The sequence below is a fragment of the Streptomyces sp. NPDC001858 genome (genome assembly GCF_053594615.1).
Genome location: NZ_JBSFEV010000019.1, coordinates 1 through 57,671, shown reverse-complemented (window position 1 = coordinate 57,671; position 57,671 = coordinate 1). Strand labels below are relative to the sequence as shown.

Genomic DNA, 57,671 nt, shown 5'->3' with positions numbered 1-57,671 from the left:
CCGACGAGGCCCGGCTCGCCGTGCGCCGCGTCCTGCGCGAGGGCGCCGACCTGGTCAAGATCTGCGCCACCGGCGGCATGGGCAGCCCCTACGACCAGCCCGACGACGAGGGCCTGCTGGAGGAGGAGATCCGGGCCGTCGTCGACGAGGCCCGCCGGCACGGCGGCAAGCCCGTCGCCGCGCACGCCCAGGGCAACGCGGGCATCCTCAACGCGCTGCGCGGCGGCGTCACCAGCATCGAGCACGGCTACGGCCTCGACGCACGCGCCCTGGACCTGGCCGGCGAGCAGGGCACCTTCGTCGTCCCGACCCTGTCCACCGTCTACGCCGGCATCAACAAGGACACGATGCCGCACTACCACTACGAGAAGAAGGTCCGCTGGTCCGGCATCACCAAGGAGAACATCGCCCGCGCCATCGAGTACGGCGCCCGGATCGCCCTCGGCACCGACGCCGCCGTCGGCCCGCACGGCGTGAACCTCATGGAGCTCAGCTACCTCGTCGACCTGGGCATGGACCCCATGGCCGCCATCGTCGCCGGCACCCGCACCTCCGCCGAACTCCTCGGCGTCGCCGACCGGCTCGGCACCGTCGCCCCCGGCCGCACCGCCGACCTCGTCCTGTGCGACGGCGACCCGCTCACGGACATCGGCGTCCTCGGCGACCCGGCCAACATCGTCTGCGTCGTCCAGGACGGCATCGTCCGCAAGGACCTCCTGCTCCCAGCGGCCCCCACGGGAGGGCAGTCCTGATGTCATCGACCACCGACCTCCACAAGCCCGGCAGACAGTCGCCCGACAGCGGGCGGCCCGGCATCCTCGACCGCGTCCTGTCGTTCATCGAGCGGGCGGGCAACGCCCTGCCGCACCCGATCGTCCTGTTCGCGGGGCTTTTCGTCCTCCTGGCCGTCGTCTCCACCGGACTGGAGCTGGCCCACGTCTCCGTCGAGGTCCCCGGCACCGGCGAGACCAAACAGGTGGGCGGGCTGTTCACCGGCGACGGGCTGCGCTGGCTGGTGGAGAACCTGATCCCCAACTTCGCGGGCTTCCCGCCGATCGGCGCCGTACTGGTCCTGATCATGGTGGTCGGACTCGCGGAGCGGACGGGCCTCCTGGAGACGGTCATGCGGGCCACCCTGGCCCGCGTGCCCCGCGCCGCGCTCCCCTACGCGGTCGCGCTCATCGCCAGCCAGGCGCACATGATGAGCGACGTCGCCGCCATCGTCCTGCCGCCACTGGCGGCCCTGGTCTTCAAGAGCGCCGGACGGCACCCCGTGGCCGGCCTCATCGGCGGCTTCGCCTGCGTGACCGCCGGTTACGCCGCCGGCTTCACCATCGGCTCGCTCGACGCCCTGTACGTCGGCATCACCCAACAGGCGGCCTCGGTGCTGCCGGCCGCCGCCGGTCTCGACATCCACCTGCTCATCAACTACTTCTTCACCGCCGCGAGCAGCCTCGTCCTCGCCGCGCTCGGCGGATTCCTCATCGGCCGCGTCCTGGAGCCGCGGCTGGGGATCTACGAGCCGACCGGGGACGAGCCGCAGTCGCAGGACCTGGCCCTCACGCCGATCCAGCGCCGGGGCCTGCTGGCCACGGCCGTCGTCGTCCTGCTCTACCTGGGCGCGGTCCTCGCCCTGTGGCTGCCCGTCGGGGCCCCGCTGCGCGGCGAGGGCGGCGCCTTCGTGCCCTCGCCGCTCCTCAGCGGCATCGTCCCGGTCCTCTTCGGCGCCTTCCTGCTGGCCGGGCTCACCTACGGCTTCACCGTCAAGAAGCTCACCGGCACCGAGGACGTGGTCACCGCGGTGACCGACTCGGTGAAGAGCATGTCCGGCTACATCGTGATGATGTTCGTCGCCGCCCAGGTCATCGCGCTGTTCACCTGGTCCAACGTGGGCATCCTGCTCGCGGTCGAGGCCGCGGAGCTGTTCACCGACCTCGGGGTGACGGGCTTCGGCGCGATCGTGGTGTTCGTGCTGCTCGCGGCCTGCCTCAACCTCTTCATCGTCTCCGGCTCCGCCCTGTGGTCGCTGGTCGGACCCGTCTTCATCCCGGCGTTCATGCTCATGGGCATGAGCCCGGCGCTCAGTCAGGCGGCCTTCCGCATCGGCGACTCGGCGACCGGCGCCATCACCCCGATGAACCCCTACCTCTTCCTCATCCTGGCGATGCTCCGCCAGTACGAGCCCGACGCGAAGCTCGGCACACTGATATCCCGGCTCGCCGTCTTCGTCATCCCGTTCATGACGGTGTGGCTGGTCATCCTGGCCCTCTTCTACGGCTTCGACCTGCCACTCGGCCCGGGCGCGCACATCGGCCTCAAGTGAACGCCTTACGCACGCGGCCGACCCCGCCGGGAAGATCCGGTGGGGTCGTCCGCGTGGCGCTCCGCTGGTTGTGCGGCGATGTGCGGTCGTTTTGCTGCGGCGCGGTGGTGGCTGGTCGCGCAGTTCCTCGCGCCCCTTTGGGGTGTTGCCGCACCGTGGTCGACTTTGCCCGGCGCGCTTGGGCGGTGCGGGGGCTGCCGTCGTTTCGGTGCGGCGCCGTTGTGGCTGGTCGCGCAGTTCCTCGCGCCCCTTTGGGGTGTTGCCGTACCGTGGTCGATTTCGCCCGGCGCGCTTGGGCGGTGCGGGGGCTGCCGTTGTTCCGGTGCGGCGCCGTCGTGGCTGGTCGCGCAGTTCCTCGCGCCCCTTCAGGGCGCTGCCGACCTGCGTTGTCATTGCGCGGTGAGCGTCGGCAGTACCGACGAACCGATCGTCTCGATCAGGTCGGTCGGCGGGTGGTAGGAGCCGACGTGCTGGAGGAGAACCCCCGTGACCCCGGCGGCCTGCAGGGCGCGGAGCCGTTCGGTGAGTTGGTCGGCGGTTCCGAACAGGCAGAACTCCTCGGCGAAGCGCAGGGCCGCCGCGTCGCTGATCCAGGCCGAGCAGATCTCCACGGCGGCGTCCCAGTCCTCGGCGTGCACCAGGTCCGGGTAGACGCCCTCCACCGTCGCGGGGACGTCCACCTCGATCCCCGCCAGGGCGAGGAACGGCGCGCCGCCGTTCTGGGCGATCGACGCGCACACCGGCTTGAGCCGGCGCGCCGCGGACTCGACGTCGTCGGTGACCGCGCAGAACGCGGACACCGTCAACGGGATCGACTCGTACGCCCGGCCCGCCGCCTCCGCGCCTTCCCGCACCCGGGCGGTCGCGCTCGCCAGGGTCGCCGCCGAGACCCCGCTGAGCAGGATGACGCCGTCGGCGACCTCACCGGCCAGCCGCAGGTTCTTCGGCCCGCTCGCCGCCAGGTGCAGCGGCACCCCGGGCTGCGGATCGCGCAGCCGCGAGCGGACCTTGCCCTCGAACTCCCACTCCTGACCGTCCAGCAGGGCGCGCAGCAGGCCCAGGCCTTCGCGCATCGACGCCGACGTGCTCTGCCGCAGGCCGATCGGCCCGACCGAGCTGTTGCCCACGCCGAGCCCCAGGGTGAACCGGCCGGGGGCGAGTTCCGCGACGCTGCGGGCAGCCGACGCCACGACGGCCGGATGCCGGGTCGCCAGATTGGTGACCGCGGTGCCCAGACCGATGCGTTCGGTGCCCAGGGCCGCGGCGGTCAACGTGGTGAACACATCGCGCCACAGCAGCTGGGAGTCCGGGAACCAGACGTCGTCGAAGCCCAGTTCCTCGGCCCGGCGCACGGTCTCGACCACCCGGTCCGCCCGGTCGCAGGGCGGGATCCGGATCCCGATCCGCGGGGCCGTCGTCCCCGCGCCGGTCCCCGCACCCGTCACCGCGCCGGTCACCGGGCACCGCTCGGCGACGCGCTGACGAGCGGCGTGTCCGCGCCCACCGGACCGATGCCGGCGGCGCCGCCCGGAGCGCCCAGGGGCGCGGTGCGGCCCGGCAGCGTCTCGTCGAAGAAGCGCCGGTTGTCGGCGCGGAACTCGGGGTCGGCGAGCCGGTCCACGGTGATCGCCAGCTCGGGGCAGGCCGTTTCGCAGGCGCCGCAGTCGATGCATTCCACCGGGTTGATGTACAGCTTGCGCTCGCCCTCGTAGATGCAGTCGACCGGGCACTCCTCCATGCAGGACCGGTCCATGATGTCGACGCAGGCCGGGCCGATGACATAGGCCATGTCAGTTCTCCTTCTCGGTGGAATGCCCGGGGAACAGCTGAGCCTCCGGGTCGATGACGGTGGCGGCGTTGTTGACGGCGGTGGCGACCTCGCCGAAACCCACGGCGATCAGGCGCACCTTGCCCGGGTAGTCGGTGATGTCCCCGGCGGCGAACACCCGGGGCAGATTCGTGGCCATCCGGGTGTCCACCGCGATCTTCCGGGCGTTCAGGGTCAGCCCCCAGTGCTGCAGCGGGCCGAGGTCGGCGAGGAAACCGAGCGCGGCGACGACCGTGCGCGCCGGCAGCGGACGGGTGTCCTTGGTGACCCGGTGGCGGATCTCCACCCGCTCCAGCCGGTCCTCGCCGTGCAGCGCGCTGACCTCGGAGTCGGTGATGATCTCGATGCCGAGAGCACGGACCTTGTCGACGGACGCGCGGTGCGCCCGGAACCGGCCGGTGCGGTGGACGAGCGTGACGGACCGGGCGACCGGGGCGAGCATCGCCGCCCAGTCGAAGGCGCTGTCGCCGCCGCCGACGACCACGACATCGTGATCGGCGTGCACGGCCGCGTCCGGCACGAAGTACACCTGGCCGCGGCCGAGGTAGTCCTCACCGGCCGGCAGCGGGCGCGGCGTGAACGTCCCCACCCCGCCGGTGATCACCACCGCCCCCGCCCGGACGACCGTCCCCCGGTCGCCGCGGACGACGGGCAGCCCGTCGGCGTCGTAGCTCAGCTCCACTGCGCGCTCCCCGAGGAGATAGCGGGGGCCGTACGGCTCGGCCTGGGCGACCAGGGCGGCGACCAGATCCCGCCCGCGCACCGACGGGAACCCGGCGATGTCGAAGATGGGCTTCTCCGGGTACATCGCGCTGATCTGGCCGCCGCGCAAGGGCAGGACGTCCATGACCGCGACCCGCAGCCCCCGGAAACCCGCGTAGTAGGCGCCGTAGAGGCCCGACGGGCCGGCGCCGATGATCAGGACATCGGTCTCGACCGCCCGCGAGGCGTCCGTGGCGACCGGCTCAGCTGAAAGAACGCTCATGGTCCAGGAGCGTAGGAACGCTCCCGCCGCCGCCCAACGGAACCGGTCCGCCTGACGGTACGCCCCGCGGAACAGCTTGACCGTCCGGTCTCAGCCGGTGAGTTCCTTGGCGATGCGGTCGAGCATGAACGCGGAGGACTCGCGGGCGCGTTCCTCCCAGGCGAAGACGCAGGCCGTGGCGACGCCGTCGAAGTCCAGCTCGCGCAGGGTGCCGAAGAACGCGTTCCAGTCGACCTCGCCCTGTCCGATGTCGAGGTGCTGGTGGATGCGGGCGGCGGTGCCGGGCGGGTTGAGGATGTAGCGCAGCCCGGAGGAGCCCTTGTGGTTGAAGGAGTCGGCGATGTGCACCTGCTGGAGCTTGTCGCCGGCGTAGCGCAGCATCGCGGCGACGTCGGCGGTGGGATCGGCTCCGGAGAGATGGAAGGAGTGGGGCGCGCAGTAGAGGTAGTTCACCCAGGGCTTGTCGATGGCCCGGACGAGATCGACGGCGGGGGCGTTCTCCTCGCAGAAGTCGTCGGGGTGGGCCTCCAGGTTGAGGGCGATGCCCTCGCGCTCGAAGAGCGGCAGGAGTTCGTCGAGCGAGCGCCAGAACGCGGCTTCGCTCGCGGCGGCGTGTTCGGGCCGGCCGTTGAACTCGGAGTTGATCAGGGGGCATTCGAGGTCGGCGGTGATCTCGATGATGCGTTTCCAGTAGCGGACGGCGGCCTGGCGCTCGCTCTCGTCGGGCGAGGACCACTTGTACAGCGGCAGCACGGAGGACAGCTGCACGCCGTGCGTGCGCAGGGAGTTCTTGAGTTCGGCGATGCGCGCGTCGTCCGCCCGGGGGTGGAGGAAGAACGGCATGAAGTCGTCGCGCGGCGACAACTCGATGTACTCGTAGCCGAGTTCGGCGACGGTGCGCACCATGTCGTCGATCGGCAGCGCGCGGAACATATAGGGGTCGAGGGCGATCTTCACGCGGCACCTCCATAGAAGACGGGGCGGGGCTTGAGGTCGGTGGCGACGACCCGGCCCGACTCCAGGGCCTCGACGGTCGCGCCGGTGATGACGGTGGCGGCGTAGCCGTCCCAGGCCGAGGGGCCGGTGGGCTCGGCGCCGGCGGCGATGCCGGCGATCCACTCGCGGAACTCGGCGTCGAAGGCGTCCGCGAACCGGCCCACCCAGTCCGTGAGGACCGCCGTGCTGTGCTGTCCCGCGGTGCGCACCCCGACCGAGGCCGGGTCGGGCAGCCGGACGAGACCCTCCTCGCCGACCGCCTCGCACTGGATGTCGTAGCCGTACCGGCAGTTGACGAAGACCTCCAGATCGATGCGGACCCCCTTGGCGGTCTCGAAGAGCATGATCTGCGGGTCCCTGAGGTGCGCGAACCGCTTGCTCGTGGCGCGCGGGGTGACCACCTGGGTGGAGACGATCTCGTCGTCGAGCAGCCAGCGCAGCACATCCACCTCGTGCACGGCTGTGTCCAGCGCCGCCATGGCGGAGGTGTACGTCTCCGGAACGGTCGGGTTGCGGTGGGCGCAGTGCACGATCAGCGGCGCACCGATCCGGCCGGAGTCGATGACCTGCTTCAACTGCCGGTAGCCGGCGTCGTAGCGGCGCATGAAGCCGACCTGGACCAGCCGGCGGCCGTGGGCCGTCTCGGCTTCGATGATCCTCAGACAGTCCTCGGCGGTCGTCGCGAGCGGCTTCTCGCAGAACACCGGCTTCCCGGCGGCTATCGCGTTCAGCACATGGTCGGCATGGGTCGGCCCCCAGGACGTCACGAGGACGGCGTCGACGTCGTCCGCCGCGACCACGGCCGCGCCGTCGGGGAGCACCCGGGCGCCCGCCGACGCCGCCGCCTCGGTGGCGCGGGCGGGGTCGAGGTCGGTGACCGCGGTGACCCGGGCTCCGGTCACGGTCTCGGTGAGCCGTCGGATGTGCTCCTTGCCGATCCAGCCGGCGCCGATCACTCCTACACGTACGGTCATGGTCGTTCCTTCACAGAGGTGTTCACAGGGGTTGGACGGGGTCAGGAGTAGCGCGCGCGGAGTTCGGCTTCGAGGGATTCGAGCGTGCGGCCCGCACTAGACCTGCGGCGCGTGTATAATGATCGTGTGACTGTGACCAGGAAGGTTCGCCGGTTCTCCGGCGGTGTGTATGACCTCGGGCTCCACGTGGTGTGGTGCCCGAAGTACCGCCGTCCGGTTCTCGACGGCCGGGTCGCGGAACGCCTGGACGAACTGATTCGACAGAAGGCGGAGGAACGCGGCTGGGAGATCATTGCCCTTGAGGTGATGCCCGACCACGTCCACCTCTTCGTCAAGCACGACCCGAGGTCGTCGGCCTCGTACGTAGCCAACCAGTTCAAGGGCTTCACCTCCCGCGTGCTGCGCGAGGAGTTTCCGCACCTGAAGTCGCGGATGCCCACCTTGTGGTCGTCGTCGTACTTCGCGGCATCGGTCGGCGCGGTATCCGCGGCGACGGTCGAGAAGTACATCAACACCCAGTGGGAACGCCCGTGGAAGGAGGGGGACGGCTCGTGATCTGCGCGTACAAGTTCCTCCTGCGTCCCACGGCCCGTCAGAGCGTCGCGCTTGGCGAGATGCTGCGGGACCACTGCTCGCTGTACAACGGCGCGTTGCAGGAACGCCGGGACGCCTACCGGCACGCCTCGAAGACGAGCATCAAGTACGGGGACCAGTCCGCCCAGCTCAAGGGGATCCGCGCGTTCGACCCCGAGCGTCACGGCCGCTGGTCGTTCTCCTCCCAGCAGGCCACCCTGCGCCGTCTCGACAAGGCATTCACCGCGTTCTTCCGCCGGGTCGAGGCCGGGCGGACTCCGGGCTACCCGCGCTTCAAGGGTGCCGGGCACTTCGACACCGTGGTGTTCCCGAAGGACGGCGATGGCTGCCGCTGGGACTCCACCCCCCACGACCCCGTCACCCGCGTACGGCTGCAAGGCGTCGGAAACGTCCGCGTGCACCAGCACCGGCCCGTACAAGGCCGCGTCAAGACGATCAGCATCAAGCGCGAAGGCAACCGCTGGTACGTCGTCCTTGCCTGCGACGAGGTACCCGCCGAGAAACTGCCGCCCACCGAGGCGATAGTCGGCATCGACATGGGCGTCACCCACTTCTTGACCACCTCCGACGGCGAACACGTCGCCAACCCCCGCTTCCTTCAAGCGATGGCCGACGAACTGACCGAAGCGCAACGGCACCTCGCGACGTTCCCCAAACGGACCCGGCAGCGCACCAAGCGCCACCGCGCCGCCGCCCGGAAGGTCGCCAAGCTGCACAGCAAGATCCGCCGTCAGCGAGGCGACTTCCACCACAAGGCCGCCCGCGCGCTCATCACCGACCATGGCGTCATCGCGCACGAGCGGCTGAACACAGCGGGCATGACCCGTACGCCCAAGACCAAGCCCGGCCCCGACAGCGAAGGCGCGTTCCTCCCGAACGGTGCCGCCGCCAAGGCTGGGCTCAACCGCAGCATCCTCGACGCGGGTTGGGCGCAGTTCCTCGGAATCCTGGCGAACAAGGCTGAGAGTGCCGGTCGCCTGGTGGTCCCGGTGGACGCGCGCAACACCTCCCGCACGTGCCCCGAGTGCGGGCATGTCGCGAAGAAGAATCGCGTCACCCAAGCGAGGTTCCAGTGCACGGCGTGCGAGTTCGCGGCGAACGCGGACCACGTCGGCGCGACGAACGTCCTCAACAGGGCCGGGCTGGCCCTCTGCGACGTGGCCTAGCCACCGACACAGGAAGCCCGCGCGTTTACGCGCGGGTGGAGTCACCTGCTTGATGTGGACGTAGCCGTAGCCGACGCGCTCACCGAAGCGCCGGATCAGGTCGAGGTTGTCGCCGCCGCCGTAGGCCACGTGCCCGGTGTCCAGGCACAGGTTCGTGTAGCGCGCGTCCGACTCGTTGAGCAGCCGCTCGATCTCCGGCTGCGTCTGGATGTGGCTGTCGGCGTGCGGGTGGACGACGAGACGGACGTCGTACTCGTCGAGCAGCAGCCTGCCGAGCCGGTCGGCGTTCCTGCCGAAGCCCGCCCACTGCTCGGCGGTCAGCACCGGGGACTCGGTGAACGCGCCGCTCTTCTCGTCCCGGTACATCGGCGGGATGAGGACCAGGTGGTGGGCGCCCGCGGCGGCGGTCAGCGCGGCCACGTGCCGGACATGGGCGAGCATCTCGTCCCAGGCCTCCGGCCGGTGCAGCGCGCCGAACGCGGTGCCACCGGAGACCTGCAGCCCACGGGAGTCCAGCTCCTCCTTCAGCCGCTGCGGATCGGTGGGCAGATACCCGTAGGGCCCGAGCTCCAGCCACTTGTAGCCGGCGGCGGCCAGCTCGTCGAGGAAGCGGGTGTACGACACCTGCTGCTCGTCCTCGGGGAACCAGACACCCCAGGAGTCGGGCGCGGAGCCCAGGCACAGATTGCCCACGGCGGTGCGGAGGGGGGATGGCGTCGTTGCCATGGAGTACGTCCTTGTGTGGAGTCGAACTTCACTGCCGCGCTCTACTAGCGCGCTCTAGTGCGAGTACGATGACTCCTGTCCAAATGTCATGTCAATAGCTTGTTGCCGGGAGATTTCGGCGCTCCGCGCGCCGGCCGTGCGGGCCGGGGCCGCGCGTCAGCGCTCTGCGTCGCGGAAGGCGCCCGGGGTCCGGCCCGTCGCGCGGGTGAAGAACTTGCTGAAGTTGGTCGGCTCGGTGAAGCCCAGCCGGTGGCTGACGGCGGCGACGGGCAGGTCGGTGTGGGCCAGGAGGCGCTTGGCCTCCAGGGTGACGCGGGCGTCGATCAGCTGCTTGGCGGTGTGACCGGTGGCGCGTTGGCAGGCGCGGTTGAGGGTCTTGAGGGAGTAGCCCAGCCGGACGGCGTAGTCGTGCGCCTGGCGCAGGACGGCGTACGACCGTTCCAGCTCGTGCCGGAAGAGGCGGTACGCCTCGGTTCCGGTGCGGGGGCGAGGCGCGTCCTCGGGCTCGGGGAGACGGGCGATGCGCAGGAGCAGGGCGGCGAGGAGCAGGCGCAGAAGTTCCTTGTCCGTCTCGGGGTCCCGGGGAGCGGCGTACTCCCCGGCGAGGTCCGTCAGGGCGCGGCGCAGGCGCGCGTGGTCGTCGGGGGCCAGCTGTCGACGGGCCGGGCCGAACGGGTCGTCCGTCACCGGGGCCGTCGAGGGGAGCCTGGGCGGGAAGTCGGGGGTGAACAGCACGACCGTGGCGTCCAGGGCGGCGGGGCGGCCGTCGGGCTCCGTGGCCAGGCGCTGCACCTGGCCGGGACGGATGTGCAGGAGCGTCCCGGGCCCGCAGGGGACGTCGACGAAGTCGACCATGGCCGTGCCCTCGCCCCGGTGGACCAGGGTGAGGTGATGGAAGTCGAGCCGGTGCACCCGGTTGAACTCGCGGCCCGGCAGCCGCTCCCTGAGGTCGGCGAAGCCGAGCACCTCCAGCCCGAGCTCCGGCCGCGCCGGGTTGCGGTAGCCGCGCTCGATCACCGGAGGCTGTCCCATTTCGACCATAGCCATGCCTGACTCTACCGTGCCCGAGCGCCGTCCTCCGGGGAGAGTGGAGCACAGACCGGCGGCCAAGGAATTCACAGGACGCCGCCGGAATGCAGGGACATGTGCGGAATGGTAAAGATCGGAGTCGCGCTGTGAGCAACAAGGAAATCGTCATCGAGGCCGCGGGTGAACTGTTCGGCAAGAAGGACCCCGGCGCCGTGGACCGCCGGGTGTCCGGTGACTACCGTCAGCACAGCAGCCTGGCCGCGGACGGGCCCGAGGCGCTGCGGCAGCTGGTGGCGGGTCTGCCGGAGGGCTTCCGCTACGAGGGCGCCCGGGTGATCGCCGACGGGAACCTGGTGGCGCTGCACGGTGTCTATCACGGCTTCGGCCCCGCGCCGCTGGTCGCCTTCGACCTGTTCCGCGTCGACGCCGACGGCAAGCTCGCCGAGCACTGGGACGCCCTCACCCCGGTGGTCGCGGACACCGCCTCCGGCCGTACCCAGACCGACGGGCCGAGCGCTCCGGGCGACCTCGACGAGACCGAGGCCAACCGCAGGCTGGTGACGGAGTTCGCGGAGAAGGTCCTCAAGGGAGCCGACTACTCGGTGCTGACCGACTTCATCTCCACCGAGACCTACCACCAGCACAACCCCGAGGCCGCCGACGGTCTGGACGGCTTCGGCGCCGCCGCCGCCCAGTGGGCCGAGCAGGGCAAGAACCTCGTCTACAACACGATCCACCGGGTCGTGGCCGAGGGCGATCTCGTGCTGGTGCAGTCCGAGGGCGAGTTCGGCGTGCCGGTCGCCTACTGGGACCTCTTCCGGGTCGCCGACGGCAGGATCGTCGAGCACTGGGACGTCATCGCCCCGATCCCGGCCGAACTGCCGCACTCCAACGGCCTGTTCTGACGCGACCGACGGCCGCGCACCGACACCGCACGGCCCCGCACCGGCACCGAACGCGGCGGCACTATCGGCCGGGCCGCCGCTCCGGCCTCACTCCTGGCCGGCCGGTCGGCCGAAGGCGGACAGGATGCGTTCGGCGGCCAGGGTGGCCGTCAACTCGCCTGCCCTGACCTGCTGTTCCAGGGCGGGCGCCAGGGCCCGTACCGCCGGGTCGGCGTACAGGCGGCCGAGGAGGTCGTCGCGGACCATGTTCCAGGTCCAGTCGACCTGCTGGTCGCGGCGTTTGGCGGCCAGCCGCCCCGTGGCGTCCAGCAGTGTGCGGTGCTGTTCGAGGCGCTCCCAGACGGTGTCCAGACCGGATCCCTCCCGGGCGCTGCAACTCAGCACCGGCGGCGCCCAGAACGCGTCCGCGCCGTGCATCAGGCGCAACGCGCCCGCCAGTTCACGTGCCGCGGAGCGGGCGTCGCGTTCGTGCGGGCCGTCCGCCTTGTTGACGGCGAGGACGTCGGCCAGCTCCAGGACGCCCTTCTTGATGCCCTGCAACTGGTCTCCGGTGCGGGCCAGGGTGAGCAGCAGGAACGAGTCGACCATGTTGGCGACGGCCGTCTCCGACTGGCCGACGCCGACCGTCTCCACCAGCACCACGTCGTAACCGGCCGCCTCCATCACCACGATCGACTCGCGCGTCGCCTTCGCCACCCCGCCCAGCGTTCCCGCGGTGGGGGAGGGGCGGACGAAGGCCGCGGGGTCCACCGCCAGCCGTTCCATCCGCGTCTTGTCGCCGAGGATCGAACCGCCGGTCCGGCTGGAGGAGGGGTCCACGGCCAGGACGGCCACCCGGTGCCCGAGCCCCGTCAGCATCGTGCCGAACGCGTCGATGAACGTCGACTTGCCCACGCCGGGCACCCCGCTGACGCCGATCCGCCGCGCCCGGCCGCTGTGCGGCAGCAGCTCGGTCAGCAACTCCTGTGCCAGCGTCCGGTGTTGGGGACGGGTGGACTCCACGAGAGTGATGGCGCGCGCGATGACCGCCCGCTTGCCGTCGAGTACACCCTTCACATACGTGTCGAGGTCGAGTGCCATGGCGCGTCCGGCCTTCAGAGTTCGTGCCCGAGATCGGCGGACAACCGCTCGACGAGGTCGTACGCCGCGTCCGGGATCACCGTCCCGGGCAGGAACACGGCCGCCGCGCCCATCTCCAGCAGCGTGGGCACGTCCTGCGGCGGGATCACCCCGCCGACCACGATCATGATGTCCTCGCGGCCCTCCTCGACGAGCTGCTCACGCAGCGCCGGCACCAGCGTCAGGTGCCCCGCGGCCAGCGACGACACCCCGACGATGTGCACGTCCGCCTCGACGGCCTGGCGGGCCACCTCGGCCGGGGTCTGGAACAGCGGGCCGACGTCGACGTCGAAGCCCAGGTCGGCGAAGCCGGTCGCGATCACCTTCTGGCCGCGGTCGTGGCCGTCCTGGCCCATCTTGGCGACCAGGATGCGCGGCCGGCGCCCCTCGGCCTCCTCGAAGGAGTCCACCAGCGCCCGGGTGCGCTCGACGGACGGGGACTCGCCTGCCTCGTTGCGGTACACGCCGGAGATGGTACGGATCTGGCTCGCGTGCCGCCCGTACACCTTCTCCAGGGCGTCGGAGATCTCCCCGACGGTCGCCTTCGCACGCGCCGCGTTCACGGCCAGCTCCAGCAGGTTGCCCTCGCCCCCGGCGGCCCGGGTCAGCGCGTCCAGCGCGTCCTGACAGGCCCGCTCGTCGCGCTCCGCCCGCAGCCGCCGCAGCTTCTCGATCTGCTGGGTGCGCACCGAGGAGTTGTCGACCTTGAGGACGTCGATCGCCTCGTCGGTCTCGACCCGGTACTTGTTGACGCCGATGACCGGCTGCCGTCCCGAGTCGATGCGCGCCTGGGTCCGGGCGGCCGCCTCCTCCACCCGCAGCTTGGGGATGCCCGCGTCGATGGCCTGCGCCATGCCGCCCGCCTGCTCGACCTCCTGGATGTGCTGCCAGGCCCGGCGGGCGAGGTCGTACGTGAGCTTCTCGACGTAGGCGCTGCCGCCCCACGGGTCGATCACCCGGGTGGTGCCGGACTCCTGCTGCAGCAGCAGCTGGGTGTTGCGGGCGATCCGCGCCGAGAAGTCGGTGGGCAGGGCCAGCGCCTCGTCCAGGGCGTTGGTGTGCAGCGACTGGGTGTGGCCCTGCGTCGCCGCCATCGCCTCCACGCACGTACGCGTGACGTTGTTGAACACGTCCTGCGCGGTCAGCGACCAGCCCGAGGTCTGCGAATGGGTGCGCAGGGAAAGCGACTTGGCGTTCTTCGGGTCGAACTGCTTCACCAGCTTCGCCCACAGCAGCCGGGCCGCGCGCAGCTTGGCGACCTCCATGAAGAAGTTCATGCCGATCGCCCAGAAGAACGACAGCCGGGGCGCGAACGCGTCCACGTCCAGGCCCGCCTCCCGCCCGGCCCGGAGGTACTCCACACCGTCCGCGAGGGTGTACGCCAGCTCCAGGTCGGCCGTCGCGCCCGCCTCCTGGATGTGATAGCCCGAGATGGAGATCGAGTTGTAGCGCGGCATCCGCTGCGAGGTGAAGGCGAAGATGTCGGAGATGATCCGCATCGACGGCTTCGGCGGATAGATATAGGTGTTGCGGACCATGAACTCCTTGAGGATGTCGTTCTGGATGGTCCCCGCGAGCTTCTCCGCGGGCACGCCCTGCTCCTCCGCCGCCACGATGTACAGCGCCAGGATGGGCAGCACCGCGCCGTTCATCGTCATCGACACGGTCATCTTGTCCAGCGGGATGCCGTCGAAGAGCTGCCGCATGTCGTAGATCGAGTCGATCGCCACGCCCGCCATGCCGACGTCACCGGTCACCCGCGGGTGGTCGCTGTCGTAGCCGCGGTGCGTGGGCAGGTCGAACGCGACCGACAGGCCCTTCTGGCCGGCGGCCAGGTTGCGCCGGTAGAACGCGTTGGACTCCTCGGCCGTGGAGAAGCCCGCGTACTGGCGGATCGTCCACGGCTGGTTGACGTACATCGTCGGGTACGGGCCGCGCAGATACGGGGCCATGCCCGGGTGGGTGCCCAGGAAGTCCAGACCCTCCAGGTCCTGCCCGGTGTAGAGCGGCTTGACCGCGATGCCCTCCGGGGTCTCCCAGAGCAGGTCGTCCCCGTCGGCGGCCCGCTTGACGGCCGTACGCCACTCGTCGGGGCCGCCGTCGGCGGTCGGGACGCCCAGCTCGATGCCGGAGAAATCGGGGATCGCCCCCATCGGACGGTCTCCCATCAGGACACTCCCATACGGTCGAGGGCGGCGGAGAGGACGGCGACGGCGTCACATCCCGCGAAGACATGGCCGTCCACCCCGGAGTACTGCCCGGGGCGGCCCGCCAGGAACACCTGCGAGGCGCCGGCGGCCCTCAACTGCGCGGCCACGGACTCGGCCCGCTCCTCGTACAGCGCGTCGCTGGAGCACAGGACGGCCTCGCGCGCCCCGCTCTCCTCGAACCCGCCCTCCGTGACGGGCTCGATGCCGCCCGCCTGGAACAGGTTGGCGGCGAAGGTGAGCCGGGCGGTGTGCGCGGCAGCCGGCCCGAGGGCGGCCAGAAAGATCCGGGGCCGGGCGCCGGTCGCGGCGAGATGGGCGTCGGAACGGGCGCGCAGCGCCTCGAACGCCTCGTCGCGCCGCACACGCGGCAGACCGCCGGACGGCGGCGCGGGCGCCGGCGCGCGGACGACCGGCTTCTCCGCCAGATGCGGGAACTCGCTGACACCGGTGACGGGCTCGCGGCGCTTGGCCAGCTTCGCACTGCGCACCGACCACGTCTGCGCCAGCCGCTCACGGATCAACCCGGAGCGCAGCGCGGCCGCCTGGCCGCCGGACTGCTCGATGTTCTGGAAGAACTCCCAGCCCGCGTGGGCGAGTTCGTCGGTGAGCCGCTCCACGTACCAGGAACCGCCCGCCGGGTCGATCACCCGGGCCAGATGGGACTCCTCGATGAGGATCGTCGAGGTGTTGCGGGCGATGCGCCGCGCGAACGCGTCCGGAAGACCGAGGGCGTCGTCGAAGGGCAGCACGGTGACCGCGTCGGCACCGCCTGCCCCGGCGGCCAGCGTGGCGATCGTCGTGCGCAGCATGTTCACCCACGGATCGCGACGCGCCATCATCACCGGGGAGGTCACCGCGTGCTGGCGCTGCGCGCCCGCCCCCGGGGCCCCGCAGACCTCGGCCACCCGGGCCCACAGCCGGCGCGCCGCCCGCAGCTTGGCGATGGTCAGGAACTGGTCGGCGGTGGCCGCATACCGGAACTCCAGCTGTGCGCACGCCTGGCCGACGCTCAGCCCGGCCTCGGTCAGCCCCCGCAGATAGGCGACCCCGGTCGCCAGCGAGCAGCCCAGCTCCTGGGCCGCCGAACCGCCGGCCTCGTGATACGGCAGCGCGTCCACGGTCAGCGCCCGCAGCCCCGGGTACCCCTCGGCGCACCGCCGCGCGAGAGAGGCCGTCGGCGCGAACTCCAGCGCCTCGCCCGTCCGGGCCTCGTGACCCAGCGGATCCGCGCCCAGGTTCCCGCGCGCGGCCTCCGCGCCGACGCCCCGCTCCGCGTAGATCCGCAGCAGTTCGCCCGCCGCCGACTCGACGTCACGCCCGGCGTCCAGGACGACCGGCGCCAGATCGAGGTAGACGCCGTCCAGGGCCTGGTCGAGCGAGGAGACCGGGACGGCGTCGCCGCCCACGACCAGCCAGAGCGAGGTGACGCCGTTCTCCAGGTCCGCCAGGACCGCGCCGCCGTCCGCCGAGGCGTGCCGTTGGCGTACGTCCCAGCCGCCGACGGTGTTGCCCTCCGCCCGGCCCCCGCGCACGAACGGGGCGAAGCCGGGAAGGCCGGGATCCGGGGCGCTCTCGCGCGCGGTGTACAGGGGGCCGGTGCCGAGGCCGTCCTCCAGCACGGTGGACAGGGCGTCTTCCGCCGCCGCACCGGAGACCTCCTTGCCCGACTTGCGCAGGACGCCCTCCACGAGACGTTGCCACTGCTCACGTGTCGTGTCGGGGAACTCGGCGGCGAGCGAGAGCCCGTCGTCAGGCAGCACTGTCATGCTCGGATGCTAGGCCAGATCGCCGAAGCCGCAGCAGAGCGCACGGCTGTGAGTTTCTTCTCCCGAAAAGTGTGGTGCGGGTCACCCGTCCGGCCTGTCCCTAGGATTCCCGGCAGGAACCGACGAGATCATGCGTGTCATCGTGGCGCGCGGCCCCTGACGGAGGCGTACGGATGAACGGCCCGACCAGCGCGACGAGCCCGACCGGCCCCACGAGCGCGACCAGCGCGACGAGCGCGTCCGCAGCGACCTCCGGAGAGGAACCTGTCCTGCTGCGCACCGCCGGACGGGCGGCCCATATCGTCCTCAACCGGCCCCGAGCCCTCAACGCCCTGAACCATGTCATGGTGCGCCGCATCGACGAGGCGCTCACCGCCTGGGAGCACGACCCGGCCGTCGAGACCGTCGTCATCACCGGCGCCGGGGAGCGCGGTCTGTGCGCGGGCGGCGACATCCGCGCCGTCCACGACGACGCTCGCGACGCGGACGGCAGCGCCTCGGCCGCGTTCTGGCGCGACGAGTACCGCCTCAACGCGCGCATCGCCCGCTACCCCAAGCCGTACGTCGCCGTCATGGACGGCATCGTCATGGGCGGCGGAGTCGGCGTGTCCGCCCACGGCAGCGTCCGGATCGCCACCGAGCGCTCGCGCATCGCGATGCCCGAGACCGGCATCGGATTCGTCCCGGACGTCGGCGGCACCCATCTGCTCGGGCTCGCACCCGGCGAACTGGGCACCCACCTGGCGCTGACGGGGGCGCAGATCGGCGCCGGGGACGCCGTGCTGTGCGGGCTGGCCGACCACTACGTGCCGTCCCCGTCGCTGGACGACGTCGTCGCCGACCTGGCCCGGCTGCCCGTCCGGGAGGCCCTCGCGCCTCATGTGCGGCCTGCTCCGGAGGGGGAGTTGGCCGCACATCGGGAGTGGATCGACGACTGCTATGCCGCCGACACCGTCGAGGAGATCGTCCGGCGGCTGCTCGCGCACGGCGACCCGGCCGCGAAGGAGGCCGCGCAGACCCTGCTCACCAAGTCGCCCACCACCTTGAAGGTGACGCTGACGGCACTGCGGCGGGCCCGTCGGCTCGGGTCGCTGGAGCGGGTGCTGGAGCAGGAGTACCGAGTGTCCTGCGCGGCCCTGTCCACCGCCGACCTGGTCGAGGGCATCCGCGCCCAGGTCATCGACAAGGACCGCGATCCGCGCTGGTCACCGGCCACCCTCGCCGAGGTCGCCGACGCGGACGTCGAGCGCTGGTTCCGCCCCCTCGACGGACGACGGGGACTCGGGCTCGACGGCTGAGAGCCCGTTCGGCCGCGGCGCCGGCCGCCCTGCGCTCACCTCCCGGCGACCGTCCCCAGGAAGCGGATGTACGGCCGGTCGCCGGCGCCGGGGCGGGTGACCGTGGCGCGCACGCCGTAGACGTCGGCGATCAGGGCCTCGGTGAGGGTGGCGGCAGGGGTGCCGGCGGCTACCACCCGGCCCTGCCGGAGCACGACGACCTGGTCGCAGTACATGGCCGCCAGGTTCAGGTCGTGCAGGGCGACGACGCTGGTGACGGGCAGTTCGGCGACCAGGTTCAACAGGTCGAGCTGGTGCTGGATGTCCAGGTGGTTGGTCGGTTCGTCCAGCAGCAGTTCGCGGGGCTCCTGGGCGAGGGCGCGGGCGATCTGGACGCGCTGGCGTTCCCCGCCGGAGAGCGTGTGCCAGGGCTGGTCCAGGCGGTCGGCGAGCCCGGTGCGTTCGAGGGCGGTGCGGACGGCCCGCTCGTCCGCCGCGGTCGCCGGCGTCCAGGCGCGGCGGTGCGGGACGCGGCCCAGGCGCACCACGTCGGCGACGGTCAACTCGACCAGGGTGTCCGCCTGTTGCTCGACGACGGCCACGCGCCGCGCGACGGCTCGGCGGCCCCAGTCGCCCAGCGGTCGGCCGTCGAGGGTCACCACGCCCGAGGCCGGGGCCAGCACCCCGGACAGCAGCCGCAGCAGGGTCGACTTGCCCGAGCCGTTGGGGCCGAGCAGTCCGGTCACGGAGCCGGGCCGGAGGGTGAGGCTGACGCCGTCGAGGATCAGCCGTCCGCCCGCGGAGCGGCTCACCCGGTCGGCGTGGAGCGTGGGCGACGCGTGCTCCCCGTCGTACTCGCTGTCGTGGGATCCGTCCACCGCGTTCTGCCCCTCGTGCGTCCCGCTCACCGCGTCCTCCTCATCGGGTCCCCCTCGTGCGGTACAGGACCAGGACGAACGCCGGGACGCCGACGAGCGACGTCACCACGCCCACCGGCACCTCCTGCGGGTCGAGGACGGTACGGGCCAGGGTGTCGGCCCACACCAGGAACACCGCCCCGGCGAGCGCGGCGACCGGCAGCAGCCGGGCATGTCCGGGGCCGACCAGGGCGCGGGCCGCGTGCGGCAGGACGAGGCCGACGAAGCCGATCGCGCCCGCCGCGCTCACCAGCACGGCCGTCAACAGCGCGGTCACGCACAGCAGCACCAGCCGGGTCCGGGCCACCGCGACCCCGAGTGTGGCCGCCGCGTCCTGGCCGAAGGCGAAGGCGTCCAGGGTGCGCGCGTACCCGAGGCACACCGTCAGGGCGAGCGCCAGCACGGCCAGACAGAGCCACACCTCGGTCCAGCCGGCCCCGCTGAGCGATCCGAGCAGCCAGAACAGCACGCCCCGGGTGGTCTCCGCGTCGGCCGCCGTCAGCACGATGAACGAGGTCACGGCCGAGAACAGCTGCATCGCGGCCACCCCGGACAGCACCACCCGGTCCGTCGTCCCGCCGAGCGTGTGGCTGAGCAGCAGCACCATCGCGAACGAGCCGAGCGCGCCCGCGAACGCGCCCCCCGACACCGACACGACGCTCCCGCCGACCCCGAGGACGACCACGACGACCGCCCCGGTCGACGCCCCGGAGGAGACCCCCAGGACGAAGGGGTCGGCCAGCGGGTTGCGCAGCAGCGACTGCATCACCGCCCCGCACACGGCGAGCCCGGCGCCGCACACCGCGGCGAGCAGGGTGCGCGGCAGCCGCAGGTTCCAGACGATGCCGTCCCGGATGGGGGACAGGTCCGAGGCGCCCCAGCCCAGGTGGGAGGCGACCGTGGACCAGACGTCACCGACGCCGATGTCCGCCGGCCCGATGGTGATGGCCACGGCGACGGACACGGCCAGCACCGCGAGTCCGAGGACCGGGCCGGCCACGCCCCGCAGCACCCCGGCGGCGGCCCGGAGCCGTCGGACCCCGGGCGACCGCAGGGCGGTGGTCATCCGGCGAGCCCGTACGCGCGCAGCGCCGCGGCGACCTTCTCCACCCCTTCGACGGTGCGGATCGTGGGGTTCATGGCCTGCCCGCTGAGCAGCACGTAACGCTTCTGCTTCACCGCGTCCATGTTCTTCGTCGCCGCGTTGGACTCCAGGAACGCGATCTTCCGCGCGGCGGTCTCGGCCGTCTGCGACTTGCGGGTGAGGTCGCCGATGACCAGCACGTCGGGGTTGCGGTCGGCGACCGTCTCCCAGTTCACCTGCGGCCATTCCTGCGTGCTGTCGTCGAAGACGTTCTTCGCGCCCAGCACGTTCGTGACGATGCCCGGCGCACCGCAGCAGCCCGCCAGATAGGGCGACTCCTGGTTCGCGAACCAGTACAGGACGGTGGCGTCCTCGGCGTCGATCCCGGACGTGGCCGTGGCCACCCGGCCCTGGAGCTGCGTGACCAGCTTCTCGCCGCGCTCCTCGACCCCGAAGATCCGCGCCAGTTCGCGCACCTCGCGGTACACGGTGTCCATGGCCAGCGGCTCGGTCCGCGAGCCGTCGCCGCCGCCGCTGTTGTCCTTGCCCTCGCAGTCGGCGGGCGAGAGGTACGTCGGCACCCCCAGCTCCGCGAACTTCTCGCGCGGGGCCACTCCGCCCTTGCTCAGCGTGGAGGTGAAGGAGGAGGCCACGAAGTCCGGCTCGGTGTCCAGCACCTTCTCGAACGACGGCTGGTTGTCGGCGAGCCGAGGCACCTTCGCGTCGGCCTTCTCCAGCCCCTTCATGACCGGGTCGGTCCAGGTGGCGGTGCCCACCATGCGGTCGGCGAGGCCCAGCGAGAGCATGATCTCGGTGGTGCCCTGGTTCAGCGAGACGGCCCGCTGCGGAGGTGCCTTGACGGTCACCTTCTGCCCGCAGTTGTCCAGCGTGACGGCCTTCGCGGACGCGCCCGCGCCCGCAGCCCCCTCGGACGACGAGCCCGCACCGCAGGCGGACAGCAGCAGTGCCCCGGACAGGAGCAGGACGGAACAGCGGGCGGGGCGGGACAGATGCACGAAGCGGCTTCCTAGGCGTCGAGGCCCATGCGCGGGGCCCGTTCGGACGGTCGGCTGCCAGCAGGTCTTCGGACTCGGGATCACCCCGGCGGGGCACCTTCCCAGACCTGGCCATGGCCGTCGTCCAGTGGTTGCCGCCCCGCCCGTCACCCTCACCGCTGCGCGTCAGTTCCGGACTTCCACCGGATTCCCTGACCCGTGCACGCGTACTACCGCGTGCACGAATACGACTGGCGTTCGAAAATTACCATGGCATTGCCTGATCGCCCCACGTGCCCCCCGATGTCCCCTCCCGGGCGCTTCAGCCGGCGTTGATGACGACCGCCTTGAGCTGGGTCCAGTCCTCGACGTAGTCGGGGCCCATGGAGCGGCCGAAGCCGCTGTGCCGGTAGCCGCCGAAGGGCGCGCCGATGGCCCCGCCGGGGCCGCCGTCGCCGAGGGTGTTGACGGCGACCTGGCCCGCCTGGACCGCGCGGGCCAGGCGTACGGCGCGGCCGATGTCCTGGGTCCATTGCGTGGCGGTCAGACCGTAGCGCGTGCCGTTGGCGATCGCGACGGCCTTCTCCTCGTCCTCGTGGGTCAGGACCGACAGGGCACCACACGGCCCGCGCCGACTCCGCCCGCGTCAGCACCCACCTGTGGGTGACGGAGTGGGCCGAGGGCGCCGCGAGCCCCGTCTTCACCCACTTCTGGACCCATGCCCAGCCGGGCCCCGACGGCGCTGCGCGCGGCGCCTTCCACGGCTCGGAGATCCCGTACCTGCTGGGCACGCTGCACGCCCTGGACCGCCCGTGGCGCGAGGAGGACCGGCGCGTCGCGGACCTCCTCACCGGATACGTCGTCAACTTCGTGTCCACCGGCGACCCGAACGGCCCGGCCCTGCCGGACTGGCCGGCCACCCGCCCCGACCGGCCCGAGGTCTTCGAGACCGGCCACGGCTGGGCGCCGATCCCGCTCGCCGACCCGGCGAGAACCGACTTCCACCGGCGCTTCCTGCGGACCCGGACCGCCGCCTGGTGAACCCCTTCACCCGTTCCCGAAAGGAACCCCGACCGTGCGACTGACCCCCCTGCCCGACCTGACGCCCGAACAGAGCGAGCTGCTCGACACCATCGTCGGCCCGGCGTGGAACCGCCGCCGCCGTTCCTGGTCTGGGCACGCAACATGGAACTGGCCCACTTCGCCGAAGCCGGCTGCCTGTTGGTCGAGACCTCGCACAGCTATGCCGGCGGGCAGGCCGAGGCGGCGGTCGGCCGGTGGCTGCGCAAGAACCCCGGAACGCTCGGCGTGGCCACGAAGGTCGGCCACGACACGAGCGGCCGGGACATCCCGCTCAGCCGCGAGAACGTGCACGACCACGTGCGGAGCGCGCTGGAGAACCTGGGCGTCGACACCGTCGACGTCCTGCTCCACCACTGCGACGATCCCGCCCGGTCCGTCGCCGAACTCGCGGACACGCTGATCGGCCTCGTCGAGGACGGTCGGGTCCGCCGGGTCGGCGTCTCCAACTGGCGGGCGGACCGCCTCGCCGTGCTCGCGCAGGAGCTGGCCGGGCGCGGGCACCTCCCTGGCCAGCTACCAGTTCAGCCTCGCCGAACCCGATCCCGCACTGCTGGGCGGCAGCCTGCACGCGGACGCCGCGGCACTCGACGTCGTCCGCGCCCACCGTCTGCCGCTGCTGAGCTGGTCGTCGCAGGCCCGCGGCTTCTTCGCCCGCACCGACGAACCGCGGCGGGCCGACGGCCGCCCGGACCCGTACGACACCGCGACCAACCGCGCCCGGCGCGACCGCTGCCGCGAACTCGCCGACCGGCTCGGCACCCGCCCCGAGACCGTCGCCCTGGCCTGGACCCTGCACCACCCGGGCGTCTGGCCGTCCATCGGCCCGCGCACGACGGCACAGACCGACAGCTCGCTGCGGTCCCGGCGCCTGTCACTGACCGGTGACCAGCTCGCCTGGCTCCGGCACGGAAGCGGCTGAGAACGAGTGCGCCGTCGAGAACCGGGACGCCGACCGCGTCGACGCCCCGGGCGCGGACGGGAGCTGACCGGTCAGGAGAGCCAGTCGGTGTAGCGGGTGGGGGCGAGGTGGGCGTTCTTGTCGGTGAGGACGTCCCCCTTGATGACGGCGAACATGCCGGCGGTGGGGTCGGTGACGACGGTGCGCTGGTCGCCCTTGCTGGACAGGGTGATCCGGCCCAGCTCGTCGAGGGTGAAGAGGTCGGGGCCGGCGATGTTGCGGATGCCGTTCAGCGGGGCGCCCGCGGCGACCTCCGCCACCGCGGCGGCCACGTCCTTGGCGGCGATCGGCTGGATCGGCGTGGCGGGCAGCCGCACGGTGTCGCCGTCGGCGGTCCAGGTCATGACGGCGTCCATGAACTCCATGAACTGCGTCGCCCGGACGATCGAGTAGGGGATCGGCCCGGCGGCGAGGATCTTCTCCTGGAGGACCTTGGCCCGGTAGTAGTCCATCTCGGGCACCTGGTCCGCGCCCACGATCGACAGGACGACGAAGTGGCCGACGCCGCCCTTCTGCGCGGCGGCCAGCAGGTTGTCCATCGAGGTCTGGAAGAACGCCAGGGAGGCTTCGTCGAAGGTCGGGGAGTTCGTCAGGTTGACGACGACGTCGGATCCCGCCACCGCCTCGTCCAGCCCCTGGCCGCTGAGGATGTCCACGCCGGTGGACTTGGAGTGCGGTACCGCCTGGTGCCCGGCGGCGTTCAGATTTTCGACGACCTGGGAACCGATGAGTCCGGTGCCGCCGATGACCGCGAACTTCATGACATACCTCTCATTTGCGCTTTGGGCGTGATGCTGTATATGAACCACCATGTGGGCGCGGATCGGATCGCGCCACATGGAGCACCGCACCCGGCCGATCAGCGCCCTCGACGAAGGCTCCCGGAGGGTCCTCGCCCCCCTCGCAGCCTGTGCGCCGCGTTCACCGGAACCGGGCACGCTTGCGGAGAGCGGAGCGCTCCGGCACGCAGGTAGCATCGCGGCGTGAACACCTACTGGCACGTCGTCCTGCCGCCGCTCTGCGCCTGACCGGGCGCAGAAACCGACGGTTCGATCCCCGGCCCCGACCGACCCGCAGGGCGGTCAGGGGCTGTCGTCGAGTGCGCCCGTTTCGCATCGAGTCCCTGACGCAGACGCATTCGACGACGGAAGACCACGACTGTGCCGAACCGCACCACCCCGCTGACTCCCGCGCGCCCGGCCACCCCCGGCACGCGCCCGTCCCGCACCTCCCGCCTCCTCGGCGGTCCCACGCCCATCCTCGCCTCGGCCGTGCTGTGGGGGACGACGGGGACCGCCGGCTCGCTGGCGCCGGCCGGGGCGCCGGCGGCGGCCATCGGCTGCGCCGGTCTCGCCCTCGGCGGCATCCTGCTGTTCCTCACCTCCCGCGGCGCCCGCTCGCTGCCCGCCGCCTGCACCCGCCCCGAACGGTGGCTGCTCGCCCTCGGCGCGGTGGCGGTGGCCGGCTATCCGGTCACCTTCTACCCGGCGGTGGCCCGCACGGGCGTGGCGGTGGCCACCGTGATCGCGCTGGGCAGCGCGCCGGTCTTCGCCGGACTGCTGTCCTGGGTCACCGGACAGGCCCGGCCGACCGCACGCTGGACCGCGGCCACGGCCGCCGCCGTGCTCGGCTGCACCCTTCTGGTCCTCGGCCCGCGGTTCACCGGGCACGCCGCGCCGATCGACCTGACCGGCGTCGCGCTCGCCGCCTGCGCCGGACTGTCCTACGCCGCCTACTCGCTGATCGGCGGCAAGCTCATCACCGGCGGGCACCCCTCCGGCGCGGTGATGGGCGTGCTGTTCGGCGCGGCCGGGCTGCTCGTCCTGCCGCTCCTCCTGTCCGTCGACCTGCACTGGCTCAGCACTGCGCGCGGGGCCGCGGTGGCGGTGTATCTCGCCCTGTTCACCGTCTACCTGGCCTACCGCCTCTTCGGACACGGACTGCGCCGCACCCCGGCGTCGACGGCGACCTCGCTCACGCTGGCCGAGCCCGCCGTCGCAGCAGTCCTGGGCGTCAGGGTCCTCGACGAGCGCCTGCCGACGGCCTCCTGGTGCGGCCTGGCCGTCCTCGCCCTGGGCCTGGTCCTGCTGACCGTCCCCCTCGGCGCGGCCGGCCGGAAGCGACAGCCGCCGCGGGGCACCCGGCGGGTGCGCAGGGATCGTCTTGACCTGAAGTGCGATTGAGCTTCTAGCGTTTCCGTCGGTTGATCATCCGACGACGGGAGAACGCGTTCATGATCCTCGTGACCGGAGCCACCGGGAACATCGGAAGCGCACTGCTGAAGGAACTGCACGCCCATGGCGCCGCGCCGCTGAGAGGGTTCACCCGGGACGCGGCGCGGGCCGCGTTCCCCGAAGGGGTCGAGACAGCCGAAGGCGACTTCACGGAACCGGAGTCCTTGAAGCCCGCGCTGGACGGCGTGCGCTCGCTGTTCCTCGTGTCGCGTCTGGGCCCGGACGCCGACGTCATCGACGCCGCTCGGCGGGCAGGCGTGGAGCACGTGGTGCTGGTGTCGTCCATCACCGCGCACACCCATCCGCACCTCGGCCCCGCCGTCGAGAACCTGACGGTCGAGCGACTGCTCAAGGACAGCGGTATGGCCTGGACGATCCTGCGGCCGACCCAGTTCGCCTCGAACGCCCTGATGTGGGCGGCGTCGATCCGCGACCACGGGACGGTCCGCGCACCGTACGCGGACGTCGGACTGCCCACGATCCACCCCGCGGACATCGCGTCGGTGGCACGGGTGACGCTGAGCGAGCCCCGTCATCGGGGGCGGACGTACGCCCTGACGGGCCCGGAGCCGGTGACGCCCCGGCAGCAGGTCCGGGCCATCGCGGCGGCGCTCGGGCGGGAGATCGCGTTCGCCGAGATCGGCCGGCCGGAGGCCCACGCCCGGATGGCCGCGGTCTTCGGCGCCGAGGCCGCGGACGCGGTGCTCGACGTCATGGGCGGAGACGTCAACGACGAACTGCTGGCGGTACGCGACACGGTCACGCAGGTCACCGGCGCCCCGGCCAGGCCGTTCCGCCGGTGGGCCGCGGAGAATACCGGCGCCTTTCACTGACATACGGCGAGAATGGTAAGCGTGTCCCTGATGTCCAGTCTAAAGGCAGCGGATCGGCCGGTGAATATCGCATTCCGCTTCTCGATTTGAATCGATCATGACTCTCTGTTTATTGCGTTCGGTACCGGGCTTCGGCTAGCGTTACCGATGATCACAAGAGAGTTGATGTAGACGGGGGTCTCATCTTGTTGGCTTTTGGCGGGTGCAGCCGTTCGCTCCCCGATTCTCACACTGCGATGCCATTCCTTTCTCCGTAGAGTTTTCGATGGCTTCGTCATGCCGTTCGATCGTCGAACGGAATTCTTCTTTCCTGTAGGGCGATACGGGCATTCCTGTTTCCGTGTCGTCCCTGCAGTGAATCGTGAGATCTGAATCCGGAATTCCTTATTGCTGGGGCCGGAGTATTTCCATGTGGGATGGGACCGCGATGACTGCTGCTCCGACGTTCACCGAGACCTTCACCATCACCGCCGACAACCCCTTGCTGCGCGGTCACCTCGTGCACGGCCGCCACCTGCTGCCGGGGGTCGGCTATGTGGACCTGGTGCTCCAGGTGCTGGCCCGGCACGGTCACGCCATGGCGGACGTCGAATTACGCAGCCTCACCATCCTCGCGCCGCTGGTCGCCGCCCCCGGCGAACAGATCCTGGCCACCGTCGAAGGGCGTCCCGCGCCGAACGAGGGGTGGCGGATCGAGGTCCGCAGCCGGCGTCGGCAGGACTCCGCCGAGGTCCTGCACGCGGTGGTGTCGGCCCGCCGGTGTCTTCCGTCCCCCTTTCCGCAGCGGCTGTCGTTACCCCTTGCCGAAGTGGACCGGCTCACCCCGCTGCCCGACATCTACGCCTGGCTCCGCGAGCACGAGCTGGTCCACTCGGGCCTGATGAAGATCGACGGTGTGGTCCACCACCGTCCCGGGGACTGGGTGGTCGAGCTGGAGCTCCCCCCGGCCCACCAGGACAGCGCGGACGGCTTCCTCTTCCATCCGGCTCTGTTCGAGGCGGGGCTGCTCGGCGGCAGCGTCGACAGCCACATGCGGTACGAGGCAGCCACGGGGGACGGGGGCACGGCCCTCTATCTGCCGCTGGTGTTCGAGTCGTTCCGCGCGACCGCGCCGCTGGGCAGCCGCTGCTTCGTCCGGGTCTCGGCCGCTTCGGCGAGCCGGGACGACGAACTCATCCGGCTCTCGGCCGAGTTCTACGACGCGACCGGCGCGCAGATCGCCGAGGTCGGCCGCCTGGTGGCCAAACGGGTCCCGACCGAGACCGCCCTCGACGTGCGCGGCGCGGCCGCCCCGTACGCCGCGTCCACGGCCGTCGCGACGCAAACGGAGGCCGAGACGGCCGTCGCCGCGCGGGATGTCGTGGCGGTGCTGCGCGAGATGGTCGCGGCCCGCCTCGGGGTGACCGCCGCCGAAGTCGGGGCGCACACCGGTTACTACGAGCTCGGGCTGACCTCCGCGGCGCTGGTGGGCCTCGTGACCGAGCTGGAGGACCGGTTCCGCCTCGAACTGTCCCCGACGGTCGTCTTCGAGCACACGACGATCGCCGACCTGGCGGCCTGGCTCGAACCCCGGCTCCCCGAGTCGAGCACCGGACCGAGGGACCAGCTGTCGGACGGGCTGTCGGACGAGCTGAGGGACGAGCTGAGGGACGAGGCGGCGATGCTCCTGGGCGTGCCGGTCGCCGACGTGGATCCGGACGCCGGTCTGCCGGAGCTCGGGTTCGACCTGGTCGGCAGGGCCGCCTTCGTCGAACGGCTCAACGACCGCTACGGCCTGGCCCTCACACCTGCCGTGCTCACCGGGCACCCGACCCTGCGGAAGCTGTCGGCCCACCTCGCCGACAGCATGTCCGTAGGGGTCACGGAGGCGGCGTCGGTGTCGGCGTCGGATCGGGTGGGCCCAACCCCTGCGCAACCCCATCCGATGCTGCACCGGCGGATACCCCGGCACGGCGACGCCACAGTGACCGTCTACGAGACCCGTTTCGACGGCAGCGAGCCGTACCTCCGCGACCATCGCGTGCGGGGCGCGCGGGTGCTGCCCGGGGTCGCGCAGCTGGAGATGGCGCGGGCCGCCGTCGCCGACGCGCTCGACGCGCCGTCCCCCTACGCGGTGCGGCTCGACGACGTCGTATGGCTGCGCCCCGCGCTGTGCGGAGCGGACGGCCTGGAGCTGCGGGTCACCGTGCGCCGGGCGGGCGGCGGCCTGGAGTTCGAGATCACGGCCGCGCCGGACGGGGACACCCCGTGCTGTCAGGGCCGGGCCCGTCTGACGGACGGCGTCGAACCCGAGCTGCCCGGCCTGGCGCAGGCACGGGCCGGCTGCGACGGGGCGGAGATCCCGGCGGCCCGGGTCTATGAGCTGCACGCTCGGGGCGGTCTGGAGTACGGGCCCGCGCAGCGCGCGTTGACCGGACTGCGCACGGGCGTCGATCCGGTCGGGCTTCCCCAGGTGCTGGCCGAGCTACGGCTGCCGGCCGAGGCCGACCCGCTGACCGGGTGCGTGCTGCACCCCGCCCTGCTGGACGGGGCGCTGCAGGCGACCGTGGGCCTGCGGTTCGCGGCCGACGGCACCGAGAGCGGGTCGGCGCAGCCCGCGCTGCCGTTCGCCGTCCAGCGCGTGGAGGCGCGGGCCGCGATCCCCGACCGGGCCTTCGCCTGGGTCCGCCATCAGCCGGGCAGCGGCCCCGACGCGGCGCTGCCCCTGACGGACGTCACCGTGTTCGACGAGCAGGGCCGCGTCTGCGTGCACCTGGCGGGGCTGAGCACCCGCGCCCTGCCGACGACGCCGCACGCCGGGGCCGTTGTTGACGCCGTGGGCGTGGACACCGAGGGCGTGGACGCCGGTGCGGACATCGCCGTCATCGGTGTCGGCGGCCGGTACCCGGACGCCGCCGATCCGGACGAGTTCTGGGAGAACCTGCGATCCGGACGCGACTCCGTACGCCGGCTTCCGGACGGCCGATGGCCGCGTCCCCGCTGGGCGGGTGCGGACGGCTCAGGCGACGGCGCGGCCGACGTCCGGGGCGGCTTCCTCGACGGCATCGACCTGTTCGACCCGCTGTTCTTCCAGATCTCGCTGCGCGAGGCGGAGCACCTCGACCCCCATGAGCGGCTGTTCCTGGAATGCGCGCACCACGTCCTGGAGGACGCCGGATACACCGGGGAACTGCTGAACCGCACCAGCGGCAGAGTCGGCGTGTTCAGCGGTGTGATGTACCAGGACTACCAGCTCTACGGCGCTCAGGCGCAGGAGCGCGGGCAGCCGGTGGCGCTGTCGGGCAGCCCGTCGTCGGTGGCGAACCGGGTGTCCTACTCCTACGGGTTCACCGGGCCGAGCATGAGCGTCGACACCATGTGCTCGTCCTCCCTGACCGCCATTCATCTGGCCTGTGAGGCCATCCGCAGCGGGCAGTGCGGCGCCGCGCTCGCGGGAGGCGTGAACCTCACCTCGCACCCCAACAAGTACCTGATGCTGAGTCAGCGCAACTACCTCTCCAGCGACGGCCGTTGCCGCAGTTTCGGCGCGGGCGGGGACGGCTATGTGCCCGGCGAGGGCGTCGGAGCCGTGCTGCTCAAGCCGCTCGCACGAGCACTGGCCGACGGCGACCACATCCATGCGGTGATCAAGGGCACCTCGGTCAACCACGGGGGCCGCACCAGTGGTTACACCGTGCCCAGCCCCGCGGCCCAGGGCCTGGTGGTCGGCGAGGCGTTGGCCGCCTCGGGCGTCGATCCCCGCTCCGTCAGCTACATCGAGGCACACGGCACCGGCACCGCGCTGGGCGATCCGATCGAGATCGCCGGACTGGTCCGGGCGTTCCAGGACGCGGGCCGGGTTCCGGAGCACTGCGCGATCGGCTCGGTCAAGTCCAACATCGGGCACGCCGAGAGCGCGGCCGGCATCGCCGGGCTCACCAAGGTGCTGCTCCAGCTGCGGCACCGGCAACTCGTCCCCAGCCTGCACGCGAGCACCCTCAACCCGCACATCGACTTCGACGGCACCCCGTTGCGGGTCCAGCGGACCCTGGAGCCGTGGCTGCGACCCACCGTGCAGGACGGCGTGCAGACCCTGACCTTCCCGCGCGTCGCCGGGGTGTCCAGCTTCGGCGCGGGCGGCTCGAACGCGCACATCGTGCTCAGCGAGTACGAGCTGCCCGCCTCGCCACCCGTCGCGGACCCGGACGGACGCCCCGCGCTGCTGGTGCTCTCCGCCATGAGCGTGGGCCAATTGGTCGAGCAGGCCCGGAGGTTGCGGACCCGGCTGGCCGACCTGACCGAGGCCGACCTGCCCTCGGTCGCCTGGACGCTCCAGACGGGCCGCGGTGCGCTGCAGGAGCGGCTGGCGTTCGCGGCGGGCTCACTGGCGGAGGCCTGCGCCCTGCTCGCGGAGTTCGCCGCCGCGCCGGACCGGCCGGGCGCCTGGGTGCGCGGCACCGTGCTCAGGGATCCAGCGCCGAACGAGGCGGCGCTGGCCGACGCCCTCGACGACTGGTCCCGCAACGCGGTCGGCGACCGGCTGCTGCGCTTGTGGGCCGACGGGACCGCGATGCCCTGGGAGACGGTGCGGACGGCCCACGGGCCGGCTTCGCCGCCGCGTCGGGTGCCGCTGCCCGGCTACCCCTTCGCCCGTGAGCGCTGCTGGGTCGAGATCGACGTCGAAGCCGAGGTTGAGGTCGAGGCCGACGCCGCCGTCCCCGACCGGAGCGGGCAGCACAACAGGGCGCAGGACGGCACGGCGCAGGACGGCAGTGTGCAGGACGGCGGGGCTCGCGACGGCGAGGTAGTGCTGCTGCGGCCCGGCTGGGCGGCACGGGAACCGGCGCCCGCGCCCCCGGCGCACGGGACCGGCGAAGGGGACACCGGGTTCGCCGCACACCACGTCGCCGTGGTCGGCGACCTCGCCGCCCACGAGCGCGACGCCCTGCTGGCCGCGCTTCCGCCGGGAACCCACTGCCGGTTCGTGGAACCCGGCGACGGCCCGCTCGACCGCCGTTACACCACGGCCGTGCGCGAGGTCTTCACGCAGGTCCAGGAGATCCTGCGGCCCGGTGTGCCGCGGCCGGTGCTGTTCCAGGTCGCGTTGGCCCAGCCGACCGCCGCCGGGGCGGACCGGGACGCGCTCGCGGTCCTGCGCGGGCTGACCGGGCTGCTGCGCACGGCCGCCCGCGAGAACCCGATGCTGAGCACCCAGCTCGTGGACTGCCTGGACGGCGCCTCCCCGGCCACCGTCGCGGCCCGGCTGACCGCCGAGGCCCGACCCGGACTCGACGACGAGGTACGCCACCGCGACGGCCGCCGCCACACGCCGGTGCTGCACGAGGTCACCACGGGCGGCGGCTCCCCGGCGGAGCCGTGGCAGGAGAACGGCGTCTACCTCATCACCGGGGGCGCCGGCGCGCTGGGCCGGATCGTGGCGGCCGACATCGCCGCCTCCGTGCCGCACGCCACCGTGGTCCTGGTCGGCCGATCGGCGCTCACCGACGAGCAGCGGGCCTCGCTGGACGGGCTGCGCGCCGCGGGCCTGACGGTGGATCACCGGCGGGCCGATGTGGCGGACCGGACGTCCGTGGCCCGGCTGCTGGCCGAAGTCACCGCCGACCACGGGCCGTTGACCGGCATCCTGCACGGCGCGGGCGTCACCGAGGACCGGCTCCTCGTGCACAAGACCCCGGCCCAGCTGGAGCGGGTCCTGGCGCCCAAGGTCGCCGGGTTCGTCCACCTCGACGAGCTGACCCGCGACCAGCCGCTCCAGGTCTTCGGGTGCCTCTCCTCGGCCACCGGGGCCTTCGGCAACGTCGGCCAGGCCGACTACGCCGCCGCCAACGCCTTCCTGGACGCCTGCGCGGAGCACCGCAACCTCCTCGTCGCGGCGGGGGAGCGCCAGGGCAGGACCGTGTCCGTCGGCTGGCCGCTCTGGGCGGACGGCGGCATGGGCTCGGACGAGACCACCACACAGCGGCTGCGCGGCGCGGGCCTCGTCCCGCTGGACACCGAACGCGGGCTGGCCGCCCTGCGCCGCGCACTGACCGACCGGGACGCCACCGGGGACGGGAGACTGATCGTGTTCGCAGGTCGGCGCGAGGCACTGCCTCGGATCACGGGCCGTGACTTCGAGCCGGACACCGGGGGCGACGCCGCCCGGGAGACGGCGGCGCCCGCGCCCGACGACACCGGGCAGTTGGCGGAACGGGCCGTCGGCCACCTGCGGCGCGTGATCGGCGACGTCCTCAAACTCGCCCCGGAACGGGTGAACCCGGACGTCCCGCTGGAGCGGTACGGCATGGACTCCGTCCTGGCGGTCACCGCGGTCGGCGGCCTGGAGGAGACCTTCGGCCCGTTGGCCAGGACCCTGCTGTTCGAACAGCCGACCCTGCGCGATCTCGCCGGGTACTTCGCGGCCGAACACCCCGCGGCGCTGGGCGCTCTGCTCGGCATCCCCGTCGACGAACCCGCACGCCCGGCCGAACCCGCACGCCCGGCCGAGCCCGCACGCCCGGTCGAACCCGCGCGCCCGGCCGAGCCCGCTCCTGCCGCCGCAGCCCCCGCCGAGGGCGCGCCCGCCGGACGCGGACCCGGCTCCAGGGACGTCGCGGTCATCGGCATCGCCGGGCGCTACCCGCAGGCCGAGGACGTCGACACCCTCTGGGAGCGCCTGCGCGACGGCGCCGACTGCGTCACCGAACCGCCCGCCGGCCGCTGGGACGACGCCGGGGTCGCCGCCTGGGGCGGGTTCCTCGACGGGATCGACCGGTTCGACCCGGCGCTGTTCGGCATCGCGCCGCGCGAGGCGGTGGTGATGGATCCGCAGCAGCGGCTGTTCCTGGAGACCGTGTGGGAGCTGCTGGAGGGCTCCGGCGTCACCCAGGACGTCCTGGAGCGACAGTACGGCCGACGCGTCGGCGTCTACGTGGGCGCGGCGTACCAGCTGTACCGGGCGGACGCCTCCGACCCCGCCCTCGCGGCGCTCACCGCCACCGCCTCGTACAACCTCATCGCCAACCGCGTCTCGCACTTCTTCGGGCTGGAGGGCCCGAGCCTCGCGGTGGACAGCATGTGCACCTCCTCGGCCATGGCCGTCCACCTCGCCTGCGCCGACCTGCAGCGCGGGGAGAGCGAGCTCGCCGTCGCCGGCGGGGTGAACCTGGCCACCCACCCGGACAAGTTCCGCGCGCTGTCCGAGATGCGGATGCTGGGCAGCCACCCGGGCAGCCGCAGCTTCCGCGACGGCGACGGCTATCTCCCCGCGGAGGCCGTGGGCGCGCTGCTGCTCAAGCCGCTGGACGCCGCTCTGCGCGACGGCGACACCGTGCACGCCGTCATCAAGGGCACCGCCTCGCTGCACAGCGGCCGGGTCAACGGCTTCCTCACGCCGAGCCGCCGGGCCCAGACGACCGTCATGCGCCGGGCGCTGGAGCAGGCCGGCGTCACGCCGGACTCGATCGGCTACGTCGAGTCGTCGGCCAACGGCAGCGCGCTGTCCGACGAGATCGAACTGAGCGCCCTGCGCGAGGTGTTCCACGGAGTCGCCGAACCGGTGGCGGTCGGTTCCGTGAAGTCGAACCTCGGGCACCCGGAGGCGGCCTCGGGGGTCGCTCAACTCACCAAGGTCGCCCTGCAGTTCCGCCACCGCGAGCTGGCCCCGCTCACCCGGACCGGGGAGCCCAACCCCAACCTGGCGCTGGACGGCGGCCCGTTGACCCTCTGCGAGGAACTCACCCCCTGGGAGGGACGCCCGGACCCGGACGGACGGCCGATGCCCCGGCGCGCGCTGATCAACTCCGTTGCCGCAGGCGGCAGTCACGTCAGCCTGGTCGTCGAGGCGCCCCCGCACCCCGAGCCCCCGCACACCGAGCCCCCGCACCCCGAGTCACCGCACACCGAGTCACCGCACGCCGCGCCCGAGGCGGCGCGACTCGCCGACGTCGGAGCGCAGTTGGCGGTGGTGTCGGCCGGCAGCCCGGCACGGCTGCGGACGGCGGTGGAGAGGCTGGCGGAGTTCCTCGACCACGCCGAAGGGGTGAGCCTCGCGGATGTCGCGTACACCCTGCAACTGCGCCGCGAGGCGATGCCCGAACGGCTCGCCGTGGTGGCCGGCGACATCGCCGACCTGCGCGACGCCCTCGCCCGGCACCTCGCCGGGACGGACGGTTCCCGCACTCCGCTCGACTCGTCCGCGGCCCCCGTGCACACGGGCAACGCCGAGGACGGCGCGGTCCCGCTGATGGCCGTGTTCGACGGGGCCCGGGGCGAGGAGTTCCTCTCCGACCTGGTCGCCGACCGCGATCTGGAGCGGCTCGCCGAGCTGTGGGTGAGCGGGGCGAGGATTCCGTGGCACGGGCTGCACCCCCGCCGCCGCCGTCTGGTGCCCCTGCCGGGCACCGTCTTCCGCCGGGCGAGCTACTGGCTCGACCGGACGTCGCCGGCCGACCGGCCCGAACGCGCCGAACCCGCTTCGGCGCTACGGGGGCCCGAGCCCGTGTCCACGGCGGCGCTCCCCGTCACCGAGGACAGCACGGCCGTCGGCAAGGAGAGCGTCGTCCTCGCGGCCTGCGCCGAGCTGCTCGGCTTCCCGCCGGACGAGGTCGGCCCTGAGGACAGCTTCTTCGCGCTGGGCGGCCACTCGCTGCTCGCGCACCGGTTCGCCGAGCTGCTGCGGGAACGAGGACTGCACTGCGACCCGCCGAGCATCCTGCGCGCCCGCTCGCTCGCGGCCGTCGCCGAGGCGGCGCAGGTGGCGCAGACAGCGCAGGCGGTGCAGGTGGCGCAGGCGGCAGAGCTCGCGGCCGCCGCCCCCGAGCCGCTGCCGCTGGTGTCCCTCACCGAGGACGAGGAGGCGGCGGTCGTCGCCGCGCTGCCCGGCGGGGCTGCGAACCTTCAGGACGTCTACCCGCTCGGCGCGTTGCAGGAGGGCATGCTCTTCCACCACGTCCGGGAGGGCGCGCAGGACCCGTATGTGTCCTCGGGGCTGTTCTCCTTCGCCGACCGCGACCGTCTGGACGGGTTCGCGCGGGCGCTGCGCGCGGTGATGATCCGCCACGACGCGCTGCGCACGGTGATCCTCTCGGACGGGCTGAGCGCACCCGTCCAGGCCGTGCTGCGGCAGGTGGAACTCGCCGTGGACGAAGTCGAGCTGCACTCCGGCGCGCCCGCCGAGGAACAGCTGGCCGAACTGCTGGCGAGCGCCCCGCGGATGCCGCTGGACCGGGCCCCGCTGATCCGGCTGCGCGCCGCCCGGCACCCGGACACGGGGGTGTGGCACGCGGCGCTGAGCCTGCACCACGTCCTGCACGACGCCTCGTCGCTCGGCCTGCTGTTCGAGGAGATCGTCGCGCACATGGAGGGGCGGGCGGACGCCCTGCCCGACCCGGTGCCGTATCGGGTGTTCCTCGAACACACCCGGCACAGGGCGCGGGCACTCGACCCCGCCGCATTCTTCACCGGGCTGCTCGGCGAGGTCGCCGAGCCGACCGTGGTGTTCGCACTGCACGATGTGCACGGCGACGGCTCGCAGGTCGCGCGGGTGCACCGGGTGCTGGACGACGACCTGGGCCGGCGCGTCCGCGCCCGGGCGGCACAGTCGCGGACCAGCCCCGCCACCCTGTTCCACGCCGCCTGGGCCCTGGTCGTCGCGGCCGGCGCCGACCGTGACGACGTGGTGTTCGGCACCGTCATGTCCGGCCGGCTGCAGGGCCCGGCCGGTATGGAGCGCATGCTCGGCAGCTTCATCAACACCCTGCCGGTGCGGCTCGACCTGGCCGGCCGGAGCGTGCGGAACCTGGTGGAGCGGACCGGGGAAGTGCTGCACGGACTCGTGCGCCATGAGCAGGTCCCGCTCACCGAGGCCAGGGCGCACAGCGGACTGCCCACGCCCGAACTGCCGCTGTTCAACGCGATCCTCAACTACCGGCACCTGCCGAGCGACGACGGCATCGACCGGCTGCTCGAACGGGTGGGCGTCACCCCGCTGTCCGAGGTGTTCGAACGCACCAACTTCCCGGTGACCGTCTCCGTCGACGATCTCGGGTCCGCGTTCCGCGTCGACGCCCAGATCCACCGGGCCCAGGACGCCGACGTGGTCGTCGACTGCCTGGAAGCCGCCCTGGTGGCCCTCGTCGACGCGTTGTCCGACGAGGAACGCGCCGGAGAACCGGCCCTCGCGCTGTCGGTGCTGTCGTCCGCGATGCGGCACCGCGAACTCGACGCGTTCGCCTGGACGCCGGTGACGACCGAGGACGCCGACCGCGCGGCGGAACGCCATCTCCACGGGTGGTTCGAGGAGGCCGTGCGGGACGCGCCCGACGTCGTCGCGGTGCGCGGTGCGAACGGGGATCTCACCTACGGCGAGCTGAACGCGCGGGCCAACCGGCTGGCCCGGTACCTGCGCGCGCTCGGGGTGGAGCACGAGTCGCTGGTGGCGTTGTGCATGCCGCGCAGCGAGCAACTGGTGGTGGCTGTGCTGGCGGTCGTGAAGGCGGGCGGCGCGTATGTGCCGGTGGATCCCTCGGCGCCGGCCGAACGGCTCGGACATGTGCTGAAGGACAGCGCCCCGCGCGTGCTGCTCGTCGACGGCGCGCTGCCCGCGGGCCTGGACGCCGGCGACGCCACGGTGCTGGACGTGGTCGCCGACGCCGACCGCTGGGAGCGGCTGCCGGCCGGTGATCTGCGGCCGGTGGCCGGGGCCTCGCCGCACGATCTGGCGTATGTGATCTACACATCGGGCTCGACCGGCCTGCCCAAGGGGGTGATGGTCGAACACCGCCACGTGGCCCGCTTCCTCGTCGCCGCCCAGGAGTGGTTCGGCTATGTGCCGGGGGACGTGTGGACGCTGTTCCACTCCTTCGCCTTCGACTTCACCGTCTGGGAGATGTGGGGCGCGCTGCTGCACGGCGGCCGACTGGTGGTGGTCCCGCCCGAGGTGGCGCGCAGCCCCGCGGACTTCTACGCGCTGCTGTGCGAGGAAGGCGTCACCGTCCTGGGCCAGACGCCCACCGGCATGGGGCAGTTGATCGCCGGACAGGGCGAGGACCCCGCCCCGCACCGGGTGCGGACCGTGGTCCTCGGCGGCGAGGAGCTGGACGCCTCCACCCTGCGCCCCTGGTTCGAACGGCCCGTCAACGACGGGACCGAGCTGATCAACATGTGGGGGACCACCGAGACTACCGTCGTCAGCACCTACCGGGTGGTGACCGAGGCCGACTGCGACCTCACGACCAGGCCCCTCGGCACCGCCATGCCCGGCCTGAGCGTGTATGTGCTGGACCGGCACGGGCAGCCGCTGCCGACCGGCGCCGTCGGCGAGCTGTACATCGGCGGCGAGGCCGTGGCCCGCGGCTATCTGAACCGGCCGGAGCTGACCGCGCAGCGCTACCTGGACGACCCGTTCCGCGATACGCCGGGCGCCCGTATGTACCGCACCGGAGACCTCGGGCGCCGACTGGCGGACGGCTCGCTGGAGTTCCTCGGCCGCAACGACGACCAGGTCAAGATCCGCGGCTACCGCATCGAACCGGGCGAGATCTCCACCCGCCTCAACGATCACCCCGCCGTCGACGACGCCCGGGTGGTGGTGCGCGGCGAGGGCGACGAGCGGCGGCTGGTCGGCTATGTGGTGCCCTCCGCCCGGCACGCGCGGGCGGTGCGCGAGCTGCTGCGCCTGACCCGGACCGAACCGGACGTCCTGGAGCGGGTGCGGGAACTGCCCAACGGGCTGCCCGTCTTCCACCGCAGCGGGAGCGAGACCGACGCCCGCTACCAGGAGGTCTTCACCGACCTGCGCGACCTGCGCCACGGCGTCACCCTGGACGAGGACGCCACCGTCGTGGACATCGGCGCCGACATCGGAGTCTTCGCGCTGTTCACGGGCCTGTACTGCCCGCGGGGCAGGGTGCACTGCTTCGAGTCGGAGCCGTCCGCCCTCGACGCGCTGCGCCGCAACATCGCGCTGCACGGCCTCCACGCCCGCGAGCTCACCGGCCCGCCGCGGCCCCTCTCCGAGGTCATCGCGCAGGACGGCATCGACCGGATCGACCTGCTGAGGATCGACGCGCACCAGCCCGCCCACGACGTCCTGTGCGGCGTCTCCGACGCCGACTGGCCGCGGATCCGCCAGGTCGTCGTCCGACTGCACGACGTCGACGGCGCGGCGAAGAACACGGCGGCGCTGCTGGAGGACCACGGCTTCGACGTCGTCGGCGAGCAGGACGACACCTCGCTGCACACCCTCTACGCCAAGCGCCCCGCCGACCGCGCCACCGGCTCCGCCCCGCCCCGCGCCGTGCCCGAACCGCGCTGGCCGAACGAGCGCGTGCTGCGGGAGGAGCTGGACGCCGCGCTGCGGGCCGCGCTCCCGCCGTACATGGTGCCCGCCGGGTACGTCGTGCTCGACGAACTGCCGCTCACCGGCAACGGCAAGCTCGACACCCGGGCGCTGCCCGAGCCCGCGGTCCCGGTCCGGCCCGACGACCCCGCCACCGCCCCGCGCACCGAGGCCGAGCGCCTCGTGGCCGAGATCTGGGCCGAACTGCTGCACACCGACGCGAGCCTGCTGGGCCCCGACAGCGACTTCTTCGTGTTCGGCGGCAACTCCCTCCTCGTCACCCGGATGATCAACCTGATCAAGCAGCGGGCGGGAGTGGAACTACAGGTCCAGACGGTGTTCGACGCGCACCGGCTGGCCGACCTGGCCGCCGTCGTGGCCCATGGCCTCCCGGACGCCGGGCCCGCCTCCGCGCTCGACCTGGACACGATCACCGAAAGCATCAGCCTCGTCGAGAACATGACCGACGCGGAGCTGGACGCCCTGGACATGGACCACGCCGTTCCCGGCAACGAGAGCTAGCCAGAGAGGCCGACGATGAGCACGCCGCACCAGGAGAGCGGACCGGCCCTGATCCGGAAGATCCAGGCCATGCCCGCCAAGCGGCAGCGCGCCGTGATCGCGCTGCTGACCAGGCAAGGGGTCGATCTCTCCGCGCTGGACATCATCCCGCGACTGCCCCGCGCCCAGGACCGGCCGCTGCCGCTGTCCTTCGCCCAGCAGAGGCTGTGGTTCCTCGCCCAACTGGAGGGCCACGGAGCCTCGTACAACGTGCCGATGGCGATGCGGCTGCACGGACCGCTCGACCGCGCCGCGATGCGCGGCGCGCTGCGCGCACTCGTGCTGCGGCACGAATCGCTGCGCACCCGCTTCGAGGCCCGCGGCGGCGTTCCGCACCAGTGCGTCGACGACGGCAGCGCCTTCACGGTGCGCGAGCGGGACCTCGCCGACCCGGCGGACGCGCCCGGCATCTGCCGGCAGGAGATGCTCACGCCCTTCGATCTGGCGCAGGACTCGCTGATCCGCGCCCTCCTGCTGCGCCTGAGCGACACCGAGCACGTCCTGATGGTGACGATGCACCACACCGTGTCCGACGGCTGGTCGGTCGGCGTGTTCTTCCGCGAGGTCACCGAACTGTACGAAGCCCGCCGCGAGGAGCGCGACGCCACGCTGGAGGCGCTGCCCGTGCAGTACGCCGACTTCGCGCACTGGCAGCGCCAGTGGCTGGCCGGCGAGGTGCAGACCCGCCAGGTCGAGTACTGGAAGAAGCAACTCGCAGGCGTCGACGCCGGGTTGACCCTGCCCGCGGACCGGCCCCGCCCGCCGGTGCGCGGCTACGACGGCACCCGCGAGTTCTTCCACTGCTCCCCGGATCTCCTCGACCGGCTCCGCAAGCTGTCCGAACGGCACGACGTCACCCTGTACATGACGCTGCTGGCCGCCTACTCCGTGGTCCTGCACCGCTACACGCAGCACACCGACATCGCCGTGGGCACGATCGTGGCCAACCGCAACCGGGCCGAGGTCGAGGGACTGATCGGCCTGTTCGCCAACACCCTCGTGATGCGCAACGACCTCTCCGGCGACCCCGCCTTCGTCGACCTGCTGGCCCGGGTGAAGCGGACCGCACTGGAGGCCTACGACCACCAGGACGTGCCCTTCGAGGCCGTCGTGGACGCCCTCCAGGTGGAGCGTAGCCTCAGCCATTCACCGGTGTTCCAGACGGTGCTCGTGCTCCAGGAGGAACAGACCGCCCCCCGGCTCACGCTGGGCGGACTGGAGGTCACCCCCGTCGAGGTCGACTTCGACATCGCCAAGTTCGACCTCACACTGGACCTGCGGGAGACCCCGGACGGTCTGGCCGGGGCCGTGGAGTACAGCACCGCCCTGTTCGACCGGGAGACCGTCCAGCGCTTCGTGCGCCACTTCACCACGCTCCTCACCTCGATCGCCGACGCCCCGCAGGAGCGCGTGTCCCGGCTGGAACTGCTGGACCCGGCCGAGACCGACCGCCTGGTGGCCGAGTGGACGGCGCGGCCCGGCCCGGCGCCGTCGGCGGGGCGCCGCCTCGACGAGTGGTTCGAGGACGCGGTCCGCCGCGACCCGGACGCCGTCGCGGTGCGCTGCGCCGGTCAGTCACTGACCTACGGCGAGCTGAACGCACGGGCGAACCGGCTGGCCCGCTACCTGCGCGCGCTCGGCGTCACGCGCGAGTCGCCGGTGGCCCTGTGCCTGCCCCGCAGCGAATGGCTGGTGGTCTGCGCCCTGGCCGTGCTCAAGGCGGGCGGCGCGTATGTGCCGCTGGATCCGTCGGCGCCGGCCGAACGGCTCGGGCACGTGCTGCGGGACAGCGCACCCCGGGTGGTCATGGTCGACGGCGCCGCGCCGCAGGGACTGAACACCGGCGGGGCCGCGGTGGTCGACGTACGCGGCCGCTGGGAATGGCTGCCCTCGGACGACCTCGAACCGGTGACCGGCGCCTCCCCGAGGGACCTGGCGTACGTCATCTACACCTCCGGCTCGACCGGACTCCCGAAGGGGGTGATGGTCGAACACCGCAACGTGACCCGGCTGTTCACCGCCACCCGCGAGCAGTTCGGCTTCGGACCGCAGGACGTCTGGACGCTGTTCCACTCCTTCGCCTTCGACTTCTCGGTGTGGGAGATGTGGGGCGCGCTGCTGCACGGCGGCCGCCTGGTCGTCGTGCCGCACGAAGTGGCGCGCAGCGCCGAGGACTTCTACACGCTGGTGTGCGAGGAACAGGTCACCGTTCTCAACCAGACGCCGAGCGCGTTCGGGCAGCTGATCGCCGCGCAGGGCGAGAACGGCGCCCCGCACCGGCTGCGGACCGTCGTCTTCGGCGGGGAGGCGCTGGACGCCCCGGCGCTGCGCCCGTGGGCCGCCCGTCCCCTCAACGCCGCCACCCGACTCGTGAACATGTACGGCATCACCGAGACCACCGTCCACGTCACCCATCGCGTGGTGACCGAGGACGACCTCGGCCGCCCGGTCAGCCCGATCGGCGCACCGCTGCCGGACCTGAGCGTGTACATCCTCGACCGGCACGGCAAGCCGGTGCCCACGGGCGCGGTCGGCGAGATGTACGTGGGCGGCGAGGGCGTCGCCCGGGGCTATCTGAACCGGCCGGAACTGACCCGGGAACGGTTCCTGGACGACCCGTTCCGCCGGGCCCCCGGCGCCCGGATGTACCGCACCGGCGACCTGGCGCGCCGCCTGGCCGACGGTTCGCTGGAGTACCTCGGACGCAACGACGACCAGGTCAAGGTCCGCGGCCACCGCATCGAACCCGGCGAGATCTCCACCCGCCTCGGCGACCACCCCGGGGTCAGCACCTGCGCGGTCGTGGTCCGCGAGGACCGCCCCGGCAGCCGCCGGCTCGTCGCGTACGTGGTGCCCGCGGCCGACCGGCCCGAGGCGGAGCTGCGCGGCGAACTGGACCGCCTCGCCCGGCGCGTCCTGCCCGAGTACATGCTCCCCGACGCCTATGTGTTCCTGCCGAGCCTGCCGCTGACCACCAACGGCAAACTCGACCGCGCCGCACTCCCGGCCCCCGACCTCGACTCCTACGCCCAGCGCGACGACCGCGCGTACGTCGCCCCCGCCACCGCCACGGAACGGACGCTGGCGACGCTCTGGGCGCAACTGCTCGGCTTCGACGCCGACCGGATCGGCGCACAGGACAACTTCTTCACCCTGGGCGGCCATTCGCTGCTCGTCACGGTCCTCGTGGCCCGGCTGAGGGACGCCGGACTGCACCTCACCGTGCGCGACCTGTTCAGCGCCCCCACCCTCGCCGCCCTGGCCGCGCGGATCGACGCGGGCGCCGAGGACCCGGCCGACACGACCCCCGCCGGCCCGGCCCCCGCGCACCTCGTCCCCGAAGGGTGCGAGCGGCTCACCCCCGACCTGCTGCCCCTGGTCCGGCTCGGCCAGGAACACCTGGACGCCGTCGCGGCCCGGGTCCCCGGCGGCGCGGCCAACGTCCAGGACGTCTACCCGCTGGTCCCGTCGCAGGAAGGCATCCTCTTCCACCACCTCATGGACCCGGAGAACGACCCGTACGTGATGTCCGCGGTGTTCACCGCCGTCGACGAGACGGCGTGCACCGCGTTCACCGACGCCCTCCAGGCCCTGATCGACCGCCACGACGTGATGCGCACCGCCGTCCTCACCGAAGGACTGCCCGAACCGGTGCAGGTGGTGTACCGCTCCGCACGGCTCCCCGTGGAGCGCATCCCGCTCCCCGCCGACGGCCCGGACGCCGAGGAGCAGGCGCGTGCGCTGCTGAACAGCCCCGCCGAACTGCCGCCGGACCGCGCGCCGATGCTGACGGTCCGCATCGCCGCGGACCCCGGCTCCGAACGCCGCTTCCTCCTGCTGAACTTCCACCACCTCATCGAGGACGCCACCTCGCTCCGGCTGATCTTCGACGAACTGGCCCTGCACATGGCCGGACGGGCCGATGAGCTCCCCGAGCCCGCGCCCTACCGCGACTTCGTCGCCCACACCCTGCACCAACTGCGCACGGGCGACGCCGAGCACTACTTCCGCACCGCCCTCGGCGACGTCACCGAGCCGACGGTGCCGTTCGGCCTCACCGACGTACGCGGCGACGGCCGCCGGACGCGCAAACCGCGCCGCTCGCTGCCCGCCGACCTGACCCGGCGGCTGCGGACCGAGGCCGGGCGGCTCGGCCTGAGCCCGGCATGGCTCTTCCACGCCGCCTGCGCCCGGGTGGTGGCCGCGGCCGGCGGACGGGACGACGTGGTGTTCGGCACCGTCATGTCGGGCCGGCTGCAGGGCGTGCCCGGCGTCGAGCGGATGCTCGGCAACTTCATCAACACGCTCCCGCTCCGCGTGCGGCTGGCCGGCCGGACCGTCCGCGACCTCGTCGACGAGGTGGCCACCGGCCTGCGCGAGCTCATCGCGCGCGAACAGTCCTCGCTCAGCCTGGCCCAGCGCTGCAGCGGGCTCGACAGCGAGACCCCGCTGTTCAGCGCGGCGATCAACTTCCGGCACTTCGAGACCGCCCACGACGCCACCCCCGCGCCGACCCTCGCGGACCACGGGATCACCTCCCCGGCCTTCATGGACCGCACCAACTACCCCATGGGCATGTCCCTCGACGACCTCGGGGACGAACTGTCCCTGACCGTCCAGATCGAGGACGCCGTCGAACCCGAGGCGCTCCTGACCTACCTGGAGACCGCCCTCGCCGGCATCGTCGACGCGCTCGCCGTCGACGACGGACGCGGCACCCTGGCACTGGACGTCGACGTGCTGCCCCCGGCGCAGCGGCAGCGCCTGCTGACCGCGGCCGACGGCGGACGTCCCCCCTACCCGCAGGACGCCACCCTCGCCGACCTGTTCGAGGAACAGGCGGCCCGACGGCCCGACGCGATCGCCGTGCGCCACGGCGACCGGCAGCTCACCTACGCCCGGCTCAACGCCCGCGCGAACCAGGTCGCCCACCACCTGCGCGCCGCCGGAGTCGGCCCCGACACCCTCGTCGCCCTGTGCGCCGACCGCTCCCCGGACCTGGTCGTCGGACTGCTGGGCATCCTCAAGGCGGGCGGCGCCTACGTCCCCATCGACCCCGACTACCCCGAACAGCGCATCCACGCCCTCCTGGACGGCTCCGGCGCACGCATCGTGCTGAGCCGGTCACGGCTGCCGGACGCTCTGTTCGGCGAGAGCGCGGAGGTGATCCACCTCGACACCGGCGAACGCGCCGCGGACCGCACCCCGGTCCTCGCCCACCTCCCCGAACACAACCCCTCCCGGACCGAGCCGCGCCTGACGCCGGATCACCTCGCCTACGCCGTCTTCACCTCCGGATCCACCGGTCGCCCCAAGGGCGTGCTGGTGGAACAGCGCGGTGTGGTCCGGCTCGTGCGCAACCCCGACTACTTCGCCGCCGACGAGGACTCCGTGGTGCTGCACCACTCCTCGATCGCCTTCGACGCCGGCACCCAGGAAGTGCTCACCCCACTGCTCGCCGGCGGCCTGCTGGTGCTGCACGACGGCGACTCCAAGGACCCCGGCCAACTCCTGGACTGCGTGGAGCGCACCGGCGTCGACACCATGCTGCTGTCGGCCGCCTTCCTGCCCGCGTTCACGGAGTCCGCCACGGGCCGTGAACTGCCGCTGCGCACCCTCGCGGTGGTCGGCGACACCTTCTCGGCCCGCGACGTCGGCCGGCTGTACGCGGCGCACCCCGGCCTCAGCGTCGTCAACGGATACGGCCCGACCGAGAACAGCATCGCCTCCACCTACCACGTCATCCCGAAGGACATCGCCGAGGACGCCCGGGTGCCCATCGGCCGGCCCGTCCCGCACACCACCGCCCACGTCACCGACGACCGGCTGCGGCTCGTGCCGGACGGAGTGATCGGCGAACTGTGCCTGGGCGGCGCCGGCGTGGCCCGCGGCTACCTCGACGACCCCCAGCAGACCGGCGCGCGCTTCCTGCCCGACCCCTTCGGCGACGACCCGAACGGCCGGCTGTACCGCACCGGCGACCTCGTGCGCAGACTGCCGGACGGCGCCCTGGAGTTCCGCGGCCGGGTGGACGACCAGGTCAAGGTCCGGGGATTCAGGGTCGAGCCCGGCGAGATCGAGACCGTGCTTCAGGCGCACCCCTCGGTGCACAGCGCCGTCGTCGTGCCGCAGACCTCCGGCCGCACCCACACCCTGAACGCCTATGTGCGCCCCGCCGAGGAATGGCTGGAGACGGCCGCCGAGGAACAGACCGCGGAACACCTCGGCCAGTGGGAGCGGCTCTTCGAGGACCAGTACGCGCGCGGCGCCGACGAGGACGTCCCCGACGACCTCAACCTCGCCGGATGGGAGAGCAGCTACACCGGGGAGCCCGTCCCCGAGCCCGAGATGCGCGAATGGATCGACGGCACCGTCGCCCGCATCCGGGCGCTGCGGCCCGAGCGGCTGCTGGAGATCGGCTGCGGCACCGGCCTGCTGCTCTTCCGGTACGCCCAGGACTGCGAGGAGGTGCACGGCATCGACATCTCCGCCTCGGCGCTCGAGGACGTGCGCCGGGGCGCCGAGCGGCGCGGTTGGTCCCATGTCACCCTGCGCCAGGGCGACGCCCTCTCGGCAGCCCAGGCGGCCGACGAGGCGGGCGGCCCGGACTTCGACGTGGTGGTCCTCAACTCGGTGGCGCAGTACTTCCCCAGCCGCCACTACCTGGAGGAGGTCATCGCCCGGATCCTGCCCCGCGTGGCGGACGGCGGCCGCGTCCTGCTCGGCGACATCCGCAACCTGGACCTGTTCTCCGCGCACGTCTCCGCCATCGAGCGCAGCCGGTCGGGCGCCCCGACCACGGCGGGCGCGCTCGCCGCGCAGATTCAGCGCCGCCGCCGACAGGAGACCGAACTCCTGGTCAGCCCCGGCTACTTCAGCCGGCTCCCCGAGCGCTTCGCGGAACTCGGCGCCGTCGACATCATCCTCAAGCGCGGCGCGGGCGGCAACGAGATGCTCGCGTACCGCTACGACGTGGTGCTCACCAAGGGGGCCGCCGCACCGCCGGCCGAGCACCCATGGCTGGAGGCCGCCACCCCGGCCGCACTGCGCGCCCTGCTCACGGCCGACGCCCCCGACCGGTTCGGCGTCAGCGGGCTGACCAACCCCCGGGTCGCCGACGACGTGCGGGTCTGCGCGTCCCTGGCCCGCTGGGCGCCGTCCCGCCAGGTGGAGGCGCTGCCCGGCGGGGCCCGGCTGTCGCCGCGGGCCGAGGAGGAGATACGGGAGCTGGAGGCGGTGCTGCGGCACGCCGAGGACCTGGGATACGAGGTCGCGGCGACCTGGTCGCAGGACCGGCCGGAGGGCCTCGACCTGCTGCTGGGCCGGGGCGGGACGCCCCGGGTCCGGGCGCGCTCCGCCTACCGGGCCCGCCGCCAGGCCAACGCGCCGCAGATCGACCGCCTCGGCCCGGCCCTGGTCCGCGAACTCCGCGACCATCTGTCCGAGCGGCTGCCGGACCACCTGGTCCCCGGCGCCTTCGTCGTCCTGGAGGAACTGCCCGTCACACCGCAGGGCAAGGTCGACAAGCGGGCACTGCCCGCGCCCGACGAGGAGGACGTCGCCAAGGAGGTGTACGTCGCGCCCCGCACCGAGGCTCAGCGCACCCTGTGCCGTCTCGTCGGCGGCGTCCTGGGACTGGACCGGGTGGGCCTCCAGGACAACTTCTTCAACCTGGGCGGGCACTCGCTGCTGGCCACCCGGCTCAACCTGCGGGTCAAGAAGGAGACGGGCGTCGACCTGTCGCTCCAGCTCATCCTCACCGCCCCCACCATCCAGGACATGGCGAGCGCCCTGGAGCCGGAACTGGACCGGGCGCGCCGGGAACGCGAGGACCCCGCACCGGGCGGCCCGGACGCGGCCCCGCAGCCGCACGCCCTCGCGGAGCTGCTGCCCGCCGCGCCCGCCGAGGAGGGCGCCCGGGCGCCGCTGTCCACGGCGCAGCAGGACCTGTGGTTCCTGCGCCGCGTCGAACACCTCGGCACCGCCCACGACAACGTCCAACTGGCCCTGCGCATGCGCGGCCCACTGGACCGGGACGCCGTCGCGGGGGCCGTGCGCGCCCTCGTGGCCCGACACGCCGTCCTGCGGACCAGCTATCTGCGTCGCGAAGGAACCGTCGTCCAGCGGGTGAACGGCGCCGACGGCTTCGCGGTGGGCGTCCTGCAGATCCCGGCGGAGCGGGGCGACGGCGAGGCCGCGCTCACGGAGTGGCTGCGCTCGGAACGGCTGCGGCCGTTCGCGCCCGAGGACCGTCACCACCTCCGGGCCCACCTGGTGACCCTCGCGCAAGAGGACCATGTGCTCGTCCTCACCCGCCCCTGGGGCGTCTTCGACGGCTGGTCCACCAGCATCCTCCTGCGTGAACTGACGCTCGCGTACCGCGAGTCGAGCCAGGGACGCGAGCCCCGCTTCGCCCCGCTGCCCCTGCAGTACGCCGACTTCGCCCGCTGGCAGCACCGTACGGTGGACGCCGCCGAGATCGACCGGCAGCGCGACTACTGGCGCGGGCAGCTCGCCGGGCTGCCGGCGTGTCTGTCGCTGACCACGGACTACCCCCGCGGTCCGGTCAAGTCCCACCAGGGCGCGGCCGTGGAGCTCTCCGTCCCGGCCGACCTCGTGGAGCGGCTGCGCAACCTCGGCACGGATCACGGAGCCTCGCTCTACATGATCCTGCTGGCCGCCTACGCCGTCCTGCTGGGCGAGCGCACCGACGACCGTGAACTCGCCATCGGCTCACCGGTCACCAACCGGCCGGCCGCCGAACTCGACGACGTCGTCGGCTACTTCGTGAACGCGCTCGTGATGCGCCTCGACGTGGCCCCGGAGCGGGCCTTCACCGAACTGCTGGCCCAGGCCAGGGACGTGGTGGCGCAGGCGCAGGCGCACAAGGACCTGCCCTTCGCCGACCTCGTGCGGACCCTGGCGCCCGAGCCCGACCCGGCGCACTCCCCGCTGTTCCAGGCGATGTTCAACCTGGTTCCGGCTCCCGCCGCCGACGGCACGGACCCGGACGGCACGGCCCCGGACGGCGTCGACGGCCTGGACGTGGAGACCGTCGTCAGCGGCGCCGGCACCGCGAAGTTCGACCTGAGCCTGGCCCTGCGCGAGACCGACTCCGGGCTGGACGGCTACCTGGAGTACAGCACCGACCTGTTCGCCCGAGGAACCGCCGAGCGGCTGGCCCGCGGCTATGTGCGCCTGCTGGAACGGATCCTGCGGAGCCCTCGGGCGGACCTGGCCCGGCTCAACTCCGCGACCGACGACCACATCGGGAAGGAAGCCCCGTGAGTGCCCTCACCGCCACCGTCCTCGGGGACGTGGCCCTCGTCGTCCTCGTGTCATGGCTGTTCGGCGGTCTCGCCCGACGCCTGGGACAGCCCACCGTGATCGGCCAGATCCTCGCCGGAATCGCCCTGGGACCGACCCTGCTGGGCCGGCTCCCGGGCGACCCGACCGGCCGCCTGTTCCCCGCCGACGCCCGGCCGTTCCTGTCGATGCTCGCCCAGATCGCCGTCGTCCTGTTCATGTTCGTGGCGGGCTACGAGATCGACTTCCGCACCTTCCGGGCGGGACGCACCGCGGTGTCCGTCGCGGCGGCGGCCCTGCTGGTCCCGATGGCGCTGGCCCTGGCGGCCGTCGGGCTGTTCGGCGGACTCTTCGCCGCCGTGGACCCGGCGCACGCCGACCAGTCCTCGTTCGCGATGTACATGGCGGTGGCGGTCTCGATCACCGCCCTGCCGGTGCTGGCGGCCATCGTGCGCGAACGCGGCGTCGCCGGCACCCCCGCGGGCACGGTGGCGATCGCGGCGGCCGGTCTCATGGACGTGGCGGCCTGGCTGGTGCTGGCCGCGGTGCTCAGCGACTCCGGCACGGCCACCCGCTGGTCCTGGTCCGTGGCCCTGGCGCTGCTGGCCGCGTTCACCGCGTTCCTCCTCGGCGTCGTCCGGCCCGCCCTGCGCTGGTGGCTGCAACGGCCCGCCACGCTGCTGAGCAACCCGGTGCCGATCGCCATGGCCCTCGCCCTGGGCAGCGCCTGGGTGACCGAGTCGCTGGGCCTGCACGCCGTCTTCGGCGGCTTCCTCGCCGGGCTGGCCATGCCGCGGCGCGACGGCGCGCCGGACGCCGACATCCTCAGGCCGATGGAACAGACCTCCGGCCTGCTGCTGCCGCTGTTCTTCGTCACCACCGGCCTGTCCGTCGACATCGCCACCCTCGGCGCGGACGGCTTCGGCCTGCTGGGCCTGATCCTGCTGGTGGCCATCGCCGGCAAGGCCGCACCCGCCTACGGGGTCGCCCGGCTGCGCGGCCTGGACGCCCGGCAGTCGGCGCTGGTCGCCGTCATGGTGAACACCCGCGGGCTCACCGAACTCATCGTGCTGGACGTCGGCAGGTCCGCCGGGCTGATCGGCCAGGAACTGTACGCCGTCCTCGTCCTCATGGCACTGGTCACCACCTTCATGACCGGGCCGTTGCTCCAACTCGTCGGCAGAAGAAAGGAGGACCGGCCGTCGGCGCCCGAAGAAGGGCCGCCCGACGGTTCCGAAAGCAGCTCATCGGATTCGGCACGTCACACCCAGGCCGCCGGTATCGGCAGCGAAGAAGCGGGAGAGAAGACAGCGTGAGCAACACCGAAGCATTTGACGTCGTGGTCGTCGGCGGCGGTCCTGGCGGTTCGACGCTGGCCGCGCTCGTGGCGCAACAGGGGCACTCGGTGCTCATCCTGGAGAAGGAGTTCTTCCCCCGCTACCAGATCGGGGAGTCCCTGCTGCCGTCCACCGTCCACGGGATCTGCAAGCTGACCGGCGCCGCGGACGAGCTCGCCAAGGCGGGATTCCCGGTCAAGCGGGGCGGCACGTTCCGCTGGGGCGCGAACCCCGAGCCCTGGACGTTCTCGTTCTCCGTATCGCCCCGTATGGCGGGCCCGACCTCCACCGCCTACCAGGTCGAACGGTCCAAGTTCGACAAGATCCTCCTGGACAACGCCCGCCGGGTCGGCGCCGTCGTGCGGGAGGGCTGCGCCGTGACGGACGTGCGCGAAGAGGGCGAGCGGGTCACCGGCGTGCGCTACACCGACGACCAGGGCGCGGCGCACGAGGTGTCGGCACGCTTCGTGGTGGACGCCTCCGGAAACAAGAGCCGGCTCAACCAGCGGATCGGCGGCCACCGGGAGTACTCGGACTTCTTCCGCAACCTCGCGCTGTTCGGCTACTTCGAGAACGGCAAGCGGCTGCCGGAGCCCCACAGCGGCAACATCCTGTGCGTGGCGTTCGACAGCGGCTGGTTCTGGTACATCCCGCTCAGCGACACGCTCACCAGCGTCGGGGCCGTGGTACGGCGGGAGATGGCGGAGAAGATCCAGGGCGACCCGGAGAAGGCCCTCCAGGCGTTGATCGACGAATGCCCGATGATCTCCGAGTACCTCGCGTCCGCCCGGCGGGTCACCGAGGGGCAGTACGGCGAGATCAGGGTCCGCAAGGACTACTCGTACCACCACACGACCTTCTGGCGCCCCGGGATGATGCTCGTCGGCGACGCCGCCTGCTTCGTCGACCCGGTGTTCTCCTCCGGAGTGCACCTCGCCACCTACAGCGCGCTGCTGGCCGCCCGGTCCATCAACAGCACGCTCGCGGGCACGGTCGAGGAAGAGGTGGCCATGCAGGAGTTCGAGGCGCGCTATCGCCGTGAGTACGGCGTGTTCTACGAATTCCTGATGTCCTTCTACGACATGCACCGCGTGGAGGACTCCTACTTCTGGCAGGCCAAGAAGCTCACCCGCAACAGCCACTCCGAACTCGAGGCGTTCGTGGACCTGGTGGGCGGCGTCTCCTCCGGCGAGGCCGCGCTCAGCGACGCGCAATCGGTGGCCCGGCGGCTGCACGCGCAGACCGAGGAGTTCGCCTCCGCGGTCGAGTCCGTCGCCGGCGGCGACGAGAACTGGGCCCCGCTGCTGGGTTCCTCCGTCGTGCGGGAGGCCATGACGGAGAGCTCCAAGGTGCAGATGCACGCGGCGCTGGGGGAGGACGCGGAAGACGAGACGCCGCTCTTCGACACCGGCCTGATCCCCTCGCGGGACGGCCTGTCCTGGGTACACGCCCCGGCGGGCTGAGCCCGCGCCGGCCCGCCCGCCGACCGATGGGGCCTGTGCGGCCACCGGTCGGCGGGCGGGAGGGGCCGGGGGGACTCAGGTCCGGGGGCGCGGGTCAGACACCCAGCCGCTCCTTTATCCCGGCGAAGAACGGGATGTGGCGGTAGTCCTTCGCCTCCGGGTCGTAGTCCGTGTACCGGTTGGTGAAGGCCAGGAGGCTGCGCTGGACCTCCTCGACGGGAGCGGTGTGGATCTGCCGCTCGATCCGCTGGATCTCGCCGAGGAATTCCGCCAGCACGGCGGGGAGTTCGTCATGAAGCCGGATCACCTCGTCACGCAGTTCGATCCCACCGTGGTCGGAAAGGTAGTTGAAGAGAAGTTGCGAGGCGACGGCGTCATAGTTGGGGCGGGGAATTCCTTCCACCGCATAGCGCAGCAGCCGCTCGGAGAGGATGTACTCGTACGCCAGCCGCGCCTCATGGGCGGGCAGTTCCGCATCGTTCAGGCAGACCAGCATCGCCGAGACGTCGACGCGCAGCTCCTCCAGCCCGGCGAGCGGCTTGAGCTTCTTCACCGAGAGGAAATCCGGGATGGGCATGTCCCCCTGTCGATGATGGTATTCGTGCAGTCGCACCCACCATGAGGAGGCCTGTTCGACCGTTCGGTCGTCGACGCCCTGGAGCAAGGGGAAGCTGCCCTCTTCCATCACGGCGTCGATCATCTTCCGGGTGATGCGGTTGTGCCGTTCGACGAACTTGTCGATGAAGTAGAAGATCAGGTCGTCGCCGTGCTGGAGGCCGTCGATGTGATTCTCCGGGAACAGAGCCACCACGACCCTCGACTCGAATCCCTTCGACGCGGCCGTGATGTTCACCGGCATGGTGTTGCTGGCATACCGGGTGGCCAGATAGGGATTCGTCGGCAGCGTTTCGTACGTCAGATACTCCAGTGAAAGAGAGGGGAAATACGAGGCGTCGAACAGAGAGAACAGACGGTGGTCCCGCTCTTCGTTGACATGCGCCTTGACGGAGGCGAGGCGGGGTTCCGAGGAATAGTTCCTGAGATCCTCGACCAGGGCCTTCGCAATGGGCTGCCGACTCAGATGAGGGGCATCGGCTATGTGCTGCGCCAGTTGGTCCAGGAAACTCTGGTCGCGGAAGGAGCCACGCGATCCCTTGATCTTCTCGCGAAGCTCGTTGACCTCGTCGATGACCTGGTCAATGACGTCGGATTCCGTGTTTTTCGACATGGCTCACCTTCGTTTCAGGAGTCGGGGACGGAGGAAATATTTGCACACCGTTCCGCAATGCACCACCCGCATTTTCTACATCAACTCATGGTTGCGTACTCGTCGTTGCGCTGGTTAGCGTGAGGCATCACTCAATTCAAAGAACGGGGGAAATCCGTGCGGATCGAAGGGAGTGTCGCGCTGGTCACCGGCGGCACGTCCGGCCTCGGCCTCGCGGCCGTGCGCCGGCTGTGCGACCAGGGCGCCCGGGTGGTCGTCCTCAACCGGCCCTCCGCACGGAGCGAGGAAGTCGTGGCCGGGCTGGGACCGCGGGTCGCGTTCTCCCCGGGCGATGTGACCAGCGAGGACGACGTCACCGCCGCCGTCGAACTCGCCAAGGGGCTGGGCCCGCTGCGCATCGTCGTGAACTGCGCCGGCATCGGCAACGCCCACCGGACCGCGAGCCGGAAGGGGCCGTTCCCGCTGGACGCCTTCAGCGAGGTCGTCCAGGTCAATCTGATCGGCAGCTTCAATGTCATACGCCTCGCCGCGGCACATATGTGCCGGTCCGAGGACGACGGCGCCGAACGCGGAGTCATCGTCAACACCGCCTCGATCGCCGCATTCGACGGCCAGGTCGGACAGGCCGCCTATGCCGCCTCCAAAGGAGGCATCGTAGGAATGACTCTGCCGATCGCCCGGGACCTGGCGCCGGAGCGGATTCGCGTGGTCACGATCGCTCCCGGACTGTTCCGCACCCCCATGTTCGACGTCTTTCCGCAGTCCACGATCGAGGCGCTCGGCCGGCAGGTGCCGCATCCGGCCCGGCTGGGCGATCCCGAGGAATACGCCTCACTCGTCACGCACATCGTGGAGAACCCGATGCTCAACGGTGAGACGATCCGGCTCGACGGTTCCCTCCGGATGGCGCCGAGATGACCGTTCCAAAGACGCCGAAGGCTTATGAATTTCCGCACTGTTCGGGATTTCCGGAAAAGGAACACGTCATGCCCACGAGCCGTCCGAGCGAGCGCGCCATCGCCGTCGTCGGCATGTCCTGCCGGGTCCCCGGGGCCGACGACCTCACCGCCTTCTGGCGTCTGCTGCGCGACGGCGTCGACGCGATCGGCGACGTACCGGACGGCCGCTGGGACCTCGACGGCGTTCCGGACAGCCTTCGGCGGGCCGGGGCCGGACGCGGCGGATTCCTCGACCGCGTGGCCGACTTCGACGCCGGATTCTTCGGCATCTCGCCCCGCGAGGCCGCCGCCATGGACCCCCGGCAGCGGCTCGCCCTGGAACTGGGCTGGTCGGCGCTGGAGCACGCCGGCGTGGTGCCGCAGACTCTGCGCGGCGGAACCGCAGCGGTGTTCCTCGGCGCGACCGCCGACGACTACGCCGCACTCGTCGACCGACACGGCGAGGCCGCCGTGTCCCACCACTCGCTGACCGGACTGAGCCGGGGCGTGATCGCCAACCGCATCTCCTACCACCTCGGCCTGAGAGGCCCGAGCCTCACCGTGGACGCGGCGCAGTCCTCGTCCCTCGTCGCCGTGCACCTGGCCTGCGAGAGCCTGCTGTCGGGCGCCACCGGGCTCGCGCTGGCCGGCGGCGTCCACCTCAACCTGACGCCGCAGAGCACGCTCGCCTTCGCCCGGGCCGGCGCCCTGTCCCCGGACGGCCGCTGCCACACCTTCGACGCGCGCGCCAACGGCACCGTCCGCGGCGAGGGCGGCGGCGTCGTCGTCCTCAAACGACTGACGGACGCCGTCGCCGCCGGCGACCGCGTCCACTGCGTCCTGCTCGGCAGCGCGGTGAACAACGACGGCGGCGGCGAGGCACTCACCGTCCCCGACGGCGACGCACAGCGCGAACTGCTGCGCGAGGCCTGCGCCCGGGCCGGCGTGGACCCGGCGCAGGTGCGCTACGTCGAACTGCACGGCACCGGGACGAGAGCCGGAGACCCGGTCGAGGCGGCAGCGCTCGGATCGGTACTCGGCGCCGGGCGGCCCGACGCGCAGCCCCTGCTCGTCGGGTCGGTGAAGACCAACATCGGACACCTCGACGCCGCCGCCGGCGTCGTCGGCCTCATCAAGGTCGCGCTCTCGCTCGGCCACGGGATCCTGCCGGCGAGCCTGCACTACGCCGAGCCGCATCCGGCGATCCCCATGGAACGGCTGAGGCTCCGGGTGAACGACACCACCGGCCCGTGGCCGACCGGCCCCCGGCTCGCGGGCGTCAGCTCCTTCGGCGTGGGCGGCACGAACTGCCATGTCGTGGTCGCCCCAGCACCCGACCCCGACCCCGCATCCGCATCCGCATTTGCCCCCGCACCCGTCGCGTCCGTCGGCGCCGAGGGCGAGCCGTTCGTGCCGGTGCTGGTGTCGGGAGTGACCGAAGCGGCGCTGCGCGCCCAGGCGCGTCGGCTGCTGGAGCGGGTGGAGACCGACGCGGACCTGCGCCCCCGGGACGTCGGCTACGCGACGGCCACGACCCGCGCGGTGCTCGCACATCGTGGCGTGGTCGTCGCCGCGGACCGCGCCGACCTCCTCGCCGGGCTGACCGCGCTGGCCGCAGGCGATCCGTCGCCGCACGTGGCGGAAGGCGTCGCCGGTGCCGCCCGCGACGTCGTGTGGATGTTCCCCGGGCAGGGCCCGCAGTGGGCCGGGATGGCCCTGGAACTGTGGGAGTCCTCGGCGGTGTTCGCCGCACGCATGGACGAGTGCGCGTCGCTGCTGGACTGCCTCGTCGACTGGCCGCTGCGCGAGGCGCTCGCCGACGAGGCCGCGTTACGGCGCATGGACGTCATGCAGCCCGCCCTGTTCGCCGTGCAGGTGTCGCTGGCCGAGGTGTGGCGGGCCGTCGGGCTGCTGCCGTCCGCCGTGGTGGGCCACTCCCAGGGGGAGATCACCGCGGCCTGCGCGGCGGGGATCGTGTCCCTCGCGGACGCCCTGCGGCTGATGGTGGAACGCAGCCGGATCATCACCGCCCGGCTGTCCGGCCGCGGCGCGATGGCCCTGCTGGCCATGCCGGTCGAGGAGGTCGACGAGCGGCGGGTCGCCGTCGGCGCCGTGAACGGGCCGAACTCGGTCGTCGTCTCCGGCCCGGTCGAGGTCGTGCGGGAGACGGTCGCCGAGTGCGAGGCCAGGGGCGTACGGGCGCGCATGGTCCCCATCGACTACGCCTCGCACTCGCCGCAGGTGGAGGAGATCCGCGACGACGTCCTGCGGCTCGCCCGGGGAGTCACCGCCACGGACGGCGACGTCGCGTTCTACTCCACCGTCACCGGCCGCCGACTGACCGCGGCCGGCCTGGACGCCGAGTACTGGTACCGCAACCTGCGGGAGCGGGTGCGCCTGGAGGACGCCGTCCGGGCCCTCGCCGCGAACGGCCACCGGGTGTTCGTGGAGGCCAGTCCGCATCCGGTGCTCACCATGGCCGTCCAGGACACGCTCGGCACCGCGCCGGACACGGTGGTCCAGGGCACCTTGCGACGCGGGGAGGGCGGGGCCAGGCGGCTGCTGCTGTCCATGGCCGAACTGCACGTCCAGGGCGTGGAGCTGGACTGGCGCCCGGTGTTCGAGGGCACCGGCGCCCGCACGGTGGAACTGCCCCTCTACGCCTTCCAGCGACAGCCGTACTGGGTCCTCGGCGACGGCTCCGCACCGACGGCGGCGCAGCCCGCGGCGACTCCCGAGCCGCCGCCCGCGACCACGCCGGAGCGGGAGCTGCCGGACCTGCGGGCGCTGGTCCACGCCCAGGCGGCGGCCGTGCTCGGACACAGCGGACCGGCGGCGATCGCGGCCGACCGCTCCTTCAAGGAACTGGGCTTCGACTCGGTGACGTCCGTGGAGCTCAGCATCCGGCTCGGCCGCGCCACGGGTCTCCCGCTGCCGGCCACCCTGCTCTACGACCACCCGACCCCCACCGCACTCGTACGACACCTCGGCGACGAACTGACCGGGCTCACCGCCCGGCACCCGGACCGGGCCGACGCGGACGCAGCGGACGGCGTGGGCGACGTCGACGGCGTGGACGATGTGGACGGCGACGCGATCGCTGTCGTCGGCATGGGCTGCCGGTTCCCGGGCGGCGTCGCGTCCCCCGAGGAACTGTGGCGGCTGGTGCACGAGGAAACGGACGCGATCTCGGGGTTCCCGCAGGACCGGGGCTGGAGCCTCGATCCGGCGCACACCGGGCAGGTCCGCGCGGGCGGCTTCCTCGCCGACGCCCTGGACTTCGACGCCGACTTCTTCCGGGTCAGCCCGCGCGAGGCGCGCGCCATGGACCCGCAGCAGCGCCTCCTGCTCGAAGTGTCCTGGGAGGCGCTGGAGCGCACCGGGATCGATCCCGGGTCGCTGCGCGGCAGCAGGACAGCCGTCTTCCTGGGCGTCGCGAACCAGGACTACGTCCCCCCGCTGCACGAGGCGTCCGCGAGCTTCGGCGGCTACGCCCTGACCGGCGGCGCCCCGAGTGTGGCCTCGGGCCGGGTCGCCTACGCGCTCGGGCTGGAGGGGCCGGCGGTGACGGTGGACACGGCGTGTTCGTCGTCGTTGGTGTCGTTGCATCTGGCGGCGGGGTCGCTGCGGTCGGGGGAGTGCGAGCTGGCCCTCGCCGGCGGAGCCACGGTCATGTCGACCGCCGGCATGTTCGTGGAGTTCGCCAAGCAGGGCGGGCTGTCGCCGGACGGTCGGTGCAAGGCGTTCTCGGACGCGGCGGACGGGACGGGGTGGGCCGAGGGCGTGGGTGTGGTGGTGCTGGAGCGGTTGTCGGACGCGCGTCGCCATGGGCATCGGGTGTTGGCGGTGTTGCGTGGGTCGGCGGTCAATCAGGACGGCGCCTCGAACGGGCTGACGGCTCCGAACGGTGCGTCGCAGCGGCGGGTGATCCGGGATGCGTTGGCGAGTGCGGGTGTGTCGGGGTCTGAGGTGGACGTGGTGGAGGCGCATGGCACGGGGACGGTGCTGGGTGACCCGATCGAGGCGCAGGCGATCGTCGCGACCTATGGGCAGGAGCGGGATGTTGAACGGCCGCTGTATCTGGGGTCGTTGAAGTCGAACATCGGTCATGCGCAGGCTGCTGCGGGTGTGGGCGGTGTGATCAAGATGGTGATGGCGATGCGTGCGGGGGTGTTGCCGAGGACGTTGCATGTGGGCGAGCCGTCGCGGCATGTCGACTGGCCGTCGGGGGGCGTCGAGCTGCTCACCGAGCGACGACCGTGGCCCGAAGCCGGAAGACCGCGCCGGGCCGGGGTGTCCGCGTTCGGCGTCAGCGGTACGAACGCTCACGTGATTCTGGAGCAGGCGCCCACGGAGCCTGCGCCCGAAGAGTCTGTGTCGGTGGTGGCGGACGGTGGGTCGGGGCCGGTTGCGGTGGTGGTATCGGGTGTGAGTGAGGCGGCGTTGCGGGCGCAGGCGGGGCGGTTGCGGGAGTGGGTGGAGTGCGATCCGGAGGTGCGGGTGGCGGATGTGGGTCG

Annotated in this window: 31 protein-coding genes, 2 pseudogenes and 1 riboswitch (1 of these 34 running past the window's edge); of the genes and pseudogenes, 17 read left to right on the top strand and 16 right to left on the bottom strand. The window is 72.3% G+C overall.

Annotation, left to right across the window (positions count from 1 at the left end):
- Together ACWCPF_RS24950 and ACWCPF_RS24945 are read left to right on the top strand one after the other, a co-directional pair.
- A protein-coding gene (locus ACWCPF_RS24950; RefSeq protein ID WP_451047289.1) for an amidohydrolase family protein crosses the window boundary here: on the top strand, positions 1 to 752 show its 3' portion. Its footprint begins 532 nt before the window's first position; the window shows 752 of its 1,284 coding nt (coding positions 533–1,284); its start codon lies off the left edge, out of view; it ends in the stop codon at positions 750 to 752.
- Entirely contained in the window at positions 752 to 2,323 is a 1,572-nt protein-coding gene (locus tag ACWCPF_RS24945; RefSeq protein WP_451047288.1) for an AbgT family transporter, read from the top strand. The genes ACWCPF_RS24950 and ACWCPF_RS24945 overlap by 1 nt, the downstream gene beginning before the upstream one ends.
- A 389-nt stretch (positions 2,324 to 2,712) precedes the next feature.
- On the opposite strand, the gene ACWCPF_RS24940 is transcribed toward ACWCPF_RS24945, so the two are convergent.
- The 5 genes from ACWCPF_RS24940 to ACWCPF_RS24920 form a co-directional block, all read right to left on the bottom strand.
- Positions 2,713 to 3,780, bottom strand: coding sequence for an LLM class flavin-dependent oxidoreductase (locus tag ACWCPF_RS24940; protein WP_451047287.1), 1,068 nt, complete (start codon positions 3,778 to 3,780; stop codon positions 2,713 to 2,715).
- The gene (gene fdxA / locus ACWCPF_RS24935) at positions 3,777 to 4,112 is read right to left on the bottom strand and encodes a ferredoxin (RefSeq protein WP_451047286.1); all 336 of its coding nucleotides are present in this window, start codon (positions 4,110 to 4,112) and stop codon (positions 3,777 to 3,779) included. Before fdxA ends, ACWCPF_RS24940 begins: the two co-directional genes overlap by 4 nt.
- A 1-nt stretch (position 4,113) precedes the next feature.
- Positions 4,114 to 5,136 (bottom strand): NAD(P)/FAD-dependent oxidoreductase, encoded by a 1,023-nt coding sequence (locus ACWCPF_RS24930; RefSeq protein ID WP_451047285.1) that lies wholly within the window; start codon positions 5,134 to 5,136, stop codon positions 4,114 to 4,116.
- 90 nt (positions 5,137 to 5,226) lie between these two features.
- On the bottom strand, positions 5,227 to 6,093 hold the full coding sequence (locus ACWCPF_RS24925; protein ID WP_451047284.1) for a sugar phosphate isomerase/epimerase family protein: 867 nt from the start codon (positions 6,091 to 6,093) through the stop codon (positions 5,227 to 5,229).
- Positions 6,090 to 7,106, bottom strand: a complete 1,017-nt coding sequence (locus ACWCPF_RS24920) for a Gfo/Idh/MocA family oxidoreductase (RefSeq protein ID WP_451047283.1) — start codon at positions 7,104 to 7,106, stop codon at positions 6,090 to 6,092. The genes ACWCPF_RS24925 and ACWCPF_RS24920 overlap by 4 nt, the downstream gene beginning before the upstream one ends.
- A 132-nt stretch (positions 7,107 to 7,238) precedes the next feature.
- Between ACWCPF_RS24920 and tnpA the strand changes: the two genes are divergently transcribed.
- Positions 7,239 to 7,661, top strand: a complete 423-nt coding sequence (gene tnpA / locus ACWCPF_RS24915) for an IS200/IS605 family transposase (RefSeq protein ID WP_451047372.1) — start codon at positions 7,239 to 7,241, stop codon at positions 7,659 to 7,661.
- Positions 7,658 to 8,866 (top strand): RNA-guided endonuclease InsQ/TnpB family protein, encoded by a 1,209-nt coding sequence (locus ACWCPF_RS24910; RefSeq protein WP_451047282.1) that lies wholly within the window; start codon positions 7,658 to 7,660, stop codon positions 8,864 to 8,866. Before tnpA ends, ACWCPF_RS24910 begins: the two co-directional genes overlap by 4 nt.
- Positions 8,867 to 8,902: 36 nt before the next feature.
- Here ACWCPF_RS24910 and ACWCPF_RS24905 read toward each other — a convergent pair.
- Together ACWCPF_RS24905 and ACWCPF_RS24900 are read right to left on the bottom strand one after the other, a co-directional pair.
- Positions 8,903 to 9,592 (bottom strand): annotated as a pseudogene (locus tag ACWCPF_RS24905) (sugar phosphate isomerase/epimerase family protein); the annotation flags it as partial.
- Positions 9,593 to 9,748: 156 nt separating this feature from the next.
- Entirely contained in the window at positions 9,749 to 10,639 is an 891-nt protein-coding gene (locus ACWCPF_RS24900; protein WP_451047281.1) for an AraC family transcriptional regulator, read from the bottom strand.
- Between the two features lie 128 nt (positions 10,640 to 10,767).
- Here ACWCPF_RS24900 and ACWCPF_RS24895 point away from each other — a divergent pair, with 128 nt between their 5' ends.
- On the top strand, positions 10,768 to 11,526 hold the full coding sequence (locus ACWCPF_RS24895) for a nuclear transport factor 2 family protein (RefSeq protein WP_451047280.1): 759 nt from the start codon (positions 10,768 to 10,770) through the stop codon (positions 11,524 to 11,526).
- Between the two features lie 87 nt (positions 11,527 to 11,613).
- Here ACWCPF_RS24895 and meaB read toward each other — a convergent pair whose 3' ends face one another.
- From meaB to ACWCPF_RS24880, 3 genes are read right to left on the bottom strand one after another with little or no spacing between them, the layout of a single operon-like run.
- Positions 11,614 to 12,606 carry a methylmalonyl Co-A mutase-associated GTPase MeaB gene (meaB, locus tag ACWCPF_RS24890; RefSeq protein ID WP_451047279.1) on the bottom strand — a complete coding sequence of 331 codons (993 nt, stop codon included), beginning with the start codon at positions 12,604 to 12,606 and terminating at the stop codon, positions 11,614 to 11,616.
- 14 nt (positions 12,607 to 12,620) lie between these two features.
- A complete protein-coding gene (scpA, locus tag ACWCPF_RS24885) occupies positions 12,621 to 14,798 on the bottom strand; it encodes a methylmalonyl-CoA mutase (protein ID WP_451047371.1) in 2,178 nt (725 codons plus the stop codon).
- A 14-nt stretch (positions 14,799 to 14,812) separates the two neighbouring features.
- The gene (locus ACWCPF_RS24880; RefSeq protein ID WP_451047278.1) at positions 14,813 to 16,621 is read right to left on the bottom strand and encodes a methylmalonyl-CoA mutase family protein; all 1,809 of its coding nucleotides are present in this window, start codon (positions 16,619 to 16,621) and stop codon (positions 14,813 to 14,815) included.
- Between the two features lie 173 nt (positions 16,622 to 16,794).
- On the opposite strand from ACWCPF_RS24880, the gene ACWCPF_RS24875 reads away from it, so the two are divergent.
- Positions 16,795 to 17,919 (top strand): enoyl-CoA hydratase/isomerase family protein, encoded by a 1,125-nt coding sequence (locus tag ACWCPF_RS24875; RefSeq protein WP_451047277.1) that lies wholly within the window; start codon positions 16,795 to 16,797, stop codon positions 17,917 to 17,919.
- Between the two features lie 35 nt (positions 17,920 to 17,954).
- Here ACWCPF_RS24875 and ACWCPF_RS24870 read toward each other — a convergent pair whose 3' ends face one another.
- The 4 genes from ACWCPF_RS24870 to ACWCPF_RS24855 all read right to left on the bottom strand — a co-directional run bounded on the left by ACWCPF_RS24870 (position 17,955) and on the right by ACWCPF_RS24855 (position 21,498).
- Positions 17,955 to 18,776, bottom strand: coding sequence for an ABC transporter ATP-binding protein (locus tag ACWCPF_RS24870; RefSeq protein ID WP_451047370.1), 822 nt, complete (start codon positions 18,774 to 18,776; stop codon positions 17,955 to 17,957).
- Between the two features lie 40 nt (positions 18,777 to 18,816).
- On the bottom strand, positions 18,817 to 19,881 hold the full coding sequence (locus ACWCPF_RS24865) for a FecCD family ABC transporter permease (RefSeq protein WP_451047276.1): 1,065 nt from the start codon (positions 19,879 to 19,881) through the stop codon (positions 18,817 to 18,819).
- Positions 19,878 to 20,915 carry an ABC transporter substrate-binding protein gene (locus tag ACWCPF_RS24860; RefSeq protein ID WP_451047275.1) on the bottom strand — a complete coding sequence of 346 codons (1,038 nt, stop codon included), beginning with the start codon at positions 20,913 to 20,915 and terminating at the stop codon, positions 19,878 to 19,880. Before ACWCPF_RS24860 ends, ACWCPF_RS24865 begins: the two co-directional genes overlap by 4 nt.
- Before the next feature lie 42 nt (positions 20,916 to 20,957).
- A riboswitch (cobalamin riboswitch) is annotated at positions 20,958 to 21,162 on the bottom strand.
- Between the two features lie 54 nt (positions 21,163 to 21,216).
- Positions 21,217 to 21,498: an aldehyde dehydrogenase family protein gene (locus ACWCPF_RS24855; RefSeq protein ID WP_451047369.1), complete on the bottom strand. Its 282-nt coding sequence runs from the start codon at positions 21,496 to 21,498 to the stop codon at positions 21,217 to 21,219.
- A 59-nt stretch (positions 21,499 to 21,557) separates the two neighbouring features.
- Here ACWCPF_RS24855 and ACWCPF_RS24850 point away from each other — a divergent pair, with 59 nt between their 5' ends.
- The 3 genes and pseudogenes from ACWCPF_RS24850 (at position 21,558) to ACWCPF_RS24840 (ending at position 22,896) form a co-directional block, all read left to right on the top strand.
- Complete coding sequence (locus tag ACWCPF_RS24850) at positions 21,558 to 21,935, top strand: carboxylesterase family protein (RefSeq protein ID WP_451047274.1); 378 nt, start codon at positions 21,558 to 21,560, stop codon at positions 21,933 to 21,935.
- 144 nt (positions 21,936 to 22,079) lie between these two features.
- Positions 22,080 to 22,391: pseudogene (locus ACWCPF_RS24845) on the top strand (aldo/keto reductase); the annotation flags it as partial.
- A gap of 91 nt (positions 22,392 to 22,482) precedes the next feature.
- Positions 22,483 to 22,896, top strand: a complete 414-nt coding sequence (locus tag ACWCPF_RS24840; protein ID WP_451047368.1) for an aldo/keto reductase — start codon at positions 22,483 to 22,485, stop codon at positions 22,894 to 22,896.
- A gap of 71 nt (positions 22,897 to 22,967) precedes the next feature.
- Here ACWCPF_RS24840 and ACWCPF_RS24835 read toward each other — a convergent pair whose 3' ends face one another.
- A complete protein-coding gene (locus ACWCPF_RS24835; RefSeq protein WP_451047273.1) occupies positions 22,968 to 23,696 on the bottom strand; it encodes an SDR family oxidoreductase in 729 nt (242 codons plus the stop codon).
- Positions 23,697 to 24,095: 399 nt separating this feature from the next.
- Between ACWCPF_RS24835 and ACWCPF_RS24830 the strand changes: the two genes are divergently transcribed.
- The 6 genes from ACWCPF_RS24830 to ACWCPF_RS24805 all read left to right on the top strand — a co-directional run bounded on the left by ACWCPF_RS24830 (position 24,096) and on the right by ACWCPF_RS24805 (position 50,988).
- On the top strand, positions 24,096 to 25,118 hold the full coding sequence (locus tag ACWCPF_RS24830) for a DMT family transporter (RefSeq protein WP_451047272.1): 1,023 nt from the start codon (positions 24,096 to 24,098) through the stop codon (positions 25,116 to 25,118).
- 50 nt (positions 25,119 to 25,168) lie between these two features.
- On the top strand, positions 25,169 to 26,002 hold the full coding sequence (locus ACWCPF_RS24825; protein WP_451047271.1) for an SDR family oxidoreductase: 834 nt from the start codon (positions 25,169 to 25,171) through the stop codon (positions 26,000 to 26,002).
- A gap of 427 nt (positions 26,003 to 26,429) precedes the next feature.
- Positions 26,430 to 38,843 carry an amino acid adenylation domain-containing protein gene (locus ACWCPF_RS24820; protein ID WP_451047270.1) on the top strand — a complete coding sequence of 4,138 codons (12,414 nt, stop codon included), beginning with the start codon at positions 26,430 to 26,432 and terminating at the stop codon, positions 38,841 to 38,843.
- 15 nt (positions 38,844 to 38,858) lie between these two features.
- Entirely contained in the window at positions 38,859 to 48,170 is a 9,312-nt protein-coding gene (locus ACWCPF_RS24815) for an amino acid adenylation domain-containing protein (protein ID WP_451047269.1), read from the top strand.
- Positions 48,167 to 49,504 carry a cation:proton antiporter gene (locus ACWCPF_RS24810; RefSeq protein WP_451047268.1) on the top strand — a complete coding sequence of 446 codons (1,338 nt, stop codon included), beginning with the start codon at positions 48,167 to 48,169 and terminating at the stop codon, positions 49,502 to 49,504. The genes ACWCPF_RS24815 and ACWCPF_RS24810 overlap by 4 nt, the downstream gene beginning before the upstream one ends.
- A complete protein-coding gene (locus tag ACWCPF_RS24805; RefSeq protein ID WP_451047267.1) occupies positions 49,501 to 50,988 on the top strand; it encodes a tryptophan 7-halogenase in 1,488 nt (495 codons plus the stop codon). The genes ACWCPF_RS24810 and ACWCPF_RS24805 overlap by 4 nt, the downstream gene beginning before the upstream one ends.
- Before the next feature lie 94 nt (positions 50,989 to 51,082).
- Here the strand turns inward: ACWCPF_RS24805 and ACWCPF_RS24800 are convergent, their stop codons facing one another.
- Positions 51,083 to 52,216 carry a DUF6421 family protein gene (locus ACWCPF_RS24800; RefSeq protein WP_451047266.1) on the bottom strand — a complete coding sequence of 378 codons (1,134 nt, stop codon included), beginning with the start codon at positions 52,214 to 52,216 and terminating at the stop codon, positions 51,083 to 51,085.
- A 156-nt stretch (positions 52,217 to 52,372) separates the two neighbouring features.
- On the opposite strand from ACWCPF_RS24800, the gene ACWCPF_RS24795 reads away from it, so the two are divergent.
- Together ACWCPF_RS24795 and ACWCPF_RS24790 are read left to right on the top strand one after the other, a co-directional pair.
- Complete coding sequence (locus ACWCPF_RS24795) at positions 52,373 to 53,134, top strand: 3-hydroxyacyl-CoA dehydrogenase (RefSeq protein WP_451047265.1); 762 nt, start codon at positions 52,373 to 52,375, stop codon at positions 53,132 to 53,134.
- A gap of 68 nt (positions 53,135 to 53,202) precedes the next feature.
- Positions 53,203 to 57,671 (top strand): beta-ketoacyl synthase N-terminal-like domain-containing protein (locus ACWCPF_RS24790; RefSeq protein ID WP_451047264.1); only part of this gene is annotated, 4,469 nt, incomplete at its 3' end.

Excerpts from the sequence above, each read along its gene's own strand:
- ACWCPF_RS24825 (WP_451047271.1), top strand. The coding sequence starts at position 25,169 with ATGATCCTCGTGACCGGAGCCACCGGGAACATCGGAAGCGCACTGCTG.
- ACWCPF_RS24920 (WP_451047283.1), bottom strand. The coding sequence starts at position 7,106 with ATGACCGTACGTGTAGGAGTGATCGGCGCCGGCTGGATCGGCAAGGAG.
- fdxA (WP_451047286.1), bottom strand. The coding sequence starts at position 4,112 with ATGGCCTATGTCATCGGCCCGGCCTGCGTCGACATCATGGACCGGTCC.
- meaB (WP_451047279.1), bottom strand. The coding sequence starts at position 12,606 with ATGGCACTCGACCTCGACACGTATGTGAAGGGTGTACTCGACGGCAAG.
- ACWCPF_RS24945 (WP_451047288.1), top strand. The coding sequence starts at position 752 with ATGTCATCGACCACCGACCTCCACAAGCCCGGCAGACAGTCGCCCGAC.
- ACWCPF_RS24880 (WP_451047278.1), bottom strand. The coding sequence starts at position 16,621 with ATGACAGTGCTGCCTGACGACGGGCTCTCGCTCGCCGCCGAGTTCCCC.
- ACWCPF_RS24930 (WP_451047285.1), bottom strand. The coding sequence starts at position 5,136 with ATGAGCGTTCTTTCAGCTGAGCCGGTCGCCACGGACGCCTCGCGGGCG.
- scpA (WP_451047371.1), bottom strand. The coding sequence starts at position 14,798 with ATGGGGGCGATCCCCGATTTCTCCGGCATCGAGCTGGGCGTCCCGACC.
- ACWCPF_RS24835 (WP_451047273.1), bottom strand. The coding sequence starts at position 23,696 with ATGAAGTTCGCGGTCATCGGCGGCACCGGACTCATCGGTTCCCAGGTC.
- ACWCPF_RS24820 (WP_451047270.1), top strand. The coding sequence starts at position 26,430 with ATGACTGCTGCTCCGACGTTCACCGAGACCTTCACCATCACCGCCGAC.
- ACWCPF_RS24865 (WP_451047276.1), bottom strand. The coding sequence starts at position 19,881 with ATGACCACCGCCCTGCGGTCGCCCGGGGTCCGACGGCTCCGGGCCGCC.
- ACWCPF_RS24815 (WP_451047269.1), top strand. The coding sequence starts at position 38,859 with ATGAGCACGCCGCACCAGGAGAGCGGACCGGCCCTGATCCGGAAGATC.
- ACWCPF_RS24875 (WP_451047277.1), top strand. The coding sequence starts at position 16,795 with ATGAACGGCCCGACCAGCGCGACGAGCCCGACCGGCCCCACGAGCGCG.
- ACWCPF_RS24800 (WP_451047266.1), bottom strand. The coding sequence starts at position 52,216 with ATGTCGAAAAACACGGAATCCGACGTCATTGACCAGGTCATCGACGAG.
- ACWCPF_RS24900 (WP_451047281.1), bottom strand. The coding sequence starts at position 10,639 with ATGGCTATGGTCGAAATGGGACAGCCTCCGGTGATCGAGCGCGGCTAC.